Below are 51,345 nucleotides of genomic sequence, written 5' to 3'. Positions count from 1 at the left end.
CCGTGTGCGTAAATAGCGCAAGCACGGTTCTGTGAGGGGGGAGGAACACAATCTAATGCAAGGTAGAGAGGTTCCCTTCTACTCGACTACTTCAAAAAGGAGTACAGAATTTTCTTTTTGAATTAATGGAGCAATTCCTAATCACTCAAATAGTAATTGACTAATCTGTTTACTTACGCTAAAATTTTGTAATTATCTAATATTAAGTATATGGCTATGAAGAGAAGAGTAGTTTTGATCGATTATTTCCAGAGAGCTCCTATTGGTGGGAAGGAGCAATAATAATCTAAATGAAAAAAGTCTCTGAGCTTCGCACGGATCTAAAAGGTTTTTTTAGTGATACTGCGACGGGATCTCCCGTTATAGGGATAGGGTATAATCAATTTATTAAAATTGACGTACTCGAAGAGGTTGATGTGGCAACATATCAATAAACTGAGGTGGTAACACGAAGCTTATGGCTCTCGTCCTCAAGATGAAAATCTTGGGGGTGGGGGTCTTTTTGTTGTTTATTGTGTAAATTTTTAATTCAAATTCCATAAAATAAAATAGGACTGGAGTGAAATAAAATGAGTTATGAACAAACTGCTCAAAGAAAAGAGAAATTAGAAACATTAAGAAACGAGGGAATACAGGTATATCCAGAGAGATTTTCTGTGAATTATGAATTATATGAAGCAACTATGCTTCCAGACGGTACTTCTGGAGTTCGGGTTGCTGGGAGAATAATAAGTGTTAGGAACTTCAGTAAATTGATTTTCATTACGTTATCAGACATACAAGGAAATTTACAGCTTTTATTAAAAAAAGATGAAATAGGCGAAGAGTCATTTACACAGTTTCATCATTTATTGGACATTGGAGATTTTATCGGGGTGGAAGGAAGTATGTATACTACTAAAACGAACGAGAAGACATTGCGTATGGAGAGCTATGTTTTTCTTGGAAAGGCGTTGCGAACTCTTCCTGAAAAATGGCATGGGATAAATAATGTAGAGCTTCGATATAGGCAGCGGTATTTAGATTTAATCATGACAAAAGAAACGCAAAATCGTTTATTAGTTCGAACTAAAATGGTGCGTGCCATTCGTAATTTTTTGGAAAATCAAAACTTTTTGGAGGTAGAAACGCCGGTATTACAACATACTTCTTCAGGTGCTATTGCGAAACCTTTCAGTACTTACCATAATTCGTTAGAAACTGAATTGAATTTAAGAATTGCCCCGGAAACCTATTTAAAAAGACTAATTGTAGGTGGATTTACGAAAGTTTTCGAAATAGCAAAGTGCTTTAGGAATGAAGGAATCAGTCCCCAGCATCTTCAGGAATTTACGATGGTTGAGGGATATGCGGCATATTGGAATTATGAGGATACGATGAATTTAATGCGTGAAATGATTCTATATATACTGGAGGAAACTCTTCATACAACTACTGTTACGATGCAGGGGCAAACAATTGATTTCTCATTAGAATGGGAAATTATTTCATTTCGGAATTTAATATTACAGGATACAGGGATTGATATAGACCTCTTCCAGGATGCTAAAGATCTTTATCAAGAAACAAAGAGAAGAAATATCCACTTAGAACATTCGGATATTCAATCTTTAGGAAGAGGAAACCTCATTGACCTTCTTTACAAAAAAATGTGCCGACCACATCTTGTAAAACCCACATTTTTAGTTCAGCATCCGATCGATTTGTCCCCGTTAGCAAGAGCTAATGATGCTAATCCAACTCTTACAGATAGGTTCCAATTAGTCGTGAATGGTGCCGAAATTATTAATGCCTATTCTGAGCTCGTTGATCCACTCGAACAAAGAAAAAGATTAGAGGATCAGGCTTTTTTAAAGAGTAATGGAGATTCAGAAGCTATGGAGATGGATGATGACTATTTAATCGCGATGGAATATGGGATGCCACCCATATCTGGATGGGGATTCGGTATTGAACGCCTTCTGATGGTATTAACTGATTGTGAGACGATCAAAGATTGTGTTTTATTTCCATTAACTAAGAAATTGTAAGATTTAACTGGCGATAATCTATTGAGGGATTAACGCCAGTTTTATTTATGGAAGAAAATGATAAATGTAGTGAAACCAAGTATGCATTTAAGCGTATATATACTAGTTAGAATATTTAGATATATATATATATAGAAATTGAACATAAAGGGGAGAAAGCAGTATGAAACGAAAGTTAATAACGATTATTGCAACTTTGTTCGTTTTAATAGGATTGGGTTTCGGAGTAGCATATCTTACACATACAAAATTCATTGACTACTCCATTTTCATTGGATTAGCTGCAACCGTTGCTATTGGTTTTTTTACTTCTAAAGGCGATGGTTTTGGTACTCGACATTTGGATATGAGCATTCAAGGTTCGACAGGTATTAGAATGGAAAATAAAAAAAGAGAGTTTTCACCTAATGTTGCTTTTCTCACGTCTGCTGCATACACGATCATAACAATCGCAGCAACGGTTTTCCATTATAGAAGTTATTTTTAAACTACCAATTCTATAAAACTTTCATCTATTGTGGTAAAATATACTATAAACATATAAAAATTTGAATAGGTGGAGAATGAATGAAATCAATCAAAATGAGTGTAGGGTTCTTAATTTGTTTAATGCTCTTCGGTTTGTCTAATGAAGAAGCTTTCGCTGAGTCAACATGGACATCTAAATGTTCATCATATGGGGAAATTAAGCCGAACCAAAATCCCACTTTTCAGCATATTAACTGCTTACTTACGAATGCGGCTTTAGAAGGAAATATTCCTCCTGAAGTTGTAAAAGCTGTAGCTTCCAAAGAGAATGGGGCTTGGAAACAATTTGATGAAAAAGGCCAGCCTGTAATCTCAAAAGATAATGGGATTGGTGTTATGCAAATTACGAATCAACTAGGCTATGATCAAGAGAAATTGAAATTCGATATCAACTACAATATTCAAGCAGGCATTGAGATTCTTAACAGTATGTATCAACGTACAGATTTGCCTAAAATAAAAGGGACTGGACGAGACATAATCGAAAATTGGTACTTTCCTGTCATGGCTTATAACGGTACAAAGCCAAGCAACAGTCCTCTTTATCAGTCCAGTGGATTGAAGAATGCAGAGGCATACCAAGAGCATGTCTTTGCGTTTATTGAAAAAGATAGTTACATGAACAATGCGAAATTAGGACAATTTTCTTTCAATGTGGCAGATTTCAACTATGATCCTACTAGCAGAGAAAATATTGTATTTAAAACGATGGAGTATACATTAACAGATAAGATGCATACGTCTGCTTATCAATTTAAAAAAGGAGATAAAGTATCGATAACAGCAGATACTGTAAAGTTACGCTCACAACCTAGCACTTCATCAACTGCGAAATCGGTAACAAATGATACTACTTTGATTATTGAAGGAAATTTTGTATATGATCAATCTTTGACAAGTGTAAACCAATTTGTATGGTACCCAGTTAAAACGGAGGATCAAAAGGTAGCAGGCTATATTTCTTCTGCTTACATTACGAAAAAGCTAGGTGCACCAGCTGCAAAAGTTATGTGGGGAAAAACGGAATTGAAATTAGGACAAATCGGCAAAGTGACGATTCTATCTGATACAAGCTTGGTCAAACTGGAGAGCGACGGTTCGTTGACTACAGTTCGTCCTATGAAAAAAGGTGAAGAATACCGAGTATATAGCTATAACAGTAATCACGGTGGCTTATATGGTGTAGGTGGCGGAAGTTACGTTAAAAAGTCCACAAATGTAAAGTACGAAACACCATCTAAAAGCAAGTTAGCATTACTTGCACAATAGAGCACAAAAAAACGCTTGGATTTCCAAGCGTTTTTTTTGATGCCGTTAGTAGATAACCATTTGAACATTTTTAAAAGTGGCTTCCTGTTTAGTGCTGCTAGTAGGGAAGATGAAAGTCCACGGCATACTATATGACGGTTGTATTACTAGTGTCGGGAGATGAAATAAATGCTCTGCAATCATTTTATTATTTTCAAGATAGCGGAGTTGTATATCGTTAAAGGAAACTAATTCAGATGTGAAGTTATGGATGAGCATCGTTACTAATAATTCATCTTTGTGATTAAATGCTTGCCATAATGGTGTAAATTGAATGCTATTACTGTTTAATATAGCCGTTTTTAAAAAGGCGTCTTCAATAACTTTTCGATCTTTGTTAGACAAGGCCTTATTCCAAGATGATTCAAACATAAGTTTTTGCATATGGACTGCTCCTAACTTGAAATAATTCAAGCTTAACATGTATTTAATTATTTTAACTATTAAATTTTTTTTACATAATTAAATGAATATTTTAATAGGGAAACATAAGGAAATGGTCGTATATACGAACGATTTATATTGACTAACAATTTTTGTTCGTGTATTATAATGAGCGAAGTTAACAATAAAACAAAAAAATCATTCGTATATTCTCAGTGATATGGTCTGGGAGTTTCTAGTAGGAACCGTGAATTCCTAACTACGAATGGGTAAATTTCCTTTACCCATTTTTAGTTAGGGATTTTTTTTGTCTTTAAGGAGGAACTATGGAGCGTTTATTTAAATTAAAAGAATTAGGAACAAATGTGAAAACGGAGTTACTAGCAGGAACTACAACATTTTTGACAATGGCCTATATTATCCTTGTGAATCCAGCGATTCTTTCTGCGGCTGGTGTACCATTTGAGCAAGTGTTTATTGCAACAATCGTTGCCGCAGTTATTGGGACGCTTATTATGGCTTTGTTTGCGAATTATCCTATTGCTATTGCACCAGGTATGGGGATGAATGCGTATTTTACGAGTGTTGTTGCGACTCAAGGAGTTAGTTATCAAGTAGTTTTTGGTGCCGTTTTGATGGCTGGTATTTTATTTCTTTTATTAACATTTACGAAATTTCGTGAATTGCTTATCGATTCTATTCCTACTTCTTTAAAATATGGAATTACTTCAGGAATCGGGTTATTTATAGCATTTGTTGGGTTGAAAATGTCTAAAATTGTCGTTGGTAATAGCGAAGCACTTGTAACACTCGGTGATTTACGCGAGCCAATAGCGATGTTATCTATTATAGGCTTGTTTGTTACGATTATTTTAATCGCTTTAAAAGTGAATGGTGCTTTGTTTATCGGGATGTTTATCACCGCAATTATTGGATATTTCATGGGACTACTTCACATTGATGGCATAGTATCAGCACCACCATCTATGGTGTTTTTGGATGTTGATATTGCAGGAGTGTTTTCAAATGGTCTGTACGCAGTTATATTTTCGTTTTTACTCGTTACAATCTTTGATACAACTGGAACAATGATTGGTGTTACGGAGCAGGCTGGTTTAATGAAAGATGGAAAAATGCCAAAAGTGAAATCTGCACTAGCAGCAGATGCAGTCGCAACAACGGTTGGAGCAGCTTTAGGAACAAGTCCTTCTAGTGCTTATATTGAGTCTTCTACTGGTGTAGCAGCAGGTGGACGATCTGGATTGACGGCGCTTGTTGTAGCAATTTTGTTTTTTGTTGCTTTGTTTTTCTCTCCATTAGTAGCAGCGATTTCTTCTTTATCCGCTATTACGGCTCCAGCTTTAATCATTGTTGGATGCTATATGATGGAAGGGTTGGCTAAAATTAATTGGAAGAATTTTGATGATGCGTTTCCTGCTTTTGCAATTATTTTAATGATGCCTTTGACTGGAAGTATTGCTACAGGAATTGCGGTTGGATTTATCACGTATCCATTGCTTAAATTAGTAAGTGGCAAAGGGCGAGAGGTTCATCCGATTATATATGTTTTTGGAGCGATCTTTGCCATCCAAATGGCATTCTTCCCAGGGCATTAACAAGAAAAACTAGGCAAAAAGATGCCTTGTTCTTTAAAGCCAAAACATCTGAGTGACCCAGTTTCTGGCTCGCTTCAGGCTTCCCATTGGGCTATACAATGAACGGTGAAATTTTTAAAGCTTGTAGGAAGTGGCTGCGCCGCTTCCTACAAGCTTTTTCTTCGGTCATCGTATGGCAAATGTTCGCCTTCTGCTCGCCAGAAACTTCATTGCCAGGTGTTAAATACTTTTGGCAATAGGAGAAGCAAGTTACATTCTATCTATTTTGAAGGTTGCCAAAGATATAATTTTGGCAGCTCTTTGTAGATTTTACAAAGCGACACTTCTAGATTTGAACAGAAAGTGGAGAAGTAGATGACAGATTTACTTCGTATGAAAATTGTTGGTCTATTTCTAACTAGAAGTGTCCATGAACTTTTTTCTCTTCCTCTTACATAAAAGGTCTTAAATAGAAAGAACATGAATACACGCTCATAAGCAAGATGAATGTAATGAAAAGCGGTGGCTCGGGTGGGAACAGCGGATGTTTTCTGCGACGAGTAACCGCAGGAGCACCGGAAGTGGCTGAATCCGTGCCCACCGAACGCGTCTGCTTGTAACGAAATCCACTCCATTTAATTCCTATACTCTCTACATTTTTAGTTGGAGAAATATTCAATAGAAAGATATATTGTCCAGTAAATGCTTATTTCGAAGAAACGACTAAAAAACGCACTGGTTGGTCGGTTAAGTTGTACCAATAATGATCTTTAGTTGCATCAAACATAATCGATTGTTGCGCAGAAAAATCCTCTTTTACTCCATCTATCAATACGGTTAAAGAACCTTCCAGGACAAATAAAAACTCATGACCGCTATGTGAAAAAGCATCTCCTTCACTTTCACCTGGTTGAAGCGTAACTAAAATAGGAGAGTAAAAAGCATCAGAAATTCCATTGGATAAATCCTGATAATGGAATTTTTGTCTTCGTATTTCTAAATCATCTTGCGTATGTTCAGCAGAAAAAAAGACACTTGGATTGACTGCTAGAGCATCGGCGATTTTTTTTAAGGACTCCAAGGTAACGCTAGATTTTCCTCTTTCTACCTGAGAAAGAAAGCTAATCGAGACATTTGTTTGTTCAGCCAAAGTTTTTAATGTTAGTTTTCGCTCTTTTCTTAAAGATTTTAAAACCTGACCAACTGAATCCAAAGACATGGGTGGCACCCCCTTTGTACTTTTTATACTAATCTCATCATCATACAACACTTGCTAAAGTACGCTCAACTATCAAAATTTCACTGGAAGTATTGACAGAAAATTTGAAACTCTCTACAATGAACAAAGGGGAAATTAAAGTACCACTTCAATTTTAGAGGATTAGGGGGAAACAGTATGTTAGATTCAAAACAAATGAGAAAAGTTTGGATTGCTAGCTTAGTCGGTAGTTCAATTGAATGGTTCGATTACTTTTTATATGGAACTGTTGCTGCTTTAGTATTTAACCAAGTATTTTTTGTTACAGAAGATCCATCAGTAGGTCTGATACTAGCCTATGCGTCATTTGCATTATCTTTCTTTATACGACCATTTGGGGGCATAATTTTCAGTCATATTGGGGATAGAGTTGGTCGGAAAAAAACACTTGTCATTACGTTAAGTTTAATGGGAGTTGCAACATTTGGTATGGGGTTACTGCCTACTTACCAAGCAATTGGAATATGGGCACCGATTCTTTTAATTACACTTCGTCTTGTACAAGGCTTAGGGATTGGTGGAGAATGGGGAGGAGCTTTGCTTCTTGCTGTTGAATATGCACCAAAAGAAAAGCGTGGATTATATGGGGCAATTCCACAAATGGGTGTAACAATCGGAATGGTTTTAGGTACTGTAGCATTATCAATTATGACACTATTACCTGAGGATTCATTTATGACTTGGGGCTGGCGTGTTCCGTTTCTTTTGAGTGCGTTATTAGTTATCTTTGGATTATGGATTCGTAAAGGAATTGACGAAACACCTTCCTTTAAAAAGGTTAAAGAAGCTGGAGAAATTCCGAAATTGCCGATTGTAGAAACATTAAAACATCATTGGCGTGAAGTTTTAATTGCAATTGGTGCTAAAGTGGTTGAAACAGCTCCATTTTATATTTTTGGTACATTTGTTGTTTCATACGCTACGGCAAATTTAGGTTTCTCAAGAACAGCAGTATTAAATTCGGTTATGATAGCTACAATTGTTACAACGATTTTAATTCCTATTATGGGAAGTTTATCGGATAAGATTGGACGTAAAAAACTGTATGTTGGTGGTACGATCGGTATGATTTTGTTTGCATTTCCATACTTTTGGATGCTACAACAACAATCGGTTGCTCTATTAGTAATTGCGACGATTATCGGCTTAGGGGTTATTTGGGCTCCTATTACCGCTGTACTTGGTACGATGTTCTCTGAAATTTTTGATGCAAAAGTGCGTTATACTGGAATTACACTTGGTTATCAAATTGGTGCAGCATTAGCTGGAGGAACAGCGCCACTTGTAGCAACGGCTTTATTGCTTCGATTTAATAATTCATATGTACCTGTAGCATGTTACATTATTTTCACTGCTGTTATATCGTTAATTGCTATTTGGGCAGTTAAAGATCGCAGTAAAGAGAATTTAGATTAAAGAATGGTAGATTGTAAGGGAATGCATCGCCTGTTGCTATTTATAGTGATAGGCGTGTTTTTCTAATTATTGGAGGTTGCGATATGTTAGTAGTAAATGAAAAACAAATTATGCAAAGCTATGGAATGAAAGAAGCGATACAGGATATACGCGAAGTGCTCGTTGCAAAAACAGCAAATAAAATTGCAAATCCACATCGTACAGTTATTGATTTTCCAACACATGAAGCGTCAGCTCTTTATATGCCGAGTGCTGATCTTGTTGGGGAAGTGTCGGCAGTTAAAGTGGTCACGATTTTCCCACATAATCCTGCAAACGGTAAAGCAACTACTCAAGGTGTTGTTTTATTATCGGATGGAGCAAATGGAGATCATTTAGCAATGCTGAATGCTTCTTATTTAACGAGACTGCGTACTGGTGCTTTAAGTGGGATTGCAACGGATTACTTAGCGAAGAAAGATGCTAACGTGTTAACGGTAATTGGAACAGGTGCGATGGCGTTTGAACAAGTATTAGGTGTGCTTGCTGTTCGTTCGATTGAACGTATTTTATTGGTGAATCGTAACCCGGAAAAAGCAAATGCTTTTGGAGAAAAGCTTCGAGCATTCGGTGTAACAATTGCTTATGAAGTGATGGAAGATGTTGCCGCTGCTGTTTGTCAAGCAGATATCATTAACTGTGCGACTCGTTCAAATGATCCTGTATTTAATGGAGAAGATTTGAAGCCAGGAACTCATGTGAATGGTGTAGGATCATATTTACCACATATGCATGAAGTGGATATAACGACGATTACTCGTGCATCTAAAATTGTGGTGGATGACTTTGCTGGAGTAAAGGACGAGGCAGGAGAACTTATGTATGCGGAGGAACTAGGGAAATGGTCTTTCGACGATGTACACGGTGAACTTGGAAAGCTTGTTATCGGTGCAATAAAAGGCAGAGAAAATGAAGAAGAAATTACTTTTTTTAAATGTGTTGGAGCTGCATATTTTGATTTGGCAGTGGCAAAAGGTGTTTATGCAAAAGCGAAGCAACAACAAATAGGTACAGAAATTGACGTGTAACATGAAAATGCCCAATTCCGAAGCAACTTGGAATTGGGCATTTAACTTGGACTCACTGCTGGTTCCATAACAGTTAATGTGCTGTTTAACGTGTTCATATTAACAACAGCACCTATTGGAATCGTTGCTTTATAAAAGCCGTGAGCTGTTGAAAGATTGGACATAAGTGGTATTCCTAAAGGTACTAAAAATTCATTTATAAGATCTGCGTACGTTTTTCCATATGAAATGTCACAATTCGTGCAATCCCCCATGATAATTCCAAGACAGTCATCAAATTTTCCGGCTAAGAAAAGATGATTTAAATATCTATATACAGTATTTATTGGTTCATGTGTTTCTTCTAAAAAGATAATTTTTCCAGCAGTGCTAATTTCGTAAGGTGTTCCTAAAGTGCCTATAAAAGAAGTAAGGTTCCCTCCAACAATGGGGCCAACTACATTACCAGGAACTAAGCTTACGAGAGGAAAGCCTGGTGGGTTTTGAATTTCCCAAGGTGCGAATAAAGAGGAAGTTGCAGAAAAGAATTGATTAAAATTATATGCTGGAGTACTCATTTTAAAATCTAGTAAGAGGAGGCTTTGAAAGGTGATTAAGTCCGCATATTCAAAAAGTACATTTTGTAAGACAGAAATATCGCTATAGCCAGACACAATTTTAGGATTGCGAGATATAAATGTGAAGTCGAGATAAGGAAGAATACTTGCCACTCCGACGCCGCCTCTAGTCGGCAGTATCCACTTAACTTCTTTATTTGCAAACATTTTCATTAAATCTGAAGCCATTTGCTGTGGAGTTGCTGCCAGAAATCCCTCCGCTGAATAGACATAGTCCCCTACGATAACCCGAAGCCCCATATTTTCTAATACCATGATTCCTTCATCTATTCTATTAGCTGCTAATGGGCTACCTATAGTAACAATACCGACAGTATCTCCCCGAATCAGTTGCGGGGGTCTAGTAGCCATATTTGAAAACCTCCCTTATGAAAAATACTCATTATTAATAATGTTTATTCTTCAAAAGAAGGAAATATAACAGTTTGATAATAAAAAAGTAGCCATTCTTTGTTAACGGGCCACTTAACTTAGTAAGATTATTATTCCATATCATCAAAATAATATTTGCAAATGACATATAAATATCACTAAAGTGTATAGAATGGTTGGAAATAGGTATTTGTGCCTTTTTACATATATAAACAGTTTGGCTTATAATATGGGATGTATTTATATTTTTGTAAAGACTAAAGTATTTATAAACTTTATGGATACTTAGAAAACAAAATGAATACGTATGCAAAATGCAAGTGAACATAAATAAGGGGGACTAGCACGTGAAAATTCGTACTAAATTATTTATTATTTCATTATGCCTATTACTCGTTCCGAGTTTAATAATAGGGGTAAGCAGTTATGTATCCGCTCAAAAAAACTTAGATGAACTAGGTGAAAAAACACTTAAAAATGGTGTTGAAATGGCGATTCAATTAATTGATGCAATGAACTACTCCGTGGAAAAAGGGGACATATCGCTAGAAGATGCACAGGATAAAGTAAAACAATATTTACTTGGTGATTTACAAAGTGATGGAAAACGTGCGTTAACAACAAAAGTTGATTTAGGTGCAAATGGTTACTTTGTCGTCTATGGTAAAGATGGAGAACAAATCGCTCATCCTTCTATTGAGGGAACAAATGGATGGGAAAATAAAGATATTGATGGAAAATACGTCGTACAAGATATTATTAAGGCTGCAGAAGATGGAACTGGTTTCTCTTATTATAAATGGGAATTACCAGGTCAACCGGGTACAGAAGCTACAAAAATTACGTATAATGCAGTAGATCCGAACTGGGGATGGATCATAAGTGCTGGTACATATATGAATGCATTTAATAAGGGAAGTAATTCTATCCTTATAAATATCGCAATTACACTTGCATTGAGTACTTTAGTTGGTATTGCTGTTATTATTCTATTCTCTAAACATTTAGCTAATCCAATTCAACTAATTGCGGAAAATGTAAAGAAAATTGCAAACCAAGACTTATCCATTAAAAATATTAAAATTAACAATAAAGATGAATTAGGCGACTTAGCAAATGATATTAATTCAATGACTACAAATTTAAAAGATGTCCTTAACTCTGTTTCCATTTCAGCAGAGCAAGTTGCTGCAACTTCTGAGGAACTTACTGCAAGTAGTGAAGAAACGAGTAGGGCATCGGAGGAGATTACTGATTCGATTCAACAAATTTCTTCTGGTCAAGAAAGTCAGTTACTTGGAATGCAGGAAGCAACAAATTCCGTTTCACAAATTTCAACTAGTATTACTGAAATAACATCGAACATTAAAGAAGTAAATGAACTTTCCATTGCAACTTCTAAAGATTCCTTAGCTGGTAATGAAGTTATTGTTCAAACAGTGGAACAAATGAATCAGATTAATAACCAAAGCACAATGACTACAACGGCAATGGAAATGCTTGAGCGCAAATCGCATGAAATTGGAGAAATTATTAATGTGATTACAGGAATAGCTGAACAAACAAATTTACTTGCATTAAATGCAGCAATTGAAGCAGCGCGAGCAGGCGAGCATGGAAAAGGATTTGCGGTTGTAGCAGACGAAGTGAGAAAACTAGCTGAGGAATCAGGAAATGCAGCTAAAAATATTGCCACTTTGATCGGCGAAATTCAAGTCAATACAAAGGATACCGTTCGAACTGTAAATGAAGGAAAAGTTGTTATTGAAACTGGTATGACTTATGTAACAAATGCTGGTAAAACATTTGAAACAATTGCAGCAGATATTGGCTTAATTAATAATAAACTATCATTCATTTCAACAGGAATCCAAGAAATAAGCAATAATACAGAAGTACTTGTAAAAGAAGTAGATAAAACAAAAGAAGTGACAGAAGAGTCGACAAGCTATACACAAAACGTAGTGGCAGCGGCAGAAGAACAATATGCTTCGATGATCGAGATGACATCCGCTTCACGTTCATTAGCAGAAATGTCCGAAAAACTTCAAGACATTGTTGCTGATTTTAAATTGAATTAAATTGAAACTGCTTCAATAACTTTTAGGTTATTGAAGCAGTTTTTATTTTCAGATGAAAGTATATGAAAATGTACCATGAACACTGGGTTTAGGGTACGTATAGAGAGTAAGGAAGTTATAGAAATGGATGGAGTGGATTTCGTAACAAGCGGACGCGTTCCGCGGGCACGGCTTCAATCTCCTCGTCGCTGCAAAAACATGTGCTCCTGCGGTTACTCGTCGCAGAAAATATTCGCTGTTCCCGCTGGAGTCGCCGCTTTTCACTACATCCATACTATTTATGGGAGTGGATTTATGGTCTTTCTACTTAACCACTATGAGGTCAGATGGAGAAAAAAAGTTCATCCGCACTTCTAGTTAGAAATAGACCGACGATTTTTATACGAAGTAAATTTGTCCTCTACTTCTCCACTTTAATGTGCAAATATAGAAGTGTCTCTTTCTAAAAACGGACAAAAAGTCGCCAAAATTGTATCTTTGGCGACCTTCAAAGAGTATAGAATGTCTCTTGCTTCTTCTACTACCAAAAGCATTTAACAACTTGGCGTGGAAGTTGAATTCGAGAGGAAGACAAACATTTGCCACACTTTAAAATTTCCCCGTTCATCGTATAGCTTAATGAGAAGCCTGGAGCGAGCCGGAAACTGCGCTGCTAAGATGTTTTTTCTTATTTCTTTTTGCCATCTACAGTATCTAAAAAATCTTTAGCTGTTCTAACCACATATTTAATTTCATCTAATTCTCTTTCTTTGAGTAGAGAATGATGAACATCTAGAATGATTTTCTTTTCTTCAATCTCCATAACACCAGCTAGCTTTTGAAAATTAAATAATTCATCCGGTGTAATTTCTAATGCGTTCATGATTAATTCTAATGTATTTAAAGATATGTTCGTTTGGCCGCGCTCGATATCTGATATACGGGATTTGCTCATTCCCATGGAACCTGTTAATTCTGCCACTTGGGATTGTGTTAGCCGTTTCGATTCTCTAATCACTCTCAATTGTTCTCCAACTAATTTTAAAAAACTGGACACTGAAATTCACCTCTAACTAAGAGGCTAGACAATTTCATTAAAAATATACATCTCATTAAAGAAGTATTTTATTACTAAATTCCTGTGTAGGTGGTACAATGGGGGGGCAAATCTAATTTTATTGTTATTACTGTAAAAGGAGAGGGCAACATGGATAACGGTAGGCAGAAAGTAAATGAAATCCAATATGTAATAGAGTTGATGCAAGAGGATAGCGGAAAAGAAGAGACTTTAAAAAGCTTTGATTCTTTCTATGAAGAAAAAATGAGATTAATCCAAGAGATTCGTCAATTAGAAGAGGGGATTTTAGAAAAGCTTATTAAGGTAATTGAAATGAGATAGTTATTTGTCGAATTGTCGTGCATAGGGATAATTATAACGATATAATTACACTATTGAAAAAATAGTGAGGGATTATGTAATGAAAAATTATCTTGGAGAAATAGGTCTTGTCATTACGGCGATTATATGGGGAAGTGGATTTGTTGCCAGTGCAGTAGCGCTAGAACACTACACACCTTATCAAATTTTGGCAGGAAGGTTTTTAATAGGTGCTGTTCTTTTAAGCTTATTCTTCTATAAAAGGTTGAAGCAAATAAAGAAAAGTACACTTTTAAAAGGAGCGATTTTAGGAGGCTTTTTATATGTAGCATTTATACTCCAAACAGTTGGATTAGAATACACGACTCCATCTAAAAATGCATTTTTAACAGCGGTCAATGTAGTCATTGTTCCTTTCATCGGTTATGTCCTTTATAAGAGGAAAATGGATATGTTTGAATTGTTCGGTGCGATTATTGCTTTGATAGGTGTAGCGGTATTATCGCTTCAATTATCTTCCGACATAAATATTGGAGATATGCTTACATTGGCATGTGCAGTTGGATTTGCGTTCCACATTTTTTACACGGCCAAATATGTAAAGGAAGAAGATCCTGTTCTACTAGCAATTATTCAAATGGTGGTTGCAGCTTTAATAAGTTGGATCGTTGTTTTTTTCAAAGGAGAAACTTCTTTTACATTTGCTTCTGAAGGAATGCTTCCACTTATTTATCTAGGTATTTTTTCTACGACGATTGCTTATTTATTGCAAACGGTTGCTCAGAAATACATTTCGGAAACAAAAGCAGCTATTATTCTTTCAACAGAATCTTTTTGGGGTATGGCATTTTCCGTTATCATTTTAAGCGAAATTATGACGACAAGAATGGCTATTGGAGCAGTTCTTATACTCTTTGCGATTATTCTTTCTGAAACAAAGCTAGGATTTTTGAAAAAGCAAAAATTGATCTAAAAAAAGGAAACACCAACTTTCGTTATAACCGATTGTTGGTGTTTTTTTGCATAGTTTTTCAACTTATTGACATCCTAAAATGTTCATGATAAAATTACTTTGAATTCGAGATAATTTTAATGGAGATAAAAACATATAAATAAATTGGAGGAATATACAATGAACGGATTAAAAGGCATACATCACGTAACAGCGATTACAAGTAGTGCGGAAAAGAACTACGAATTTTTCACGTATGTGTTAGGAATGCGTTTAGTAAAGAAAACAGTTAACCAAGATGATATCCAAACATATCATTTATTTTTCGCGGATGATAAAGGTAGTGCCGGCACAGATATGACCTTTTTCGATTTCCCTGGAATTGCAAAAGGAGTACATGGAACAGATGAAATTTCGAAAACCTCTTTCCGCGTACCGAATGATGCAGCACTAGATTATTGGGTAAAACGTTTCGATCGTTTAGAAATAGCACATGCGGGCATTCAAGAGCAGTTCGGTAAAAAAGTATTACCATTTGTTGATTTTGATGACCAACCTTATCAATTAATTTCAGATGAAAATAATAAAGGTGTTGCTTCAGGAACACCATGGCAAAATGGACCTGTTCCATTAGAATATGCAATTACTGGACTTGGACCAATTCATATACGTATTGCTCAATTTGATTATTTAAAAGAAGTGTTAGAAAAGGTATTACTATTTAAAGAAATAGCTCATGAAGGATCATTCCATTTATTCGAAGTTGGAGAAGGTGGAAATGGCGCACAAGTAGTTGTGGAGAAAAATGTTGTTCTGCCAGCTGGAAGACAAGGATTTGGAACTGTTCACCATGTGGCATTCCGAGTAGAGGATCGTGCTGTATTAGAAGAATGGATCGAGCGTTTGAGCAGCTTCGGATTCCAAACATCTGGTTATGTGAATCGTCACTTCTTTGAATCTTTATATGCACGAGTTGCACACGGTGTATTATTCGAGTTTGCAACAGATGGGCCAGGATTTATGGGCGACGAGCCGTATGAAACACTTGGTGAAAAATTATCATTGCCTCCATTTTTAGAACCAAAACGTGAAGAAATTGAAGGTTTAGTTCGCCCGATTGATACAGTAAGAAGCACAAAAGAGTTCGATAAAGAATAAAATACTATTAACGAGTTTGCTTCTAAAATAGAAGCGGGCTCGTTTTTTCATGAAGAATCAAGATTTAAAAGTGATTAATAGGAATTGGACAATAATGCTTCATAATCGGACAATCTCAGCATAATACTTCAAAGTAAGGGTACTTTCGTTTTTTCTAATAGACAAAAAAGAACCAGACTCTATTTTTTAGAATCCGGTTCTTTTTTATATCAATTCTTTAAAGTTTAATCGTTTGTTTAATGCAGCCATAAGTGGAATACCAACTGCTAATACGACGAATTCACCAGCAGCTACTGTTAACCATGTGTAGAAGAATGGCAGCTCTAATGCAAGGTGTAATTCGAATGCAATGATAAACATCGTAAACGTAAAGAATAGTGTATTAAATATCATGCGTGGGACATGTCCTTTAATAAACTTAGATGCAAAAATAGTAACTGATAAAGTGATGATCGAATGTGCAACCCCAAAAGTTAAATCATATAAACCTAGAGGGGAAAACAAATTGGCCACAAACACACCAATTACAATTCCAAAAAAGTATTTTTTATTAAATACAATTAGGTGATTAAACATTTCCGAAATACGGAATTGTAATGCACCAAATGCCAAAGGTGCAACTAGTAGAGAAACAGCAACATATAAAGCTGCGATAACTCCGCTTGTTACAAGTGTTTTGATTTTCATTATTCATTTCTCCTTAGTTTTTTTACGTGGGAGGTTCTCGAACCACGTTATATAATGCACAATTGATAATTCTATGTTATTTAACATAGCTATGTCAAGGGAATTCTTTTACACTATATTGTATAGAGTTAAAAAAGGAAGGTTCAACATGAAAAAAATAGTTTATTTGTTTACGATAGTTATCGCTGTAATTGCATTATTAATTGGATGTACGCAGCCGATTAATGAAATGGAAGTTCCTAATACGAATGTGCAGGAAGAAACAACTAAAGGGAAAGAAATGAAAGTCCATTTTATCGATGTAGGACAAGGAGATTCGATTTTTATTCAATCACCAAACGGTAAAAATATGCTAATCGATGGAGGGAAGCGTGATTCAGGTAAAGAGGTTGTCGCGTTTCTACGAGATTTAGGTGTGAATAAGCTAGATTATGTAGTGGCAACGCATCCAGATGCCGATCATATTGGTGGATTACTTGCGGTATTAAATTCTATTTCTATTAAAAACTTTGTTGATTCTGGTAAAGTCCATACTTCGCAAACATATGAGAAAATGCTGACACTCATTCAAGAGAAAAAAATCCCTTTTATTGTGCCAGCAAATGGAGACGAGATTTCACTAGATCCAGCAATTAACATTACGGTGTTAAATGCTGGGGAGGGTGCGGCTGATAATAATGAGGCGTCGATTGTGCTTAGAGTAGCTTACAAAGATGTTTCGTTTTTATTAACAGGAGATGCAGACACTGGCGTCGAATCAAACATGATGGAACAATATAATGTGGAGTCAACTATTTTAAAAGCAGGTCATCATGGATCAAATACGAGTAGTTCTAGTGAATTTATTGCTGCTGTTAAACCAGAAGTTTCTATTTTGAGTTATGGGAAAGATAATTCCTATGGGCATCCTCATTCAGAAGTTGTCAGTGTTTTAAAGAAAGCTGGCTCTCAGGTGTATGCGACTGCTGAAGCAGGGAATATTTCAGTATCAACAAATGGGGTAGATTATTCTGTGTCTGCTGGGCATGCTTTGCCGAAAGAGGAAATTGTAGAGCCTGTTGTAGATGTATCTATTTCGATAACAAGTAAGGATTTACGAGAAGAAATTGTTGGGATAACGAATAAAGGGAATGAATCTGTAAGCTTACAAGGTTGGCAACTTTTTTCAATAGAAGGAAATCAAGTGTTCAAGTTTCCGAATATTAGCTTAGCGGTAGGGAAAACAATCTATATTACAAGTGGACCAGACGCAGTAGAAGGTCAAGGGTATATTAAATGGAATAACGGACAAATGTGGAAAAATGATGGGGATGCAGCTCAATTGTTGAATGAAAAAGGAGAGATTGTGAGTGAAATGGAGTAAATACATTCTAGATCGATTTGAAGAAGACATCGCTGTTTTTTTGAAGTATCCTGATGAAGAAGACAAATTGCAACTTCATCGTTCAAAACTAGCCACTTCCTTTCAGGAGGGGGATATTGTTCGAATTTCTATCGAGAATGGTCTATATCAAATAGAGCATCTGCAAGAGGAAACATTGAACCAAAAAGATAAAATTCAACAATTACTTGAGCAACTGAAAAGAAAATGAATATACTTATATTTAGGAGGTGAGTATGATGGTAAATGAGAAAAAATTACCAGATAACGCAACGTCTCATGCAAAGCCTGTAATTGGAAAGGCGATACTTTGCATGGGGAGATTTATAAATAAACCCTAATCGCCATTTATAATTTCGGCTTTGCACCTTATTGAATGATTTATACCTAATAAGGAGCGAGCGAAAATGACATATGTAAAAGCAAGTGCTGTTTTACCTGAAGAGCTTATCGTTGAAATTCAAAAGTATATTCAAGGTGAAGCTATTTATATTCCGAAACCAGAGAAGCATTACAAAAAGTGGGGTGCTTTGTCTGGGGAGAGAAAAAGAATTGATGATAGAAACGATACGATACGAAAAGCTTATAAAACTGGGGTTTCACTTGACCAGTTAGCAGAGGAGCATTTCCTGTCAATTGAAACGATCAAAAAGATTGTATATTCGAAGTGAATAGTATGTATGACTGATAATCTATGGAGATTGTCAGTTTTTTTAGTGGGAAAGCATTTAAAAAGGAAAATCGGATGGTTGGAGCCAAGAATCGGATGGTCAGCCAGGAAAATCGGATGGCTGCCGCCAACAATCACCTTTGGTTATGGCGAAATTGGTTACTATTCATCTTCTGCATATATTAAAAGGGACTAATCCTTTACAATAATAAAAGAGGTGATGAACATGAATCCTTTCATTCGAAATGATCAATATAATTTTATAAAAAAACAAACACAAATACTCGTAAATGGGCATATGACAGTTAATGATAGAGCTGTTTTAACTGCTTTAAAATCGCTCACTTTAGAGAAGGTTTTCGAACTTTTCGAACTGTTAAATGAAGAACAGAAACAGTTGTTAAGCTCGATTGTAGAAGTGAAAGAAAAAGAACAGGCAGAAGTATTTGTAGCGCAAATAAAACCTTTTATTGTCCCATTTAAACAAGTATCGGAACAAGCGATCAAAAAGCTATTTCCGAAAGTAAAAAAACTAAAAATCCCATCAATCCAAGAAATGGATTTCAAACGGTTATCATATATAGGATGGAATGATAAAGGCTCTAATAAAAAGTTCCTCGTTATGGAGTATAAAGAAAAACTTGTTGGAATATCTGGTGGATTTGCAAGCTCGCATAAGAAAGGTCTATGTGCACTTTGTCATCGTTTTGAAGAAGTTGGGATGTTTACTTCATTTGTAAAAGGCGCAACACAAGATGCTTTTACGAAGAGAGGTAACTATATTTGTCAGGATAGTCAAAAATGCAATGACAATTTAGTATCGCTAACAAAGCTAGATGAATTTATCGAACTTCTTGATGGGTAAAATAAAAGATAGATCAAGCAAATGATAATCTGCTTGATCTATCTTTTTTACATTTCAAAAAAAATATCTCGTTCGACTTTGCATACTCTTAAGGAAAAACTTTGATACCACATTGCCTTACCTTTTTCTTGTGCAATTTGATGAGTGGAATGCTCTTTCCAATTTTTTATTGCTTCTAATGATTCCCAGTAAGAAACGGTTATACCTAATTGTTCATCACGTGCAGATTCTACTCCTAGAAAGCCAGCTTGCTGAGAAGCAAGTTCGACCATTTTATCTGCCATTTTGGAATAGCCTTTATCGCCGTCTGTTCGTTTAGAAGAAAAAATGACCGCATAATACGGAGGTTTAAAAGTTTTTGAAGTATCGTTCATATTTTCACATCCTTTTAAAATAGTTCACTATACATATCATAAAGAATATTCGAATAGCTGTGAAGCATCGAATGATTTGATAGTATAATGAATTAAAAATATTTGGGAGTTGTTGAAATGGAAAATGAGTTTTTGAAAGTATTTGATGAAAATAGAAATGAAATAGGCGTTGCAACGCGCGAGGAAGTACATAGAGTAGGGCATTGGCATGAAACATTTCATTGTTGGTTTATTAGTAGAGAAAACGACAAAGATTATATATATTTGCAAATTCGAAGTGACTCTAAAAAGGATTATCCAGGTCTATTAGATATTACAGCCGCTGGTCATTTATTAGTAAATGAAACGGTTAATGACGGGATTAGAGAAGTGGAGGAAGAGCTTGGAATAGTCTTGACATTTACTGAGTTAATTTCACTTGGGATCATCAATTATTCGGTAACAACGGGAGAACTTATTGATAAAGAATTTGCTCATGTATTTTTACATAATAGTGTACATTCATTCGATGATTACATATTGCAGAAAGAGGAAGTATCAGGAATTGTTCGTACTGAATTTCACCAATTTTCTGGACTTTGGCTCGGAAGCTTAGAAGAAATACAAATAGAAGGGTTTGAAGTAAACTCGGCAGGGAATAATATCGTCATTCACAAAACTGTAACTAAAGATCATTTTGTCCCTCATGAAAAATCGTACTATGAAGCTATCATCCATCAAATAGTTGAAATCCAACAAGCTTAGGTAGTAACAAAAAAACTGACCCAAGGTTTAGTTCCTTAGGATCAGTTTTTTTTACTTAGTTTAATATTTTAATCTTAACTTTTTTACGTCCCCATTTATAAGCATCGCTCTTAGAAGAGAAGAAAACATCAATTTTATTTCCTTTGATAGATCCACCAGTATCGCCTGCAATTGCGTATCCATAACCTTCAACATGAACTTTTGTTCCAAGTTTAATAACCGATGGATCAACCGCAATTACTTTTACATCCGGATCACTTTTTAAGTTAATGCCTGTGCTTGTAATACCAGAGCAACCATTACAGTTAGCAGTAAATGCACTTGCTGTAACGTAAAACTCGTCTACAACATTATCAGAGTCAGAACGGGATGGGGTTTTAGTTTTCGCTGCTTTTCCATCTTTCGTAGTGACTAGTTTTTGATTGACGTTAATCGCATCTGATTTTAAGTTATTCCAAGATTTTAAGTTGGAAATAGATACATTTTGAGATTTTGCGATTTTATACAGCGTGTCCCCTTTTTGTACAGTGTACGTGGAAGACGCGGCTAAGCTTGAGTTTGCTCCGCTAACCAATAATGCAATTACGATTATGAGTGTTCCAAGAAATCTTCTCAAATACTCTACTCCTTGCTATTTAGTCTAATCACATATTAACAGTATAATATTACAGGAATATTACAAAGGCTTACCAAAATCGTTACAAAACTTAAAAAAATATTACAAAAGACTAGTAAAGTATATGGTGAAACTCAAAAGTATATGAAAAAAGACTTAATTTTTGCGAATGGTCTAGTCATTAGCAAACTTTTTTTCATTTAAAGAAATATCATTAAAATTCGGTCAAAATTTTTGGGGAAGTCTTTATACCTAATTAATAATTTATTAGACCTACTTGTATTCGTTATAGATTATAATTAGATTTATTAAATTATTTTAAATCAAAAGGGGGACAATGCAATGTTAATAAAACCTAAAATGCTAAAAGCTGGAGATAAAGTAGCGACGATTAGTTTGTCTTGGGGTGGAGCTGGTGACCCCGAATTAAAATGGCGTTATGAACAAGGGGTAGAAAGACTTAGGACTGTTTTTCATTTAGATGTTATTGCAATGCCGAATAGTTTAAAAGGGTCTGATTTCATATATGACAATCCAAAAGCTCGTGCGGAAGATTTAATGGATGCATTCAAAGACCCTTCGATTAAAGGTATTATTTCAAATATTGGAGGAAGCGAGAGCATTCGTCTTTTACCATATATCGATTTTGACGTAATACGTCGTAATCCAAAAGTATTTATCGGCTATTCAGATTCAACTATCACGCATTTATTTTGCCATAAAGCCGGAATTACGTCTTTTTATGGTCCTTCTCTTCTTGTCGACTTCGCTGAAAACGTAGAGATGCATGCGTATACAATAGAAGCACTTAAAAAAGCTCTTTTTGCAATTGATGAAATAGGAGAGGTGAAGCCTGCTACAGAGTGGACGAGTGAACGTGTGGAATGGATTATTGAAAATAAAAATAGACAAAGAAACATGAATCCGAATAATGGATATGAACTACTGCAAGGAAATGGTGTTGTACAAGGTAGATTAATCGGAGGGTGTATAGAAGTATTAGAATTTGCAAAAGGAACATCGCTATGGCCGGACCAATCTTATTGGGACGATAGTATTTTATTTTTCGAAACATCTGAAGATATGCCTGAACCGGGTCTAATCGAATATTGGTTACGAAATTACGGTTCACAAGGAATTTTACAAAAAGCAAAAGGCATTGTTTTCGGAAAACCTCAAAAAGAGAAATATTATGAAGAATATAAAGAGTCTATCGTGAAAATTATGAAAGAGTTGAACCTGACGGAGTTACCTATTTTGTATAATTTGAACTTTGGTCATACAGAGCCAAAATTCGTATTACCGTATGGAACGAAGGCTGAAATAAATTGTGAAAATGTCACGTTTTCTATTTTAGAAAGTGGAGTGAAATAATAGATGGCTTCCTATATCGTTGTTGGTGGTGGAATTTTAGGTGCTTCCACTGCTTACCATCTCGCTAAAAATAAAGTGAACGTAACACTAATTGATCGAAAAGACCTCGGCCAAGCTTCAGATGCAGCAGCTGGCATTATATGCCCATGGATTTCTCAAAGAAGAAATAAAAAGTGGTATGAGCTTGTAAGAAATGGTGCGAAGTATTATAAACAGCTTGTTGCGGAATTAGAAGAACTGGGTGAGATGTCGACTGGCTATAAACAAGTTGGGGCGATTAGCTTACAAAATGATGAAAAAAAGTTACAAGCAATGCTTAAGCGTGCGTTAGAGAAAAGAGAAGATGCACCTGAAATTGGCGATTTGAAAATACTTTCTCCAAAAGAAACAAAGGAACTTTTTCCACTAATTTCGGAAAATTTTTATTCGCTGTATGTGGAAGGTGCAGCAAGAGTAGATGGCCGAATGATGCGGGATGCACTTCTTCGAGGAGCGAAACAGCATGGTGCAGAAATTTTCCACGGGGATGCGGAGCTTTCGCGTGAAGGTGTTTTATTAAACGGAAAGCTATTAGAAGCAGATGGCATCATTTTAACAGCTGGTGCATGGGGCAATGAATTACCTTTGAGTGTTGGTGTAGATATGAAGGTTAGTTTCCAAAAAGCGCAAATCATGCATTTTCGAATTGACAATAAAGCAACTGGTAATTGGCCGGTAGTATTGCCTCCAACGAATCAATATTTATTAACATTTGAAGATGGGAAAGTAGTTGCAGGGTCTACATATGAAGAACATACTGGATTTGATATAGCTGTTACAGAAGAAGGAAAAAAGGAATTGTTGTCGAATGCAATAAGTGTAGCAAAAACATTGGAAAATGCGTTCATTGAAGAAGTGCGAGTTGGATTTAGACCATACACACCAGAATTTTTACCTGTCATTGGAAAAGTTCCAGGGTTTGAACATATGTATTTTGCAAATGGCTTAGGTGCGTCTGGCTTAACTGCTGGTCCGTTTGTTGGAGCAGAGCTTGCGAAGCTTGTTTTACAGCAGGATACAGTGCTTGAGTTGTCCAGATATGCACCTAGTTGATAATTACAGGGGGTAATGAAATGAATTATACACAAGTTGAAAAAGTAGATGATATGACGGTAGTTACTGCTTTAGAGAAGAATTTGGCATTTATTCGATTTGATCTAGATCGTCGAGTTGCTTATGTGAATGAAAATTTCGCTAAAGAGCTAGGATATACAGTAAATGAAGCAATGGGAATGTATCACAGAGACTTTTGTTTTCCGAAGTTTATGAAAAGTGCAGAGTATGAAACTTTTTGGAAAGATCTACTTGCAGGGAAAACTTTTCAAAATAAAGTGGAGCGCAAAAATAAGCAAGGAAATAGTGTGATGTTTGAAGCAACTTATATGCCGATATTTGGTGGGAATGGTAAGGTGCTTGGTGTTACAAAGATTGCAACGAATGTGACAGGCCGTCATAACACGATTATAGAAGTAACAGACGGGTTGAATGGTATGTCTAAAGATTTAAGTGACCGTGCAGATATGGGGATTAAACGAAATGAAGGTTTATTAGCGAGTATTGATGAAATTGCTAATGGATCAAAGGAAAATTCGGCGACATTAGCGAATTTGCAAGTGCAAGCTGATTCGATTCGTGGTATTGTGCAAACGATTAGAGAAATAGCAGCTCAAACAAACTTATTGGCATTGAATGCTGCAATAGAAGCAGCGCGTGCAGGTGAACATGGGAGAGGCTTTAACGTAGTAGCGCAAGAAGTGCGTAAGCTTGCGGGGAGAGTAGAAGCATCTATTGTCGAAGTGAGAGAAAATATCGAAGGAATTACAAAACAAGTAGACTCTGTAACGAAAAGTAATGATAAGTCTCAACAAAGTATTGAGAATAGCCAAGATGAAATTCGTATAGCATTAGAAGAATTTAAAGAGCTTGCGACTGTTTCGGAAAAGTTAGATACACAAACCAGAGAGTTCGTTAAGCTTATATAGATTATTATTTATGAAACATTCACGTTTGTTCGAACAAACGTGAATGTTTTAATTTTAAGAAAATATATAAAAATGTTCCATGGACAGAGGGTTTACGGTACATACAAAGAGGAAGAGATTATAAGAATGAATAAAGTGGATTTCGTTACAAACGGACGCTTTCGGCGGGCACGGCTTCAATCTCCTCGTCGTTGCAAAAATATGCTCCTGCGGTTACTCGTCGCAAAGACACTTACCAAGTAGAGTTCGGTCAGTGTCTTTCCTGCGGGGCTTTCAGCTCGGTGCACCTGACACTTCGTTTTCGGTGCAAAAAACATCCGCTGTTCCTGCCAAAGTAGTCGTTTTTCACTACATCCATCCTGCTTATGGGAGTGTATTCATGTTCTTTCTACTAGAGTTTTTCCATGTAAGAAGAGAAAAAATTCATCAACACTTCTAGTTAAAAAAGACCGACAAGTTTCGTACGAAGTTAATTTGTCATCTACTTCTCCACTTTCTGTCGAAATGTAGAAGTGTCTCTTTCTAAAAATCTACAAAGAGTCGCCAAAATTGTATCTTTGGCGACCTACAGAGTATATAGAACCGACTTGCTTCTCCTATTGCCAAAAGTATTTAACCACTTGGCATAGAAGTTTCTGGCGAGCGGAAGGCAAATATTTGCCATACGATGACCGAAGAAAAGTCTTGTTGAAAGTGGAGTAGCCACTTTATAAGATTTAAAAATTTCCCCGTTCATCGTATAGCCTAGCGAACCAAAAACTGCATCACTAAGTAAAGGAATGAGCGTCTTTTACTAGGTGTTTGTTTTGGTGCCAGACACGCGTGCATGTTACAATAGAAAAATATATTGGAGGTTTAGAAATTGAGCGAGCGAGTAACGATTATATATATAGAAGTCGAGCGTGAAATTGACTTTTATTATCAAATGCAGCAAATTCGAGTGGAGCAGCAGCTTCATTTGACATTGGATGGCATAGCAACAGCAAACCATCAATTTAAACTTCATCATGTGCTAGATGTATCCCACAAACCTTTTTCATTTGGTGGGGGGATGTTATATTTACACACCAATCAAGGCGTATTTACTTATAAAATCGAAGAAGATCCTTCCTATTTTATCCACACTTACAATTCATTCAAAACAAAACTGTGAAACAGAATTTTACGAATCCTTAGACTAATTTTAAATCGTTGAATTTGACATATATAGTGCTATAATGATGAATATTCTAATAGCATTTGCTCATATAAAAGCAGGGATATGGCCTGCGAGTTTCTACCAACTTACCGTAAAAAAGTTGACTATGAGTGGCAATGAAATAATAGAATTGTGACATTTTTGGTCACGATTTCTTTTATTTCTATTCGAAATTACAAGTTCGAATAACATTGTTCCACTCAACGTATGAGGGAATAAAGTTATCGGGCTTTTTTTGTTTTAAAAAATGAAGACAAGGGAGATTAATAACATGAAATTATTGCAAGAGAAGATCGTACAAGAGGGTAAAGTGTTATCAGAAAATGTTTTAAAAGTAGATTCATTTTTGAATCACCAAATTGATCCTGTTTTAATGCAAGCAATTGGAAACGAGTTTGCTGCTCGTTATAAAGATGCAGGTATTACGAAGATTTTAACGATCGAGTCTTCAGGTATTGCACCTTCTATGTTTGCTGGAATAATACTAGGTGTACCAATTGTTTTTGCTAGAAAGCGCAAATCATTAACGTTATCAGATAATCTATTCACTTCAAAAGTTCATTCATTTACTAAAAATGAAACAAATGATATTTCTGTTTCGAAGGATTTCTTAGTAGATGGAGATACTGTGTTAATCATTGACGACTTCCTTGCGAATGGACAAGCGGTTCTGGGGTTACTTGATATTGTAGAACAAGCAAATGCAATAACTTCTGGAGTAGGAATTGTTATTGAAAAAGGATTCCAAACTGGTGGAAGCATTATCCGTGAGCGCGGCATTCGTGTAGATTCATTAGCTAATATTAAATCATTAGCAAATGGAAAAGTAGAGTTTTTTGAAGAGGACCCAACTGCATGAATGGGATTTTAAAGAATACAGCTTTAGGTATTCAGCATGTTCTTGCGATGTATGCTGGGGCAGTTATCGTACCGCTTATTGTTGGTGGAGCAATCGGTCTTAATCCGGAGGAATTAACTTACTTAGTTGCGATTGATATTTTAATGTGCGGAGTTGCGACTATTTTACAAGTTATGAGCAACCGATTTTTTGGAATTGGGCTTCCGGTAGTTTTAGGATGTACCTTTACAGCGGTTGGACCAATGATTGCGATTGGCGGCGAGTACGGAGTTTCGGCGATTTACGGGGCAATTATTGTTTCGGGTATTTTTATCGTATTAATTAGCGGTATTTTTGGAAGGCTTGTGATGTTTTTCCCTCCAGTCGTTACTGGATCAGTTGTAACGATCATTGGTATCACGCTAATTCCTGTAGCAATTAATAACATGGGTGGCGGACAAGGTGCAAGTGATTTTGGTTCAGTTTCGAATATTTCATTAGCATTTGGTACTTTACTGTTTATCGTGTTACTTTACCGTTTTTCAACTGGTTTTTTAAAAGCTATTTCTATTTTACTAGGGATTATTGCAGGTACGGTTGCTGCGGTTTTTATGGGGAAGGTAGATTTTACACCTGTAATAAAGGCGGATTTCTTTCATATGGTCCAGCCATTTTATTTTGGAACACCAACGTTTGAATGGGCACCTATTTTTACGATGATTTTAGTAGCAATGGTTTCATTAGTTGAATCAACTGGTGTGTACTTTGCACTTGGAGATATTGTAGGGAAGAAAATAGAGAAGGAAGATTTGTCTAAAGGGTATCGTGCAGAAGGTATCGCAGTTTTACTAGGTGGTATTTTCAACGCATTCCCATACACAACATTCTCTCAAAACGTAGGATTAATGCAAATGTCTGGTGTGAAGACGAAAAATATTATTTATATTACAGGTGCTATGTTAATAACACTAGGTTTTATCCCTAAAATTGCTGCAATCACGACGATTATTCCTGAGTCTGTTTTAGGCGGAGCAATGATAGCGATGTTCGGAATGGTTGTTGCACAAGGTATTAAAATGCTTAGTACAACAGTTTCTAATTCTCAGGATAATTCAATGATTATTGCATGTTCGATTGGGATGGGGCTGGGTGTTACTGTAGTTCCTGATTTGTTTGTAGCTCTTCCATCAAGCTTTCAAATTTTAACAAGCAACGGAATTGTAGCAGGTAGTGTCACAGCAATTGTGTTAAATATTATTTTTAATATGATTCCATCAAGAAAAAAACAAGTATAGTATGAATGTAACGCACGAAGGAGTGAATCCTTCGTGTTTTTTTGTTTTGTGTGTGAGAAAAGTCACTGTGTGAAGGGGACTGCTTTGTTAAAGTTGATTAAAATGTGATTTTGACGTAAAGGAGCGAAAAAATGTTATTTAATAGAAAGCAGACGAATATTGGAATCGAAAAAGAAAATCGTTACGATGTGAGGTTGTCTATTACAGACAAAAAAGTCTTAGAGCAAATGCATTTGATTCACTTAACAAAAGAAACTTTACAAGCGATGAAGCAAATGGAACAAGCTATGGTGGAGCATGTGCCGATGGCGGTTCGATCTTTTTACGATTCCGTTATGGGGCAGCCAGAGCTAGAAAAAATTATTAATAAACATAGTTCTAGAGCGCGTTTGGAAGAAAAGCTAATCCAACACGTAAACGGTTGGTTTAGTGGAGTAATGGATGACGAATACCTAGAGAAAAGAAAAGTAGTTGCAAGAATGCATGTACATATAGGATTAGAAACAAAATGGTATTTAGCTGCATGCAATAATTTACTGTTGGCGCTTATTAAACAAGTTTTACTGAAAAATCTGCCAAAAACACAAGAAATAGTTTTTATTGAAGCACTAACGATGATGATGAATTTTGAGCAACAATTGGTTGTAGAAGAATATGACCAGTTTTCATTCGAACAAGCAGTAGAAAAAGAAGAAAAAATTAAGCAAGGAATTATTAATACACTTGGCAATATTGTAACTACTTTAGAAGAACAAACATCGGAAACAACCATTTCTGTAGAGGAGTTAATCAAAACAACTCGTTTAGTAAAAAATGAAGTAGCGATTGGGATTGATACTTCGCTCCGAACGATTTCAACGGCAGAGGAAGGCAAGAAAGCTGTACAGACATTAACGGAAAATGCGCAATCTATTTTCCAAAAAACGTCTTCTATGTCGGGAATGATTAATAAGCTTAATAAATCTTCGGATGAAATTTTAGATGTTGTGAAAATTGTAAAGGATATAGCGACGAAAACGAATTTATTGGCGTTGAATTCTGCTATTGAAGCTGCAAGAGCAGGCGAATATGGAAAAGGCTTTGCTGTTGTTGCGGATGAAGTACGAAAACTTGCCGAGCAAACAAAAAACTCAGTAGAACAAATAGACGCGCTTGTAGGGGAATCCAATCACGCTCAAAGAGATGTCGTGCAGGCAATTCAATTTGTCCAAGGATTAGCAGGTAAAGGTTTAGAGGAAAGTGAACAAACAGCTCAAGCGTTTTCAACTATTTCAATTTCAATCCAAGAAGTCTCAAGCGAATCAAAAGCAGTAGGAACGAAAATAAATGGATTAACGGATGCAGTAGAATCGATTGGAGATGCATCGGTTCGAATAGCAGAATCTGCGAAACTATTGGATGACACGATTAAGAAAATATAGTGGGTGGTACAAAAAGCATTGCTTTTAGCATTGCTTTTTTTGTGGTTGTACCAAAACGTTCAAGCGGCAAAAGGGAGATAGTTGTTAGTATGGTATAATCATCTGAAAATGCAGCCTTAAAATTCTGATTAGTATTTTAAGCCGTCGAAAAGGGGGAATTACCTTTGAATTATGTTAGATTTTGTACTTATCAATTTATTTTATTTTCAGCGCTATTTTTGATCAATATTCCGCTTGATAGATACATAAGTAAACCATTTACTGCGGTTGATTTAATAGCGATATGTATGGGTTTAGCTATCTTACTAATCGTTTACCTATTAGTAAATAAGATTTATAAACGATTCGATAATATTAGGTTGCGAAATAGGATATTAATGACAATACCAACTATTATATTATCAATCCTGTTTATTGGATTACTGGAGCAATTGTTTTTTGTTTTTGATTGACTAATGCGGCATTTAATATTTGAATAACTGGCATTGGAAAATTTCCTTTAAGAGAGTGGAATAAAATTGAAAACGTTATTAGAACTATTACGAATAATTATAATACTTGCGTTTTTTAGTGCTTTGGGTTGGACGATTATAGGAAACACATATACACGTTTAGAAGTAAATGAAACTTACTCATGGCTAGGTGCAATTGCTATTTTGTTGCTACTCTTTGTTCTGTATAGGAACAAGTGGCAATTCACTGGCTGGTATAAAGGAAAGGGTAAAGAAAAACTTCCTAAGACAGTTTCATTGGCACTAGTTTTAGTTTCTATAGTACTAATGATCTTACCGTTAGTATTCAATTCTTCTTTAAACTAATGGGGTTAGTTTGAGAATAGATTTTATTATTAATAATAGAAAACTAAAGTGAGGGGAATGGAAGTGACTGATTGTTGTGCGTCAAAAGAACAAATAGTTGAAAGTAATGGTTATGGTTTATGCCCTTCTTGTAATAATAAAGGGAAAAAGACAGGAATTACCACATTGAAATCAATGCTAAAACCATCAGTCTTAGATTCTTCGAATACAAATTTGACTCATTACTTTTGTTCGACGAAAGATTGTGATGTTGTCTATTTTGATACGGAGGAAAAATTTTACCTTACTTCGGATGTAAAGGTATCTGTATATCAAAAAGATGATTCTTCCACAGTCCCAATTTGCTATTGTTTTGGATGGACAAGAGAGAAAATTCGAGAATATGAAGAACAAAAACTTTTTCCTAAACCATTAGAACACATTAAAGAAAATGTAAAGGCTAACAGATGTGGGTGTGAGGTAAATAATCCTCAAGGTAGTTGCTGCATGGGGAATGTTTTACTATTTACAAAAAGCCTTTAAATAAAGCAGGGAAACGCTGAATTGTTGTCAGTGTTTTTTTGTTATATGTGTGGTTTAGAGGAGTTTATGTGGCGCTCATGGAGTTTTTTTGTGCTTTAAGAGAGTTTATGTGGTGATTGAATCATTTTATTTGTAAAACAGGTATATTGAACTACTACTTATAAGTTTTCCATTTGAAATTTTTATTTCGGAGAAGAGTTTGTGGCTTTCGACGATCAGTTTATAGCTTTCGCCTGTAGTCAACAATTCTGTTTTATTTGAACTTTCTGTTTCGCTTACCGAAATAATATGATAGGATTATTGAATCAATGGATGTGAGGAATAGTTTATGAGAATTAAAGATTGGGACAGAAGTTTAAAAGTAAGGCTGTTTGGAGAGTTTTTTAGTAATTTTAGTTTTTGGATGGTATTTCCGTTCCTAGCAATATACTTTGCAGAGGAATTTGGAACGAGTATGGCAGGGATTTTACTTGTTGTTTCTCAAGTTTTTTCAGTAGCTGCGAATTTAATCGGAGGGTATTGTGCGGATCGATTTGGTAGAAGGACGATGTTGTTTTTTTCTGCGACTGCGCAGGGATTTTCGTTTATTTTATTTGCATTTGCTAACTCACCTTGGTTGGATTCGCCTATGCTTAGTTTTGTGGCGTTTACGATTGCAGGGATGTGTGGGTCATTTTATCATCCAGCGAGCCAGGCTGTTGTAGCAGATGTAGTGCCAGAGCATCAAAGAAGTACTGTTTTTTCTATATTTTATACATCGGTTAATATTACGGTAGTTGTTGGTCCAATTATAGGAGCGATTTTATTCTTTAGTTATCGTTTTCCATTACTTTTAGTATCGGGAATTGTTTTTTGTATACTTGGATTAGCTTTACGATTCCTGACAGAAGAAACATTGTCAGAAGAAACTCGATTGAAGCTAGCTAGTGACGGAAATGATTGGAAAAAGGTAGTAGTGAATCAAGTGAAAACCTATGGATTGATTGTAAAAGACAAAGTATTTTTTCTTTTCATCATTGCTGGAATTTTACTTGGTCAAACGTATATGCAGTTGGATATGTTAATACCTGTATATATGAAGGAAGTTATTGATGTGCAGGTTTTGGGTACGTTATTTAATAGGGAATGGTCGGTAACTGGAGCAGGTTCATTTGGTATTTTATTGTCAGAGAATGGATTACTAGTTGTGATTTTTACTGTTTTTGTAACGAGATGGATGATGAAGTATCAAGAAAAATGGGTGTTTTTCTATTCGTCGATGTTGTATGCAGTGGCGATGCTTATTTTCCCACTTACGCAGAATTTTTGGGTGTTCTTAATAGCGATGGCTGTGTTTACTCTAGGAGAGCTTATGACTGTTGGATTGCAAGAAAGTTTTGTATCAAAATTAGCTCCCGAGGATATGCGTGGACAGTATTTTGCTGCAGCAAGCTTACGCTACACAATAGGGCGCACAATTGCACCACTAGTATTTCCGTTAGCAGCGTGGATTGGCTTTAGTTGGACATTTGTGATTCTGGCTGCTTTAGCTGCATTGAGTGGATTCATCTATTTACTAACGTTTAAAGAGTTTTATAAAAGGCAAAAGGAAATGGTCTAATAAATTGGACAAGGGATGCTCTCATAATGAGAACATCCCTTGATTTTTTTTATAGGTAAAACATAACTTTTGAATTTTAAATTTCATCCCGAAAGAATCGGGGAATAATTTCCATGAAAGGTTCCTCTTTCAATGCCGCGGTAAATTGTTCCACTGGTGCCTTCTAACCTAAGCAACGTAAACCCTACCTTCTTTTACGTCCTTGCGACCCCAAAGTCGCTCCAGTGTGAATAAGTATTATCAAAAACATAAAGCAGAATGCCAAATTTCTAAATTTATGTAATACCAAAATGTTAACAATCAGTATCATCTCATGTTTCCAGTCAAATGTCAAATTATTAATGGGAAAAGTAATAAATGGCATGCTAAAATGAAGCAATGGGGTGAGCAGATGGAAATTTGGGATATTTATGACGCTTTTAGAGAAAAGACTGGAAGAACGCATGTGCGTGGTGAGGAAATGCAAGCTGGGGATTTCCATCAAGTAGTTCATGTTTGGATTGTGAATGAAAAAGGGGAATATTTAATACAAAAAAGGCAGTCCCGGAAAAAAGGGTGGCCGAATATGTGGGATTGTTCTGCAGCAGGCTCTGCAATAGCTGGCGATACAAGTGAAATGGCAGCGATTAGAGAAGTGAAAGAGGAACTTGGCATTGATTTGAACATGGAGCAAGCAGAGTTTTTATTTACGATCAAGTTTTCAAGAGGCTTTGATGATATTTGGCTTGTAAGGCAAAATGTTTCTATAGAAGATGTAATTTTGCAAGAAGAAGAAGTTGCTGATGCGAAGTGGGTTACGGCTGAGGAGCTTCGAAATATGGTTAGTGGTGGGGAGTTTATCCCGTTTTCCTATTTAGATAGTTTGTTTGAAATGATGGATTCTGCGATTTCTATGAAGAAGGCGACTGTTGGGGATTTGGAAGAATTGTTTAATATGCAAAAGGAAGTGTTTATTCCTTTGTATGAAAAATATGAAGATCATCAAACTAGTCCTGTCATACAGTCATTTGAACGATTTAATGAGCGTTTCGAGACAGGAAATTATTATAAAATATACTATGATGGAAAGCTGGCGGGTGGGGTAGATGTATTTCAAAAATCATCAGGTGTCATGCGATTTCATATAATCAATATTTTAGAGCAGTTTCAGAATAAAGGAATTACACAGGAAGTGATGAGCCGTTTAGAAAGCATGTATCCGCAAGCTACTAGCTGGGAGCTGAATACGATTATGGAAGAGGAACGAAATTGCTATTTGTATGAGAAAATGGGCTATGTAAAAACAGGTGATGTGATGAAGATTAATAATCGAATGACGATCGGTAAGTTTGTAAAGCAAGAGAATTTGAATCATTATAGTGCATTATAAAAGGAAGTGACGAATATTTAGTCACTTCCTTTTATCATCTCACTGCTACAGGTGCGAAAAATTCGCTGTATAGCTCTCTTAGTATTTTATTTTCATTACTTTCATGTACACCAAAGGCTAGGCTGACTTCGGAAGAGCCTTGGTTAATCATTTCAATATTTGCTCCTGTTCTTGAAATTGCGGTTGCAGCTCGTGCGGCAAGACCAGTGCTATTGTTCATGCCTTCTCCAACAATGACAATCATCGAAAATTCATGACGGAAATGGACATCTTCTGCGTGCAGTTCTTCCTTCACGCGGTGCATAATTCGCTCCTCCTTTTCAGGAGTAAGTTGATGGCTGCGCATAATAACAGAAATATCATCAAGACCTGAAGGAGTATGCTCATAAGAAATATGCTCCTCTTCTAAAATTTGCAGAAGCTTACGTCCGAATCCAATTTCACGATTCATCAAATATTTACTGACAAATAAAATCGAGAAACCACTATCTGCTGAGATGCCAGTAACAGGGCGACGATTAATTTTTCGCTCTGCAACAATACGAGTTCCGGGTGCAGAAGGATTATTTGTATTTTTAATGCATACAGGAATACCTAATTTGTATACGGGCATCAATGCTTCGTCGTGAAAAACTGAAAAACCAGCGTATGAAAGTTCGCGCATTTCCCGATATGTAATTTCTTCAATTTCAACTGGGCAGTTTACGACTTTCGGATTAGCGCTGAAAACGGAATCCACATCTGTGAAGTTTTCGTATAAATCCGCTTTTATAGCAGCAGCTAAAATAGAACCAGTAATATCAGAGCCACCACGATCGAAAGTACGCAATATACCTTCTTTTGTAAATCCGAAAAATCCAGGGAATACAACGATCTCATTTATGTTTGCTAAGCTACTTAAATTATCGTAAGTTTCTGGTAAAGCAATTGCACGTTCAGGAAAATCATTTACGACAAGACCAAAAGTTTTCGGATCTACATATACTGCAGGAAGCCCAATACTTGTGAAATAAGCAGAAATCAATTTAGCGTTGTTGTCTTCGCCACTTGCCTTTATGCTGTCCATAAACAAATCCGAATTAGACGGTTGATCTGCGATTCGTTTGCGAAGATCTTCTTCAATCACTTTACAAATCGTTAACTCTAGATCAAGTGCAATCGCAATTTCTTTATACCGATCTACGACATTATTCAGCTTCTCTGTGCAGTTTTCTTTTTGCAAAACTGCATTAGCTAACTCAATCAATAAATCGGTTACTTTCTTATCTGTATCGAAACGTTTACCTGGTGCAGAAACTACTACGAACTTTCTGGAAGGGTCCGCCTTCACTATTGCGGCTACTTTTTTTATTTGTTCTGCATTTGCTACAGAAGTTCCCCCAAATTTACATACTTTCATCTCATCATATCCTAACGTAATTATATGTTTTGTACTTCTCAAATAAACAAATGATTTTATACAGTGTACAAATTTTATCTATTATAGTCAATATATTTCTAGTGAAAAAATTCACATATTTCAATAAAGACGAACGTTGTATTTTCATTTTGCATTAAAGTTCGAGAAAAGTTAATGAATAGTATATTTTTTATGGTTTTCATCAAATTATAGTACAAAATAACGAATAATAAATATTTAAAAAATTGCACACGATAAGAAAATGAGTGATTTCAAGGGTTTATAATATGGTGAATAAAATGATAGCGTTTTCAAAGAATTTTACCGTGTTGACAATTAAATTAACACTGAGTATGATAGGTTTAATTCAATAACGAGGAAAACAATTTTGATGGAGATAGGCTTTACATCTTGGAATCTAAAGAGAGCTGATGGTTGGTGAAAATCAGTGATTTCTAATGTGGAGTAGCACTCTTGAATTGATGAGCTGAACTAATAGTAGGTTCATTCGTATAATGCGCGTTAAGCATGTAACTAAGAAGCTGCAGATGTTTTGCAGTAAATTTGGGTGGTACCGCGTGAGTCTATATAAGCTCTTCGCCCCTTACATTTATGTAGGGAGTGAAGGGCTTTTTTTGTTTCTAAAAATAAGGAGGAGAATGAATATGTTACAAGATCAAACCATTTTAAGAATACCAGGACCTAGTCCAATCCCGCCGAGTGTGCAAAGAGCAATGAGTCAAACGATGATCGGTCATAGAGGGAAAGAAACTTCTCACATGTTAAAAAATATCGGTCCAGGATTGAAGCGTGTTTTTGGTACAGAGCAAGAAGTAGCGATTATCGCAGGAAGTGGTACAGCTGGACTTGAAACTGCTGTAGTGAATGTAGTGAAGCCAGGGGATGAAGTGCTTGTTGTTGTAACTGGAGCATTTGGAGATCGTTTCACAAAAATTTGTGAGACATATAATATTCGAACACATGTCCTAAGTGTGGATTGGGGCAAAGCGTTAGATCCAAAAGAAGTACAGGCATATATAGTAGAGCATCCAGAAGTGAAAGTTGTATTCACTACATATTGTGAGACTTCTACAGGGGTATTAAATCCAATTGATAAACTTGCGGAAGCAGTTCGTGAAGTATCGGAAGCTCTAATTGTGGTAGATGGTGTTTCTTGCGTAGGTGGCGTAGAAACAAAAATGGACGAGTGGGGAATTGATGTAATGGTTACGGGTTCTCAAAAAGCGTTCATGCTTCCAGCAGGATTAACATTTGTTGCAGCGAGTGAAAAGGCTTGGAAAGTAATTGAAGAAAATGAACAACCAAGATTTTACTTACATTTGAAGAAGTACAGAGATAATTTATTGAAAGATACTACACCATTTACTCCTGCACTTTCGTTACTATTTGGCCTAGAGCAAGTGCTAAATTTATTGGAAGAAGAAGGTTTGGAGAATGTATATAAAAGACATACATTACTTATGAAAATGACTCGCGCTGCGTTTAAGGCGATTAATATTCCTTTATTAACAACAGATGAAGATGCATCTCCAACGGTTACTGCAGTACAGCCGGAAGATTTCGATGCAGAAGAGTTCCGTAAAGTGTTGAAACAAGAATTCACTATTTCCATCGCTGGTGGCCAACAACATTTAACAGGGAAAATATTCCGAATTGGTCATATGGGTTATTGTTCACCTGCGGATGTTTTGCAAGTCATTAGTGCAATCGAAATTACTTTAATGAAAATCGGGAAAAATATTGAACTTGGAAAAGCAACAGCAGCTGCACAGTTAGTTTACTTAAATGAAGGAGAGAACAACTAATGGCATATAATATTTTAATAAGTGATCCACTAAGCGAAGATGGTATTTATCCTTTACGACAAGCGGAAGGATTTAATATCGTAGTTGAAACAAATTTAACACCAGAACAATTAGCAGAGCGAATTGGTGAGTTTGATGCATTATTAGTGCGTAGTCAGACGCAAGTAACGAGAGAGTTGATTGAAAAGGGAACAAACTTAAAAATTATCGGACGTGCTGGTGTTGGGGTAGATAATATTGACTTAACTGCGGCTACAGAGCAAGGAATCATTGTAGTCAATGCTCCTGATGGTAACACAAACTCTGCTGCGGAGCATACGATGGCAATGCTTATGTCCCTTGCTCGCAATATTCCACAAGCGTTCCATGCACTAAAAAATAAAAAATGGGATCGCAAATCTTTTATTGGGGTAGAAGTGAAAAACAAAACACTAGGTGTTGTTGGACTAGGAAGAATTGGAATAGAAGTTGCTACAAGAGCAAAAGGGCAGCGTATGAATGTTATTGCCTACGATCCATTTCTAACTCCAGAAAAAGCCGATAAGCTTGGAGTGAAATTCGGTACGATTGATGAAGTAATTGCAGCCGCAGATTTCATCACGGTGCATACGCCATTATTGAAGGAAACTCGTCATTTAATTAATAAAGAAGCATTTGCAAAAATGAAAGATGGCGTACAAATTGTGAACTGTGCACGTGGTGGAATTATTGATGAAGAGGCACTTTACGATGCAATCGTTGCTGGTAAAGTAGCAGGAGCGGCGTTAGATGTATTTGAAGAAGAGCCATTCTTGGACCATAAATTGCTTTCGCTACCACAAGTAATTGCGACGCCTCATTTAGGTGCAAGTACAGTAGAAGCACAAGAAATTGTTGCAGTGGATGTTTCGCATGATGTCGTAAGTTATTTCCGTGATGGCATTGTAAAAAATCCGGTTAATTTGCCATCTGTTCCAAAAGATGTGTTGGCTAAAATTGAGCCATTCTTTAACTTAACAGCAATGCTAGGTGCATTTTTAAGCGATTTGACAGACGGAGTTGCAGAGGAAGTTAATATTACGTATTCTGGGGAGCTTTCAAATGTTGATGTTCGACCATTAACGCGTAATGCAGTAAAAGGACTTCTGCAAAGCAAGCTTGGCGAGTCTGTAAATGATGTAAATGCGAAGTTTCTTGCGGACCGTATTGGTATTGCGGTGACGGAGCATAAAACGACGAAATCTAAAGGATTTACAAGTTTAATCACAGTAGAAGTGAAAACTGCAACAGAGACACGCAAAGTAGCTGGTACATTATTAAATGGACTAGGGCCACGTATTGTGCGTGTTGATGAATTTATCGTAGATGTAGTGCCAGCAGGGCATTTGCTGTTTATTCGTCATAAAGATCAGCCGGGAGCTATCGGTCGTGTAGGTACACTTCTTGCAACGGAAGGCGTTAATATTGCTGCGATGCAAGTTGGTCGATCTGAGGTAGGTGGAGATGCAATTATGATGCTTTCTATTGATAAGCATGTGGAGGAAAAAGGCATCGAACAGCTGAAAGGCTTGGAAGATATTTATGATGCAACGCCGATAGACCTTTAATAGAAGGTGTAGCAATCTAATTTAGTTGGAAAACCACTTGAATAACAAAAAAATGGCCTGTTTTGTGTAAAACGAAACAGGCCTTTTATTAGTTTAAAATAGTGAATAGTTCAAGTAAATTTTCGATTGTATATGTGGGTTTTATTTCTTCGTTCGCTGCTTTATTTTCACGATTAATCCATACAGATTGAATTCCTACCTTTGAAGCACCAAGTACGTCAGTCATAAGATTATCTCCAACCATAAGTACCTCATGATTTTCCAAGCCGACAGTTTCTAATGCGTGCTCAAAAATGGTTGGATCAGGCTTACCTTTACCGAATGCTCCAGAAATAATAATGTGATCGAAGTAAGGAGCAATATCGGATGTAATTTCTAATTTACTATTTTGAAGGCTTGGTGAGCCATTTGTTATTAAGACAAGCTTATATTTACCTTTCAATTTATCTAGAATTTCATATGTTTCTTCATATGTATATGGATTCTCTTTTCGCATTTGTGGGAAGTATTCTGCAAGTTCACTTCCAAGTGCCTCGTCTTGAACTCCTAGTTTAGCCAATCCATTTGTCCATGCAGCTTTTCGATAGGCGGGTACGATAGATTTCATTTTCTGGAAGTTTTCATTCGGGTCATCAAAAACACCCCATAATCCTTCAAATGGATTGATGCCAATCATTTGTGTAAAAGGACGTGTTTCGTAGCTATCGTACAATGCACTCGCTTCTTCACGAACAGCTTGCTCTAAAGCAGTTGGATCAACATTTACTTTTGCCGCTGCATATTCACATGTTTTTTGAAATGCAGTCTCCACGCTTTTTTTATCCCATAATAAAGTATCATCTAAATCAAAAAATATCGCTTTCATATTCAAAATCTCCCTTCACTAACTTACCTAATACTTTACCTTAGTGAAGAGAGACTGTCACTAAAATGGGAGCATTATTTCAAGTGGTCCACCTGGTCGAATAATGTTTTCAATGTCTTTAATTGGAATCGGGAAATATGGAAAGTTGTAGACATAAGGCGTAATTTCGTATACTTGAAAAAAAATGACTAAACAATGATCAGCGATATAAAAATCTTGATCTACTCGTATTTCTCTGAATTCTTCTAGAACTGGTATTTCCCATTCGCGTATTTTTCTTGCTATGATGGTCGATAGAACCTTCACATAATCGCTGTTCTGTTTAAATAAATCCTTTAAGGAATAAAGCTTTCCAGTAGCAACGTCAAAAGTTAATGGCTTGCAAATAGTTATTCCGTGCGCACCACCAGTAAAAGAGTATACAATCAATGATAAGCTTAAAATAGCACGCTGGTTATTTTTAATTTCAAAATAGCCGATCATTTCAACTAAATTTTCATTGTAAAAACCTTGGTCAATTACTAAGTTATTCGATTGAGAAATAATATCCAGATTCATCTTTTTTTGAACAGAAGAATCAGGTAGCTTAGCAACAAGTGGATAGTAGACACTTACTTTTGGGGATGGCTTAAATAGATGCTTTGACTCGATATGGACCGGAAGATTCATGTTCCACGTCCTTTCCATTATAATAATAAATTTTATGAATAGGAGGAGGTACATATGTTTTTAAATAAAATCTCGATTTTAAAAGATGAGCCCAATTTAAGCAATGATTATCCATTTACGATACCAACAATTAATAGCCTGACAGAAATAGAGCTTACGAATAATGTGACTTTTTTAGTAGGAGAAAATGGTACGGGAAAATCCACTTTGCTCGAAGGAATAGCAGACAACTGCGAGTTTAATACAGCGGGAGGAAGTCGCAATAATTTATATGACGTAGATGCTGCAGAAAGTGCGTTAGGAAAATACATACGCTTATCGTGGATGCCAAAAGTAACGAATGGATTTTTCTTACGAGCAGAATCATTTTATCAATTTGCCTCGCATATTGATCAGCTAGAAAGAGAAAGGCCAGGCGTACTAGATAGTTACGGCGGAAAATCACTCCATGAACAGTCGCACGGAGAATCATTTCTGTCCTTATTTTTAAATCGCTTTAATGGAAGGGCTATTTATTTATTGGATGAGCCAGAAGCAGCCTTATCTCCTCAAAGACAGCTAACGTTTATGCGCATTATGCATGACCTTGTAGTGGAGGAAGAGTGTCAGTTCATTATTGCCACGCATTCGCCCATTATTTTAGGTTATCCGGACGCAACGATATTGAGTTTTGATCATGGAAAAGTTGAGGAAATAGAATATGAATTGACAGGCCATTATCAAATAACAAAATACTTTTTTGATCACCGTGAAAAGTTTTTAAAAGAATTATTGGAAGGTGAATAGTAGGGAAACATTATACGGTGCGAATACGTTATAAAGTGGAGTAATAGAAAAGAGTGGATATAGTGAACGTAATAATTCAGTATTTAGACGATATGCTTTTTTTCGCTTGCATAGCATTACCTATCGTTATTGTATGGCGGCTAGTTAGATGGAAAAAAAGAGGGTTCCAGTTAAAAGAAAGTATTCATGAGCTAGGGGTACTTTTACTGGCGTTAGTGCTAGTAGGTTTGTTTTCACAAACAATCATACCTAAATCTGGATTAGTACAACCAGGTAGTACAAGTGTGAATTTGGATTTGTTTCGAGTAGTAAAAGAAACATATAATGCCATTGTATATTTAGGTTTTTGGGAGCCATTTTATATTAATTTTCTTGGGAATATTATTCTTTTTATTCCTATTGGTTTTCTGTTACCGCTATTGTTTAGAAGAATGGTCCGTTTTCCGTTTACAATTTTAGCAGGGCTATGTATTTCTATTTTTATCGAAGTAATGCAGTTGCCTCAAAATAGAAGCAGTGATGTGGATGATCTTTGGTTAAATACGCTGGGGGCGCTGATTGGCTATTTGATTTATTTGTTTGTTTTAAAAGGATTTCCTAAGTTTACGGAAGTGTTTAAAAAAGTTAAGGAAAGAAGAGTATAAATATGATGAACATAAAAGGATATAAACTCAACGAGAAACGTGAAGTTATTATGGAAGAGTTAATGAATAGAGGGGTCTATAAAGTGAATGGCAAGCAATTGTATCAGGCCGATTTATATGAGCTAATGAAAGAATATACAACAAAAAAAGAAAACTAGAAGTGCTACTTTTTTGTAGTACTTTTTTTAAAAATGAAAGTACGAGCAATCAAATACTATATTTCTTACATCCATTATTTCAACACCCACTATTTTATTATTAAAGGGCACTTCCGAAATCAGACTCTGATTTAGTATAACAAACATGTATTTAAAAGTAGAATTGCATATATCAAATTACAATCGATTTTTTTGCCAAATCAATAATAACTTGACAAGTAGTTCGTAAATTCGTATTATTACAACAATATACAAGGAGGGTTCCTATGCTATTCCAACAACTAACGAATACAACTTCACATCATCATATTAACTAATCTTACTATTGATATTTTTATATCTACATAGGAAGATTATTTTCGTTGAATCGTATAACTAAGCCGCATTGGAGCTTATGTTAGGACGATTTTTTTATTTGTCAAAAATGAGAAAAGAGGATTATTATGATGAAAAAAATGGATTATCAAAACGTAAGAGGTACACAAGATTATTTACCTAAACAAGAAATAATCAGACGAAACATTCGAAGAACATTAGAAGACACATTTATTGCATATGGCTGCAATCCTTTGGAAACACCTATTTTGAATTACACAGATTTAATGGCATCTAAGTATGCGGGGGGTGCGGAAATTTTACAGGAGATGTATACATTAACTGATCGTGGTGAACGAGATCTAGCACTTCGCTACGATTTGACGATACCATTCGCAAAAGTTGTAGCGATGAATCCAACTATTCCTATGCCGTTTAAACGTTATGAAATTGGAAAAGTATTTCGAGATGGTCCAATTAAAGCGGGCCGTTATCGTGAATTTACTCAATGTGATGTAGATATTGTAGGGATAGAATCACAGGCGGCAGAGGCAGAATTAATGATGATGGCGTTAGATGCTTTTAAAAAGCTTAACGTGAATGTTGAGATTCAATATAATAACCGTAAACTTCTATATGGTTTACTCCAACAATTCGAGGTTCCTGAAGGGGTTATGAATCGTGTCATTTTAGTGTTAGATAAGATGGAAAAAGTCTCTGTTGAGTCAATGATGGATGAGTTAGCTCAACTACAATTATCTTCCAATAGCTTGGCTCAAATCAAAGCTTTTATTGAATCCAAAGGACAGTTAACAATACAAAGCTTTAAACAGTGGGATCAGGAAAATAGTAACGTGCAAGAAGGCTTACAAGAATTAGCCGAGCTTACGATTTATTTAGAAGCACTCGAAATTCAAGGCATATGTATTTTTAACCCATTTTTAGTAAGAGGACTTGAAATTTATACAGGAACAATTTATGAAATCTTTTTAGCAGATGGTACAATTCGCTCAAGTATTGGAAGTGGTGGACGTTATGACAATGCTATTGGGGGGCTTTTAAATTCCGATAAGACTTTTGCAACAGTAGGTATTTCATTTGGATTAGATGTTATTTACTATGCATTTGAATTATTGGAAAGGGTGAATAAAAGCTCGGTGATAGATATTTATATTATTCCAATGGGAACGGTAAAGGAAGCACTTAAGCTGGCAACAAACTTACGATCCCAAGGTAAACGAGTAGAGGTGGAACTATCCAATAAAAAAGTGAATAAGGCAATGGAAAGGGCTAATCGTGAAGGTGTTGCACATGTCATTGTATTAGGAAACGATGAAATTATAAACGGAGCTTATCGTATAAAAAATATGCAAACGGGTGAAAGCGAAAAAGTAGTTTATAATTTTGATTAAAGTATAAAAAAATAGTGTTTTCTATCTATTTCGTATAGGTAATGGTCGATAACATAAATATGGTACACTTGACTCAAATACAGATGAGGTGGAAAATAAATTGACTTTTTTACAAAACTTAAACGAAACACTACAAGAGAAATGGGCAAAAGCAAATTTTACTTATGAAATGCCGATTCAAACACAACTAATCCCACATATGTTAGACGGTTCAGATATTGTTGCGGAATCACCAACTGGAACAGGAAAAACACTTGCGTTCGTTCTTCCTATTTTACAAAAAGTAAATCCTTCATTAAAACAAACGCAAGCTTTAATTATCGTACCTTCTCAAGAATTAGGCATGCAAATCGTGGAAGTTTTCCGTGAGTGGACGGAAGGAACGGATATTTCAGTTACTCAATTAATCGGTGGAGCAAATATGCAAAGACAAATTGAGAAACTGAAAAAGAAACCTCAAATTGTTGTAGGAACTCCAGGACGATTGCAGGAGCTAATGAAATCGAAAAAGCTAAAAATGCATGAGATTAAAATAGTCGTGTTAGACGAAGGAGACCAACTGTTAAGTAGAGAACACCGGACAACAGTAAAAGGCCTAATTGACGCGACAATGGAGCGACAATTAGTTGTTGCATCAGCTACGATTACAGAAGAAATTGAGCTAGTAGCTGAACGATTGATGAAGAATCCTGTTCGTATACAAGTTACTGCAGAAGAAATACCTGCAAAAGGCGAGGTTATCCATAGTTTCGTAAAAACAGAAATTCGTGATAAAACGGAATTGCTACGAAGACTTTCCCATCTAGAAGGGATGAGAGGGCTAGCATTTGTAAACAGTTTAGATCAGTTGTTAATGAAAGAATCAAAATTAACTTATCGCGATGCACCAATCGTGTCTCTTCATTCGGAAATGAAAAAAGATGAGCGTAAAAAGGCATTAGACGATTTTAAAAATGGCAAAGTGCGTATTTTAATTGCTACTGATGTTGCTGCAAGGGGATTAGATATTTCAGGTTTAACGCATGTAATTCATGTAGATGTACCACATTCTATCGAACAATATTTACATCGTTCTGGGAGAACAGGCCGTGCAGGTAAAGACGGAGAAGTATTAACTTTATTGTCCTATCATGATGAAAAAACGTATAAAAAATGGACGAAAGAGCTTCCAAGTAAACCACTTCAAAAAGTATGGCATCAAGGCAAGTTAATAGAAGGATCTTCAAAGATTTTACCGAAAAAGGGGAAATAATTAATGGATTTTCAACAAAAACTAGAAGAGTATGCAGAGCTAGTTGTAAAAGTTGGACTAAATATTCAAAAGGACCAACCTCTTCTTATTAATACAACGACTGATACAATTGAATTTACAAGACTTATTGTGAAAAAGGCGTATGAAGCTGGGGCAAAACGAGTAGATGTAAATTATACAGATGAAGTAAATGCACGCTTATTTTACGATTTAGCTCCTGACGATGCATTTCACGAATTTCCTAAATGGGCTGCAATGCAAAGGGATGAACTAATTGAAAATAAAGGCGCATTATTATGGATTGATGCCGATAATCCAGATTTGCTCGAAGGTGTTTCAATCGACAGAATTTCAAACTTCCAAAAAGCGAGCGGAAAAGCTTTAGCAAACTATAGAAAAGCAGTAATGAATGATGAAATTACTTGGTCCATCGTTGCAATGCCTTCCGAAAAATGGGCAGCAAAAGTTTTTTCTCATTTAGAAAAAGATTATCAAATGCCAGCTCTTTGGGACCTTATTTTCCAAGTAGTACGAATTGGGGATGGGACTGCGGTTCAACAATGGAAAGAGCATATCAATCATTTAGAAAGTCGTGCTACATTACTGAATGCAAAGTGCTTTAAAAAGCTGCATTACAAAGCAGATGGTACGGATATTCAAGTAGAGCTTCCTAAAGGACATATTTGGCTTTCAGGAGCTAGTAAAAATGGGCAAAGTGTTCCTTTCATTGCGAATATGCCAACAGAGGAAGTATATACTGCACCTCTAAAAACGGGTGTAAACGGGTATGTAAGAAATACGAAACCATTAGTGTACCAAGGAAATATCATTGATGACTTTACATTAACATTCTTAAATGGAGCTATTACAAAAGTACAAGCTGGTATTGGCGAAGAACTTTTAAAGGAATTTATACAAACAGATGCTGGTGCAAAATATTTAGGGGAAATCGCTTTAGTTCCACATGAATCACCTATTTCCGCATCAAATGTATTGTTCTTTAATACACTTTTCGATGAAAATGCATCGAATCATTTTGCTATAGGAGAAGCCTACCCAACTTGTGTGGAAGATGCTAGAGGTTTATCTCATGAGGAGCTTGAGAATCTTGGACTAAATACGTCCATCGTACACGAAGACTTCATGATTGGTAGTGCTGATATGGACATTTTAGGTGAGCTAGAAGATGGAACGATGGAGCCTATTTTTCTTAAAGGTACGTGGGCGTTTTAGGGAGGTGTCTTGAATGAAAAAATGGATAGCGGCATTCGTCATTTTAGTCGTTATATCTACGTCGATGACTGCACAGGCAAAGGAGCCTATTGTATATATTGCTTTAGGGGATTCACTTGCGGCAGGTCAAACACCGAATAGAGCAATTGATGCTGGGTATTCAGATTTAATCGCTCAGGAATTAACTAGGTCTAATCAGTTAGCATTTTATTCGAAGGCACTAGCATTTCCTGGCTATACAACAGCAGACGTATTAAAAACTGTGCGAACTCCGGAAGCTAAGGAGTTACTTAAAAATGCAACGGTCGTTACTATTTCGGCAGGGGCGAACGATTTGTTGAGACTTGTTCAAGTAAATCCGTCGAGTGGCTCAGTCGCTTATCAACAAATTCATGCTGATTTTGCGTTAAATAATGTGCGTAAAAATATTGAAGATATTATTCAAGAGGTACAAACGGTAGCCCCAAAGGCAAAAGTGTATGTGATGGGCTATTATTTTGCCTATCCGCATGTTCGCGAGTCTCAAAAGCATGGTATTCATAAAGAATTGAATATGCTTCATGCGATTTTAAAAAAGCAAGCAGAGGCGAATGGGGCAACTTATGTGTCTGTTGAGGAATCATTTGGTTTAAATGCAAAGGATTTATTGCCGAATTCTGTAGATGTTCATCCGACAATGGAAGGCTATCGATTGTTCGCAAATGCGTTTTTTAATCAGTTTGATAATAAATTACAAGTGCAGGCAAATGAGTTACCGGCACCGAATCCTTTAACGTTTGAAGAGATTATGAATAGACAAAAAGAGAAGGAAAAGTCACCAGTTTCAAGGGTGGAAGGTTTTGATCATTATTTGTCGCTGACTGAGTTAAGGCCATATATTTAAAAAAGCTGTCTCCTATTTTTTAGGAGACAGCTTTTTTACGTCCCTGCGAGAATTTTCATTTGCTAAAACATAGCTGCAATATTTTGTGTTACCCTTTCAATAACCAATTTATTTCAGGAGGAGATTATTCAGCAGTATTGGATATAGTGACAATGTAAATACAATAAAGTTGACCCAAATATTGAACTGTTAAATGAATACAATTACTTTAAAAAGACTTACGAGGATAAAAAATCTCACCGTTTGATTAGTGTAAATAAACACGTCAGACTTTATTTACAAAGCACAATTCATGTTAGAAAAATGGGAGGTAAATCTCGTTCGGGTAAAGGGTACCGAATTATCCAGCGTTTGTGAATAGAAAGCGCTTGAGTAATTAAATAGTTAAATGAAGAAAGGGGTAAAAAATATGTTCATAAATAAAGTTGTTATATTTTTATTAATGTTGATTATTCCCATTCATTTGTCATATGTTCCTTTAGCTGTCCAGGCAGCTGAATCGTTCGATACAACAAAGGTTGATGAGTATGTAACAAATTATATCGATAAAAACGGACTACCTGGTGCAGCTATCGTAGTCATAAAGGATGGGAATGTATTATATGAAAAGGGATTTGGTCATGATTCTGACGGAAATCCACTAACGGAAAAGTCTATTATTGGCATTGCCTCAGGTGCGAAGCCATTTACTGCATTCGCTGTCTTACAATTGGTTGATGATGGAAAAATTAAACTGGATGACCTATTGTAAGTTATCTTCCAGAATTAGTAGTAGATGATGAAAGGTGGGGACAGGTGACTGTACGTCAACTGTTAAGTCATACATCAGGACTACCGAATCCTACCATTGTAGGACCATCGAATACCTTAAAAGAAGGTGTTGGACGTCTTCATGATTGGAAACTACAATCCAAGCCTGGAGAAAAGTATTTATATAGTAATGCAAACTACTGGACATTAGCTTATTTAGTAGAAGAAATTAGTGGGATAGGATTTAATGACTACCTAACACAAAATGTGTTTTCACCGCTCGGGATGAATGATTCTCTCTCAGTAGTTAACTCTGGGGATATTACAAAAGAATTAGAAATATCTCAGGGATATGTTACGTTATTTGGTACTGCGATGCCATGGACCGAGCTTGAAAAAATGTTCGGTGGTTCAGGAGGTATTTTTACGACTGCTAGCGATATGGGGAAATGGTTAGCTATGTATACGAACGACGGGAAAAATGAAAAAGGAGAGCAATTACTATCACAAGAGTTACTAAAAGAGTCCTATTCACCACAATCTGGAGCTAAAAAATATGGACTTGGTTGGTCATTGAGCTCTCCACATGTGAAGCCAGCTCGTATATCTCATAGTGGTTCAATCTCTACATTTCAATCCCAGCAAGATATCGTTCCAAGTAGCGGCTATGCAGTTGCTGTTTTGCTGAATAGTTTTACGACTACATTCGAACATCCATATGAGATTAGTCCTAATATTATACAATTGACTGAAGGACAAGAAGCAGAAATGAAATCTCCACTACCTAAAATGATAGATTTATCACTTGGTGCTATCACATTGATTTACTTGATAGTAGGAATAAGAGGTGTAAGAAGAAGTAAAAAGTGGGTGGAAAAACGTAACCAGCACGTAGCTTGGAAATTCTGGCTGCGTTTAATCCCGCAACTGATACCAGTTGTAGGTATCGGATGGTTATTATTTGTTGTTCCAACATTAAAAAATAATAGTTCAACCATAATAGATGCATTCGGTCTTTGGCCAGCTGTGATGATTTTATTGGTGATCGTTTTCATCATTGGATTGGTACTCACAATTTTGAGAACCTATTATCGAATTAGATTAATTGGAAATTGAAGATTTTCACTTTTAGTTAGTGTACGTCCCCTGCGACACAAACAATTTTGAGTTGTTTGTGTCGCAGGGGAGTTTTTAAATATTGTTGCAAACGTACGTTCTTTTAGTTTAAAATAAAAGTGTATTTAGATAGAAATGGGGATTGTTTATGGATAAGAGTAACCATGTCGTATTAGATTTTTATAAGAGTGAGTACGAAGAAACTTTGCGCAAATTTAATTTACCAGAAGAACAAGCAATGTTTACTGCATTACCTGTTGATAAAATGGAAGAAGCGAATAATACTGTTGATCAGTATCCAATCGTAATTTTATCTAATCAAATACCTGTAGGTTTTTTTATACTTCATTCGAGTCAGAGGGTAAAAGATTACACTACTAATCCAAAAGCTTTGTTGCTAACTGCGCTCTCGATTAATCATTCGCAACAAGGAAAAGGCTATGCAAAAACAGGGATGGATAAATTGCCTGAATTTATTCGCGAATTCTTTTTAGATATCAATGAAATTACATTGGTAGTAAATAAAAAAAATATTGCTGCACAAAAATTGTATGAAAAGGTTGGCTATCGTGATACTGGTGAAAGAAGAATTGGAGCAATAGGTGAGCAATTAATTCTTACATATCAATTGTAAGTAGGAAAAGAATGTTGCACACTTGGTCTATAAACTGTTGTCATGAATATTCAATAAAAAAAAGACCATAGGCAAACCCAAGTTTCTTTGAGTTTGTCTACAGTCATTCTTATTTCCCTACTTTTTTCGCTTTAATTACTTTTTTGATAATCGGATAAACGATCGGCGCTAATTTTACTGCAGTTTTTACTAGGTTTGCTACTTTCATTCTGATTGCTCCTAACATTTACGTTTATCTTAGCACTTTAACACCTTGAATGATATTCCAAACAAGTACAATTACATAAATAATAAAATACACTAGCATAAAGATAGCTGGAGCAGCTGCAAATAAGAAAGACGAATCATCATAAGCTGACGTTGCAGAGAATGTAAACATACTTGTAATCATTCCAATAAATGCAATAACCATTAAAATAACAGGAATGAGATGCGAAATAACAGAACGTTTTGCATGATATTTGACATCTTTATCTTGCGAAACAAAGAACACGATAATTGGAAGGATAAAAGGTGCGAACAATATACTGAAATAAGAAAGGGACGACAAGATTTTATTGTTTTCCATTTGGATAATCTCCTCTTCGTTTAGTTATCTTTATATACGTGTCAAAGAGATGTTGGTTTCAATTTACGATAAAAGAAACTAAAATATTTTTATATTTTTCTACAGAAGAAATAGATACATATTCTTTTTCTCCATGCCAATCAGCGCCGCTTGGTCCAAATTCAATTGCGCCAGCACCTTTTTCTGCATAAAAACGAGTATCAGCTGAACCATGTTGTCCGAAAAGATTTGTTGGTTCTTTTGTTATTTCGGAAGTAACCGAATGTAATTTGGCTACATATGGATCGTTTTCAGAAGTTGTTACTGCAGGTGCAGTAGCATGAACAACTAGTATAGTTCCTGGGAAAAGTTGATCGGCCATTTGATGAATCTCGTTTACTATTTCTTTTTCTACTTGTCCAGGTACAAAGCGTAGATCATAGCTAATAATGCAAGCGTCAGGAACGACATTATACCTTGCGCCTGCATGTATTTTTGCCAAATTCAATGAAGGATAATCATAAAATGCGTTACTAGCTGTTAAAAAGGATAAATTACGCATTTCTTTGTCGAACGTAAATGCTTGCTCAATTGCATTCACACCTTCCCATGGGCGACTACCGTGACTAGATTTCCCTTTTACATGTACATCGAATTGAATAATGCCTTTCGCTTGAAGGCCAATATGTAAATGCGTTGGTTCACCACAAATGACAAAATCTCCAGTGAATCCTTTGTCTACTAAATATTTTGAAGTGAAATCTCCTCCAGTTTCTTCATCGGTCACAATATGTAACTGCACTTTTTTCGTTAACGTCTGGGATACTTTTGAAAGCTCGTAAAAAGCAACCATCATGGCCGCAACTCCAGCTTTCATATCAGCGGAACCCCTACCATATAAAAAGTCATCATCTATATAAGGCTCAAATTGCGAATCATTTCCAGGAACAACATCCACATGACCATTCCAAACAACACATTCTTCTCCACTACCAATTTCAGCAACGAGCATAAGATGTGATTCATTTTCATATAATGTTGCCATGATACCTCGTTGTTCAAGCCATTCTTTACAAAATAAAAGCGCTTCGTTTGCACCTTCTACATCATCACTTTTTATGCGAATTAAATCTTTCAATAACTCAATCATTTCAGCGACCCCTTTGTGAAATAATATTTTCATAAGTATACCAATGAAAAGAGAGGGGTTGCATTACTTATTTTATTCGGCTACAATGAACTCGAACTAAATAATTCAAAACAACCACAAGGGGCGTCGCTTACGCGGCTGAGATAGTACCCTTCGAACCTGTAAGTTAATGCTTGCGTAGGGATGTGGATGGAAACTGACAAT

Annotated in this window: 48 protein-coding genes, 2 pseudogenes, 4 riboswitches and 2 other annotated features; of the genes and pseudogenes, 38 read left to right on the top strand and 12 right to left on the bottom strand. The window is 36.0% G+C overall.

What is annotated here, in order from left to right:
* The first annotated feature begins 207 nt into the window (after nucleotides 1–207).
* Nucleotides 208–475, top strand: a binding site (T-box leader).
* Between the two features lie 94 nt (nucleotides 476–569).
* The 3 genes from lysS (at nucleotide 570) to RUH95_RS15135 (ending at nucleotide 3,827) form a co-directional block, all read left to right on the top strand.
* The gene (gene lysS / locus RUH95_RS15145; RefSeq protein WP_313893729.1) at nucleotides 570–2,030 is read left to right on the top strand and encodes a lysine--tRNA ligase; all 1,461 of its coding nucleotides are present in this window, start codon (nucleotides 570–572) and stop codon (nucleotides 2,028–2,030) included.
* A 163-nt stretch (nucleotides 2,031–2,193) separates the two neighbouring features.
* Nucleotides 2,194–2,517 carry a hypothetical protein gene (locus RUH95_RS15140; protein WP_313893728.1) on the top strand — a complete coding sequence of 108 codons (324 nt, stop codon included), beginning with the start codon at nucleotides 2,194–2,196 and terminating at the stop codon, nucleotides 2,515–2,517.
* Between the two features lie 80 nt (nucleotides 2,518–2,597).
* Nucleotides 2,598–3,827: a transglycosylase SLT domain-containing protein gene (locus RUH95_RS15135; RefSeq protein WP_313893727.1), complete on the top strand. Its 1,230-nt coding sequence runs from the start codon at nucleotides 2,598–2,600 to the stop codon at nucleotides 3,825–3,827.
* 45 nt (nucleotides 3,828–3,872) lie between these two features.
* On the opposite strand, the gene RUH95_RS15130 is transcribed toward RUH95_RS15135, so the two are convergent.
* Complete coding sequence (locus RUH95_RS15130; protein ID WP_313893726.1) at nucleotides 3,873–4,250, bottom strand: SLAP domain-containing protein; 378 nt, start codon at nucleotides 4,248–4,250, stop codon at nucleotides 3,873–3,875.
* A gap of 182 nt (nucleotides 4,251–4,432) precedes the next feature.
* A riboswitch (purine riboswitch) is annotated at nucleotides 4,433–4,532 on the top strand.
* 44 nt (nucleotides 4,533–4,576) lie between these two features.
* On the opposite strand from RUH95_RS15130, the gene RUH95_RS15125 reads away from it, so the two are divergent.
* Nucleotides 4,577–5,866, top strand: coding sequence for an NCS2 family permease (locus RUH95_RS15125; protein ID WP_313893725.1), 1,290 nt, complete (start codon nucleotides 4,577–4,579; stop codon nucleotides 5,864–5,866).
* A gap of 685 nt (nucleotides 5,867–6,551) precedes the next feature.
* Here RUH95_RS15125 and RUH95_RS15120 read toward each other — a convergent pair.
* Nucleotides 6,552–7,064, bottom strand: a complete 513-nt coding sequence (locus RUH95_RS15120; protein ID WP_313893724.1) for a helix-turn-helix domain-containing protein — start codon at nucleotides 7,062–7,064, stop codon at nucleotides 6,552–6,554.
* 177 nt (nucleotides 7,065–7,241) lie between these two features.
* On the opposite strand from RUH95_RS15120, the gene RUH95_RS15115 reads away from it, so the two are divergent.
* Nucleotides 7,242–8,519 (top strand): MFS transporter, encoded by a 1,278-nt coding sequence (locus RUH95_RS15115; protein ID WP_313893723.1) that lies wholly within the window; start codon nucleotides 7,242–7,244, stop codon nucleotides 8,517–8,519.
* Between the two features lie 83 nt (nucleotides 8,520–8,602).
* Entirely contained in the window at nucleotides 8,603–9,586 is a 984-nt protein-coding gene (locus RUH95_RS15110; RefSeq protein WP_313893722.1) for an ornithine cyclodeaminase family protein, read from the top strand.
* Between the two features lie 41 nt (nucleotides 9,587–9,627).
* On the opposite strand, the gene RUH95_RS15105 is transcribed toward RUH95_RS15110, so the two are convergent.
* A complete protein-coding gene (locus RUH95_RS15105) occupies nucleotides 9,628–10,554 on the bottom strand; it encodes a S66 peptidase family protein (RefSeq protein ID WP_313893721.1) in 927 nt (308 codons plus the stop codon).
* A 368-nt stretch (nucleotides 10,555–10,922) separates the two neighbouring features.
* Here RUH95_RS15105 and RUH95_RS15100 point away from each other — a divergent pair, with 368 nt between their 5' ends.
* Nucleotides 10,923–12,656 carry a methyl-accepting chemotaxis protein gene (locus tag RUH95_RS15100; protein WP_313893720.1) on the top strand — a complete coding sequence of 578 codons (1,734 nt, stop codon included), beginning with the start codon at nucleotides 10,923–10,925 and terminating at the stop codon, nucleotides 12,654–12,656.
* Nucleotides 12,657–13,323: 667 nt separating this feature from the next.
* Here RUH95_RS15100 and RUH95_RS15095 read toward each other — a convergent pair.
* Entirely contained in the window at nucleotides 13,324–13,692 is a 369-nt protein-coding gene (locus RUH95_RS15095; protein ID WP_313893719.1) for a helix-turn-helix domain-containing protein, read from the bottom strand.
* A gap of 150 nt (nucleotides 13,693–13,842) precedes the next feature.
* On the opposite strand from RUH95_RS15095, the gene RUH95_RS15090 reads away from it, so the two are divergent.
* From RUH95_RS15090 to RUH95_RS15080, 3 genes are all read left to right on the top strand, one after another.
* Nucleotides 13,843–14,034 carry a hypothetical protein gene (locus RUH95_RS15090; protein ID WP_313893718.1) on the top strand — a complete coding sequence of 64 codons (192 nt, stop codon included), beginning with the start codon at nucleotides 13,843–13,845 and terminating at the stop codon, nucleotides 14,032–14,034.
* 79 nt (nucleotides 14,035–14,113) lie between these two features.
* A complete protein-coding gene (locus RUH95_RS15085; protein ID WP_313893717.1) occupies nucleotides 14,114–14,986 on the top strand; it encodes a DMT family transporter in 873 nt (290 codons plus the stop codon).
* 159 nt (nucleotides 14,987–15,145) lie between these two features.
* The gene (locus RUH95_RS15080) at nucleotides 15,146–16,123 is read left to right on the top strand and encodes a ring-cleaving dioxygenase (protein WP_313893716.1); all 978 of its coding nucleotides are present in this window, start codon (nucleotides 15,146–15,148) and stop codon (nucleotides 16,121–16,123) included.
* Nucleotides 16,124–16,327: 204 nt separating this feature from the next.
* Here RUH95_RS15080 and RUH95_RS15075 read toward each other — a convergent pair whose 3' ends face one another.
* Nucleotides 16,328–16,810 carry a QueT transporter family protein gene (locus RUH95_RS15075; protein WP_313893715.1) on the bottom strand — a complete coding sequence of 161 codons (483 nt, stop codon included), beginning with the start codon at nucleotides 16,808–16,810 and terminating at the stop codon, nucleotides 16,328–16,330.
* 7 nt (nucleotides 16,811–16,817) lie between these two features.
* Nucleotides 16,818–16,862: riboswitch (PreQ1 riboswitch) on the bottom strand.
* Nucleotides 16,863–16,958: 96 nt separating this feature from the next.
* On the opposite strand from RUH95_RS15075, the gene RUH95_RS15070 reads away from it, so the two are divergent.
* The 4 genes from RUH95_RS15070 to RUH95_RS15055 all read left to right on the top strand — a co-directional run bounded on the left by RUH95_RS15070 (nucleotide 16,959) and on the right by RUH95_RS15055 (nucleotide 19,726).
* Nucleotides 16,959–18,173, top strand: coding sequence for an MBL fold metallo-hydrolase (locus RUH95_RS15070; RefSeq protein WP_313893714.1), 1,215 nt, complete (start codon nucleotides 16,959–16,961; stop codon nucleotides 18,171–18,173).
* Nucleotides 18,160–18,402: a DUF3006 domain-containing protein gene (locus RUH95_RS15065; RefSeq protein ID WP_313893713.1), complete on the top strand. Its 243-nt coding sequence runs from the start codon at nucleotides 18,160–18,162 to the stop codon at nucleotides 18,400–18,402. Before RUH95_RS15070 ends, RUH95_RS15065 begins: the two co-directional genes overlap by 14 nt.
* Nucleotides 18,403–18,598: 196 nt before the next feature.
* Entirely contained in the window at nucleotides 18,599–18,862 is a 264-nt protein-coding gene (locus RUH95_RS15060; protein WP_313893712.1) for a CD3324 family protein, read from the top strand.
* Between the two features lie 225 nt (nucleotides 18,863–19,087).
* Nucleotides 19,088–19,726: a FusB/FusC family EF-G-binding protein gene (locus RUH95_RS15055; protein ID WP_313893711.1), complete on the top strand. Its 639-nt coding sequence runs from the start codon at nucleotides 19,088–19,090 to the stop codon at nucleotides 19,724–19,726.
* Between the two features lie 47 nt (nucleotides 19,727–19,773).
* Here RUH95_RS15055 and RUH95_RS15050 read toward each other — a convergent pair whose 3' ends face one another.
* Nucleotides 19,774–20,100 (bottom strand): antibiotic biosynthesis monooxygenase family protein, encoded by a 327-nt coding sequence (locus RUH95_RS15050; protein WP_313893710.1) that lies wholly within the window; start codon nucleotides 20,098–20,100, stop codon nucleotides 19,774–19,776.
* A 117-nt stretch (nucleotides 20,101–20,217) separates the two neighbouring features.
* Between RUH95_RS15050 and RUH95_RS15045 the strand changes: the two genes are divergently transcribed.
* Complete coding sequence (locus RUH95_RS15045; RefSeq protein WP_313893709.1) at nucleotides 20,218–20,844, top strand: NUDIX hydrolase; 627 nt, start codon at nucleotides 20,218–20,220, stop codon at nucleotides 20,842–20,844.
* A gap of 55 nt (nucleotides 20,845–20,899) precedes the next feature.
* Here the strand turns inward: RUH95_RS15045 and RUH95_RS15040 are convergent, their stop codons facing one another.
* Nucleotides 20,900–21,460, bottom strand: a complete 561-nt coding sequence (locus RUH95_RS15040; RefSeq protein WP_313893708.1) for a 3D domain-containing protein — start codon at nucleotides 21,458–21,460, stop codon at nucleotides 20,900–20,902.
* 342 nt (nucleotides 21,461–21,802) lie between these two features.
* Here RUH95_RS15040 and RUH95_RS15035 point away from each other — a divergent pair, with 342 nt between their 5' ends.
* From RUH95_RS15035 to RUH95_RS14980, 12 genes and pseudogenes are all read left to right on the top strand, one after another.
* Complete coding sequence (locus RUH95_RS15035) at nucleotides 21,803–22,834, top strand: S66 family peptidase (protein WP_313893707.1); 1,032 nt, start codon at nucleotides 21,803–21,805, stop codon at nucleotides 22,832–22,834.
* Between the two features lie 3 nt (nucleotides 22,835–22,837).
* On the top strand, nucleotides 22,838–23,926 hold the full coding sequence (locus tag RUH95_RS15030) for an NAD(P)/FAD-dependent oxidoreductase (protein ID WP_313893706.1): 1,089 nt from the start codon (nucleotides 22,838–22,840) through the stop codon (nucleotides 23,924–23,926).
* 20 nt (nucleotides 23,927–23,946) lie between these two features.
* Nucleotides 23,947–24,855, top strand: coding sequence for a methyl-accepting chemotaxis protein (locus tag RUH95_RS15025; protein ID WP_313893705.1), 909 nt, complete (start codon nucleotides 23,947–23,949; stop codon nucleotides 24,853–24,855).
* Between the two features lie 862 nt (nucleotides 24,856–25,717).
* A complete protein-coding gene (locus RUH95_RS15020; RefSeq protein ID WP_313893704.1) occupies nucleotides 25,718–26,008 on the top strand; it encodes a hypothetical protein in 291 nt (96 codons plus the stop codon).
* Between the two features lie 70 nt (nucleotides 26,009–26,078).
* A riboswitch (purine riboswitch) is annotated at nucleotides 26,079–26,180 on the top strand.
* Nucleotides 26,181–26,324: 144 nt separating this feature from the next.
* Nucleotides 26,325–26,912, top strand: a complete 588-nt coding sequence (locus tag RUH95_RS15015; RefSeq protein WP_313893703.1) for a xanthine phosphoribosyltransferase — start codon at nucleotides 26,325–26,327, stop codon at nucleotides 26,910–26,912.
* On the top strand, nucleotides 26,909–28,186 hold the full coding sequence (locus tag RUH95_RS15010) for a nucleobase:cation symporter-2 family protein (RefSeq protein WP_313893702.1): 1,278 nt from the start codon (nucleotides 26,909–26,911) through the stop codon (nucleotides 28,184–28,186). The genes RUH95_RS15015 and RUH95_RS15010 overlap by 4 nt, the downstream gene beginning before the upstream one ends.
* Nucleotides 28,187–28,317: 131 nt before the next feature.
* Nucleotides 28,318–29,607 carry a methyl-accepting chemotaxis protein gene (locus tag RUH95_RS15005; protein WP_313893701.1) on the top strand — a complete coding sequence of 430 codons (1,290 nt, stop codon included), beginning with the start codon at nucleotides 28,318–28,320 and terminating at the stop codon, nucleotides 29,605–29,607.
* A 518-nt stretch (nucleotides 29,608–30,125) separates the two neighbouring features.
* Complete coding sequence (locus RUH95_RS15000) at nucleotides 30,126–30,425, top strand: hypothetical protein (RefSeq protein ID WP_313893700.1); 300 nt, start codon at nucleotides 30,126–30,128, stop codon at nucleotides 30,423–30,425.
* Nucleotides 30,426–30,488: 63 nt separating this feature from the next.
* Nucleotides 30,489–30,947 (top strand): putative iron-sulfur cluster-binding metallochaperone, encoded by a 459-nt coding sequence (locus tag RUH95_RS14995; RefSeq protein ID WP_313893733.1) that lies wholly within the window; start codon nucleotides 30,489–30,491, stop codon nucleotides 30,945–30,947.
* 328 nt (nucleotides 30,948–31,275) lie between these two features.
* A complete protein-coding gene (locus tag RUH95_RS14990; protein WP_313893699.1) occupies nucleotides 31,276–32,547 on the top strand; it encodes an MDR family MFS transporter in 1,272 nt (423 codons plus the stop codon).
* Between the two features lie 391 nt (nucleotides 32,548–32,938).
* Nucleotides 32,939–33,430: pseudogene (locus RUH95_RS14985) on the top strand (NUDIX hydrolase); the annotation flags it as partial.
* Nucleotides 33,419–33,916, top strand: a complete 498-nt coding sequence (locus RUH95_RS14980) for a GNAT family N-acetyltransferase (RefSeq protein WP_313893732.1) — start codon at nucleotides 33,419–33,421, stop codon at nucleotides 33,914–33,916. The pseudogene RUH95_RS14985 and the gene RUH95_RS14980, both read left to right, overlap by 12 nt.
* Nucleotides 33,917–33,950: 34 nt before the next feature.
* Here RUH95_RS14980 and RUH95_RS14975 read toward each other — a convergent pair whose 3' ends face one another.
* On the bottom strand, nucleotides 33,951–35,315 hold the full coding sequence (locus RUH95_RS14975; RefSeq protein ID WP_313893698.1) for an aspartate kinase: 1,365 nt from the start codon (nucleotides 35,313–35,315) through the stop codon (nucleotides 33,951–33,953).
* Between the two features lie 379 nt (nucleotides 35,316–35,694).
* Nucleotides 35,695–35,923: a binding site (T-box leader), on the top strand.
* 57 nt (nucleotides 35,924–35,980) lie between these two features.
* On the opposite strand from RUH95_RS14975, the gene RUH95_RS14970 reads away from it, so the two are divergent.
* Both RUH95_RS14970 and serA read left to right on the top strand, forming a co-directional pair.
* Complete coding sequence (locus tag RUH95_RS14970) at nucleotides 35,981–37,141, top strand: pyridoxal-phosphate-dependent aminotransferase family protein (RefSeq protein WP_313893697.1); 1,161 nt, start codon at nucleotides 35,981–35,983, stop codon at nucleotides 37,139–37,141.
* Nucleotides 37,141–38,727 (top strand): phosphoglycerate dehydrogenase, encoded by a 1,587-nt coding sequence (gene serA, locus RUH95_RS14965; RefSeq protein ID WP_313893696.1) that lies wholly within the window; start codon nucleotides 37,141–37,143, stop codon nucleotides 38,725–38,727. The genes RUH95_RS14970 and serA overlap by 1 nt, the downstream gene beginning before the upstream one ends.
* A gap of 88 nt (nucleotides 38,728–38,815) precedes the next feature.
* Here the strand turns inward: serA and RUH95_RS14960 are convergent, their stop codons facing one another.
* Both RUH95_RS14960 and RUH95_RS14955 read right to left on the bottom strand, forming a co-directional pair.
* Nucleotides 38,816–39,592 (bottom strand): HAD family hydrolase, encoded by a 777-nt coding sequence (locus tag RUH95_RS14960; protein ID WP_313893695.1) that lies wholly within the window; start codon nucleotides 39,590–39,592, stop codon nucleotides 38,816–38,818.
* A 60-nt stretch (nucleotides 39,593–39,652) separates the two neighbouring features.
* Nucleotides 39,653–40,261 (bottom strand): DUF3298 and DUF4163 domain-containing protein, encoded by a 609-nt coding sequence (locus tag RUH95_RS14955; protein ID WP_313893694.1) that lies wholly within the window; start codon nucleotides 40,259–40,261, stop codon nucleotides 39,653–39,655.
* A gap of 54 nt (nucleotides 40,262–40,315) precedes the next feature.
* Here RUH95_RS14955 and RUH95_RS14950 point away from each other — a divergent pair, with 54 nt between their 5' ends.
* The 9 genes and pseudogenes from RUH95_RS14950 (at nucleotide 40,316) to RUH95_RS14905 (ending at nucleotide 49,444) form a co-directional block, all read left to right on the top strand.
* On the top strand, nucleotides 40,316–41,047 hold the full coding sequence (locus RUH95_RS14950; protein WP_313893693.1) for an AAA family ATPase: 732 nt from the start codon (nucleotides 40,316–40,318) through the stop codon (nucleotides 41,045–41,047).
* A gap of 62 nt (nucleotides 41,048–41,109) precedes the next feature.
* Nucleotides 41,110–41,691 (top strand): VanZ family protein, encoded by a 582-nt coding sequence (locus tag RUH95_RS14945; protein WP_313893692.1) that lies wholly within the window; start codon nucleotides 41,110–41,112, stop codon nucleotides 41,689–41,691.
* A gap of 2 nt (nucleotides 41,692–41,693) precedes the next feature.
* Nucleotides 41,694–41,849, top strand: coding sequence for a Fur-regulated basic protein FbpA (gene fbpA / locus RUH95_RS14940; protein ID WP_313893691.1), 156 nt, complete (start codon nucleotides 41,694–41,696; stop codon nucleotides 41,847–41,849).
* 446 nt (nucleotides 41,850–42,295) lie between these two features.
* Nucleotides 42,296–43,576, top strand: a complete 1,281-nt coding sequence (locus RUH95_RS14935; protein WP_313893731.1) for a histidine--tRNA ligase — start codon at nucleotides 42,296–42,298, stop codon at nucleotides 43,574–43,576.
* Nucleotides 43,577–43,676: 100 nt separating this feature from the next.
* Complete coding sequence (locus RUH95_RS14930) at nucleotides 43,677–44,828, top strand: DEAD/DEAH box helicase (protein ID WP_313893690.1); 1,152 nt, start codon at nucleotides 43,677–43,679, stop codon at nucleotides 44,826–44,828.
* A 3-nt stretch (nucleotides 44,829–44,831) separates the two neighbouring features.
* Complete coding sequence (locus RUH95_RS14925; protein ID WP_313893689.1) at nucleotides 44,832–46,061, top strand: aminopeptidase; 1,230 nt, start codon at nucleotides 44,832–44,834, stop codon at nucleotides 46,059–46,061.
* Nucleotides 46,062–46,074: 13 nt separating this feature from the next.
* Nucleotides 46,075–46,944, top strand: a complete 870-nt coding sequence (locus RUH95_RS14920; protein ID WP_313893688.1) for an SGNH/GDSL hydrolase family protein — start codon at nucleotides 46,075–46,077, stop codon at nucleotides 46,942–46,944.
* A gap of 388 nt (nucleotides 46,945–47,332) precedes the next feature.
* Nucleotides 47,333–48,810: pseudogene (locus tag RUH95_RS14910) on the top strand (serine hydrolase domain-containing protein).
* A 148-nt stretch (nucleotides 48,811–48,958) separates the two neighbouring features.
* Nucleotides 48,959–49,444, top strand: a complete 486-nt coding sequence (locus tag RUH95_RS14905; protein WP_313893685.1) for a GNAT family N-acetyltransferase — start codon at nucleotides 48,959–48,961, stop codon at nucleotides 49,442–49,444.
* Between the two features lie 232 nt (nucleotides 49,445–49,676).
* Here the strand turns inward: RUH95_RS14905 and RUH95_RS14900 are convergent, their stop codons facing one another.
* Together RUH95_RS14900 and RUH95_RS14895 are read right to left on the bottom strand one after the other, a co-directional pair.
* Entirely contained in the window at nucleotides 49,677–50,012 is a 336-nt protein-coding gene (locus RUH95_RS14900) for a magnetosome magnetite crystal formation protein family (protein WP_313893684.1), read from the bottom strand.
* Nucleotides 50,013–50,070: 58 nt separating this feature from the next.
* Nucleotides 50,071–51,141, bottom strand: a complete 1,071-nt coding sequence (locus RUH95_RS14895) for a M20 family metallopeptidase (RefSeq protein WP_313893683.1) — start codon at nucleotides 51,139–51,141, stop codon at nucleotides 50,071–50,073.
* A gap of 109 nt (nucleotides 51,142–51,250) precedes the next feature.
* Nucleotides 51,251–51,342: riboswitch (TPP riboswitch) on the top strand.
* Nucleotides 51,343–51,345 lie beyond the last annotated feature (3 nt).

This window comes from Psychrobacillus sp. (assembly GCF_032154225.1).
GTDB lineage: Bacteria > Bacillota > Bacilli > Bacillales_A > Planococcaceae > Psychrobacillus.
This window is presented reverse-complemented; position numbering and strand designations above follow the sequence as displayed.

Bases quoted from the DNA above. Each gene is read 5' to 3' on its own strand.
- lysS (WP_313893729.1), top strand. From the start codon at position 570: ATGAGTTATGAACAAACTGCTCAAAGAAAAGAGAAATTAGAAACATTA.
- RUH95_RS15140 (WP_313893728.1), top strand. From the start codon at position 2,194: ATGAAACGAAAGTTAATAACGATTATTGCAACTTTGTTCGTTTTAATA.
- RUH95_RS15135 (WP_313893727.1), top strand. From the start codon at position 2,598: ATGAAATCAATCAAAATGAGTGTAGGGTTCTTAATTTGTTTAATGCTC.
- RUH95_RS15130 (WP_313893726.1), bottom strand. From the start codon at position 4,250: ATGCAAAAACTTATGTTTGAATCATCTTGGAATAAGGCCTTGTCTAAC.
- RUH95_RS15125 (WP_313893725.1), top strand. From the start codon at position 4,577: ATGGAGCGTTTATTTAAATTAAAAGAATTAGGAACAAATGTGAAAACG.
- RUH95_RS15120 (WP_313893724.1), bottom strand. From the start codon at position 7,064: ATGTCTTTGGATTCAGTTGGTCAGGTTTTAAAATCTTTAAGAAAAGAG.
- RUH95_RS15115 (WP_313893723.1), top strand. From the start codon at position 7,242: ATGTTAGATTCAAAACAAATGAGAAAAGTTTGGATTGCTAGCTTAGTC.
- RUH95_RS15110 (WP_313893722.1), top strand. From the start codon at position 8,603: ATGTTAGTAGTAAATGAAAAACAAATTATGCAAAGCTATGGAATGAAA.
- RUH95_RS15105 (WP_313893721.1), bottom strand. From the start codon at position 10,554: ATGGCTACTAGACCCCCGCAACTGATTCGGGGAGATACTGTCGGTATT.
- RUH95_RS15090 (WP_313893718.1), top strand. From the start codon at position 13,843: ATGGATAACGGTAGGCAGAAAGTAAATGAAATCCAATATGTAATAGAG.
- RUH95_RS15085 (WP_313893717.1), top strand. From the start codon at position 14,114: ATGAAAAATTATCTTGGAGAAATAGGTCTTGTCATTACGGCGATTATA.
- RUH95_RS15080 (WP_313893716.1), top strand. From the start codon at position 15,146: ATGAACGGATTAAAAGGCATACATCACGTAACAGCGATTACAAGTAGT.
- RUH95_RS15075 (WP_313893715.1), bottom strand. From the start codon at position 16,810: ATGAAAATCAAAACACTTGTAACAAGCGGAGTTATCGCAGCTTTATAT.
- RUH95_RS15070 (WP_313893714.1), top strand. From the start codon at position 16,959: ATGAAAAAAATAGTTTATTTGTTTACGATAGTTATCGCTGTAATTGCA.
- RUH95_RS15060 (WP_313893712.1), top strand. From the start codon at position 18,599: ATGACATATGTAAAAGCAAGTGCTGTTTTACCTGAAGAGCTTATCGTT.
- RUH95_RS15055 (WP_313893711.1), top strand. From the start codon at position 19,088: ATGAATCCTTTCATTCGAAATGATCAATATAATTTTATAAAAAAACAA.
- RUH95_RS15050 (WP_313893710.1), bottom strand. From the start codon at position 20,100: ATGAACGATACTTCAAAAACTTTTAAACCTCCGTATTATGCGGTCATT.
- RUH95_RS15045 (WP_313893709.1), top strand. From the start codon at position 20,218: ATGGAAAATGAGTTTTTGAAAGTATTTGATGAAAATAGAAATGAAATA.
- RUH95_RS15035 (WP_313893707.1), top strand. From the start codon at position 21,803: ATGTTAATAAAACCTAAAATGCTAAAAGCTGGAGATAAAGTAGCGACG.
- RUH95_RS15030 (WP_313893706.1), top strand. From the start codon at position 22,838: ATGGCTTCCTATATCGTTGTTGGTGGTGGAATTTTAGGTGCTTCCACT.
- RUH95_RS15025 (WP_313893705.1), top strand. From the start codon at position 23,947: ATGAATTATACACAAGTTGAAAAAGTAGATGATATGACGGTAGTTACT.
- RUH95_RS15015 (WP_313893703.1), top strand. From the start codon at position 26,325: ATGAAATTATTGCAAGAGAAGATCGTACAAGAGGGTAAAGTGTTATCA.
- RUH95_RS15010 (WP_313893702.1), top strand. From the start codon at position 26,909: ATGAATGGGATTTTAAAGAATACAGCTTTAGGTATTCAGCATGTTCTT.
- RUH95_RS15005 (WP_313893701.1), top strand. From the start codon at position 28,318: ATGTTATTTAATAGAAAGCAGACGAATATTGGAATCGAAAAAGAAAAT.
- RUH95_RS14990 (WP_313893699.1), top strand. From the start codon at position 31,276: ATGAGAATTAAAGATTGGGACAGAAGTTTAAAAGTAAGGCTGTTTGGA.
- RUH95_RS14980 (WP_313893732.1), top strand. From the start codon at position 33,419: ATGATGGATTCTGCGATTTCTATGAAGAAGGCGACTGTTGGGGATTTG.
- RUH95_RS14975 (WP_313893698.1), bottom strand. From the start codon at position 35,315: ATGAAAGTATGTAAATTTGGGGGAACTTCTGTAGCAAATGCAGAACAA.
- RUH95_RS14970 (WP_313893697.1), top strand. From the start codon at position 35,981: ATGTTACAAGATCAAACCATTTTAAGAATACCAGGACCTAGTCCAATC.
- serA (WP_313893696.1), top strand. From the start codon at position 37,141: ATGGCATATAATATTTTAATAAGTGATCCACTAAGCGAAGATGGTATT.
- RUH95_RS14960 (WP_313893695.1), bottom strand. From the start codon at position 39,592: ATGAAAGCGATATTTTTTGATTTAGATGATACTTTATTATGGGATAAA.
- RUH95_RS14955 (WP_313893694.1), bottom strand. From the start codon at position 40,261: ATGAATCTTCCGGTCCATATCGAGTCAAAGCATCTATTTAAGCCATCC.
- RUH95_RS14950 (WP_313893693.1), top strand. From the start codon at position 40,316: ATGTTTTTAAATAAAATCTCGATTTTAAAAGATGAGCCCAATTTAAGC.
- fbpA (WP_313893691.1), top strand. From the start codon at position 41,694: ATGATGAACATAAAAGGATATAAACTCAACGAGAAACGTGAAGTTATT.
- RUH95_RS14935 (WP_313893731.1), top strand. From the start codon at position 42,296: ATGAAAAAAATGGATTATCAAAACGTAAGAGGTACACAAGATTATTTA.
- RUH95_RS14925 (WP_313893689.1), top strand. From the start codon at position 44,832: ATGGATTTTCAACAAAAACTAGAAGAGTATGCAGAGCTAGTTGTAAAA.
- RUH95_RS14920 (WP_313893688.1), top strand. From the start codon at position 46,075: ATGAAAAAATGGATAGCGGCATTCGTCATTTTAGTCGTTATATCTACG.
- RUH95_RS14905 (WP_313893685.1), top strand. From the start codon at position 48,959: ATGGATAAGAGTAACCATGTCGTATTAGATTTTTATAAGAGTGAGTAC.
- RUH95_RS14900 (WP_313893684.1), bottom strand. From the start codon at position 50,012: ATGGAAAACAATAAAATCTTGTCGTCCCTTTCTTATTTCAGTATATTG.
- RUH95_RS14895 (WP_313893683.1), bottom strand. From the start codon at position 51,141: ATGATTGAGTTATTGAAAGATTTAATTCGCATAAAAAGTGATGATGTA.